Here is a 55,109-nt window from a genome sequence, read left to right on the forward strand (position 1 = left end):
CGTCACCAACATCGGGCAGCCGATTTCGCACCGGCTCGACCACCTGCTGTCGGGCGTGCGGGCCCAGATCGCCCTCAAGATCTACGGCGATGACCTCGACACCCTGCGCAGCCTCGCCGCCGATCTGCAAGCGCGCCTGGGCCGCGTGCCGGGGGTGGCCGATCTGCAGATCGAGAAGCAGGTGCTCATCCCGCAAATCAAGATCCGCCTCGACTATGGTCAAGCTGCCCGACTCGGCGTGCCCCCCGGCGCGCTGTTGCGCAGCCTGCAAGACATGATCGAGGGCGAGCGCATCACGCAAGTGGTGGAAGGCAACCGCCGCTTCGATCTCGTGGTGCGCCTGCCCGACGACCGGCGCGACCTGGCCGCGCTGCGCAATCTGCTGATCGAAACCCCGGGCGGTGCGGTGCCGCTGTCGCAAGTCGCGCAGATCGAAGAAGGCACGGGCCCCAACCAGATCAGCCGCGAGAACGCCCGCCGCCGCATCGTGATCTCAGCCAACACCGACGGACGCGACATGGCCCAGGTGGTGAGCGCCATCCGAGGCGAGATGAACCGCCAACCGCTGCCCGAGGGCTACTTCACCGCGCTCGAGGGCCAGTTCCAGGCGCAGGAGCAAGCCACGCGGCTGATGGCGGCGCTGGCCGCGGTGTCGCTGTCCTTGATCTTCATGGTGCTCTACAGCCGCTATCGCTCGATCACGCTGGTGGCCATCATCATGGGCAACATCCCGCTGGCCCTGGTGGGCAGCGTGGCGGCGCTGTGGCTGACCGACCAGCCGCTGTCGGTCGCGGCACTGGTGGGCTTCATCACGCTCACCGGCATCGCCACGCGCAACGGCATCCTCAAGATCAGCCACTACATCAACCTCTGCACGCTGGAGGGCGAAACCTTCGGTCAGCCGATGATCGTGCGCGGCTCGCTGGAGCGGCTCACGCCGGTGCTGATGACCGCGCTGGTGGCCGCCCTGGCACTGGTGCCGCTGCTGCAATCGGCCAACGCGCCGGGCAAAGAGATCCTGCACCCGGTGGCGGTGGTGATCTTCGGCGGGCTGATCAGCTCCACCGTGCTCGACACCCTGTTGACCCCGCTGATGTTCTGGCTCTGGGGCCGGCGCCCGCTGGAACGCATTCTGGCCAGCCATGCCGGCAACAGTTACTGACACCCTTGCAACGAGGACACTCTGATGAAGCTCTTTCGCACCCTGACTCTGGCCGCCTGGACGACCTGCGCCCTGCTCGCCGCGCCGCTGGCGCACGCCCATGACGACGCCTACCTCGACACGCAAACCGCCCCCCACGGCGGGCAACTGCGCATGGCCGGCGCGCAGCATTTCGAGCTGGTCGTGGTGAAAGACAGCCCCACCGCCAAAGCCAACGCCGTCACGGTGTACGTGACCGACCACGCTGGCAACAAGACCTCGACCGCGGGCGCCACCGGCAGCGTGACCCTGCTGTCGGGCAAGACCAAGAGCAACGCGCCGCTCAAGCCCGATGGCGACAACAAGCTCGTCGGCCAGGCGGCGTACGCGTCCACCCCGGATCTGAAAGCCGTGGTGCGGATCACGCTGGCCGGGCAAGGCGAGCAACAGGCGCGGTTCGCGCCGCTGGCGCCGCACGCGTCGCCGCAGGTGCGCTAGCGAAAAGACTCGATTGCCAAGCCGCGCGCCGTGTGCCTATCATCGACGGCCGCGTGGCGCGGCGGCTCGGCAGACATGCTGCGCCCAAGGGATGATGTTCCGGCAAGAACCCCAGAGAGGCGAGCATGTCCGAAACCACCTTCTTCGCACCGGCCGAGCGCGCCTCGCCCGACGCCTTGCTCGCCCAGCTGCGAGCCATCACCACCAGCCCGGTAACCGATGGCATCTTGCGCACGGTCGATGGCTTGCTGGCCATCGTCAACGAGCAGCGGCAAGTCGTCAGCGTCAACGAACAACTGCTCAAATCGCTGGGTGTCGAAGACGCCGCCACCCTGCTGAGCCTGCGCATGGGCGAAGTGATGGGCTGCGTGCACGCCTGCGAGCCGCCCGCCGGCTGCGGCACCACGCGCCATTGCGCATCGTGCGGGCAAGCCATCGCCACCGTCACGGCGCTGAGCAGCAATGCCGTGGTCGAGCGCAAATGCGTGATGCAAGTCAACCGCGAAGGCGCGCGCGCCGATCTGTGCCTGTCGGTGCGCGCGTGTCCGTTCGAGATCGGCGGCGAGCGCTTCTTGGCCCTGCTGCTGCGAGACATCACCGAAGAGCAACGGCTGGCGGCCTCCGAGCGGGTGATCCTGCACGATCTGGGCAACGTGCTCAACGGCTTGCGCCTCGCCGTGCCCGAAGGACTCAACGCCGCCGATGCCGACAAGGCCCGCCAGCGCGTGGCCGCGCTCAACCGCATGATCGAAGGCGTATCGCGCACGCTGAAACTGCATCGCGCCATCGTGGACGGTCGCATCGATCACTACTCGCCGGCCAGCGAAGATATCTTTTTCGATCAACTCTTCGGCGACGTGCAGGCCCTGATCGAAAAGCACCCCGCCGCCGCCAACAAGCAGTTGGAGGTCGGCTCGATGCCCCACGCGGCGATACGTACCGACACCACCGCCGTGAGCCGGGTGCTGCTCAACATGTTGATCAACGCCCTTGAAGCCACCGACACCCTTGGCCACGTGCGTGTCGAGGCCCGCGACGAAGGCAAAGACATCGTCTTCAGCGTCTGGAACGCACGGGCAATTCCGCCCACGCTGGCGCTGCGGGTGTTTCAGCGCAACTTCTCGACGCACCACGAGCCTGGCCGCGGGCTGGGCACCTCGTCGATGAAAATGCTGGGCGAAGACCTGCTGGGCGGACACGTCTCGTTCATCAGCAACGAGGCCGACGGCACCACCTTCGTGTTCACGCTGCCCAAGGCCCCGCCCGCAACGCACTGATCCGCCCCCGATCAAGCCGGCCGCGCGGAGGCTCCGGTAGCATTCGTGCCTTGAACGATCTGCCGCAGACATGACCCCCACCCCTTCCTCCCCCGACACCTCATCCGACCCGCGCCACCCTGGCAGCGTCGAATACGAATTCGCCCTGCAAGACGCCTCGGGCCAATCCTGCGTGGCCCACGCCTGGGCCAAGGTACCCGAGCCGCTGACGCCCGCGCAGCGCGCCGAGCGCAAAGAGCGCATCAAGGCGCTGCTCAAGCAGCATCAAGCCGTGCTGGTGGCCCACTACTACGTGGACGGCGACCTGCAAGACCTGGCGCTCGAGACCGGCGGCTGCGTGGCCGACTCGCTCGAGATGGCCCGCTTCGGCCGCGACCATGCCGCCCAGACGCTGATCGTGGCCGGCGTGCGCTTCATGGGCGAGAGCGCCAAGATCCTGAGCCCCGAAAAACGCGTGCTGATGCCCGATCTCGACGCGACCTGCTCGCTCGACCTGGGCTGCCCCGCCGACGACTTCGCCAAGTTCTGCGACGCCCACCCCGACCGCACCGTGGTGGTCTACGCCAACACCAGCGCCGCCGTGAAGGCCCGCGCCGACTGGATGGTGACCAGCTCGTGCGCGCTGGCCATCGTCAGCCACCTCAAGGCCGAGGGCAAGAAAGTGCTGTGGGCCCCCGACCGCCACCTGGGCCGCTACATCCAGGAGCAGACCGGCGCCGACATGCTGATGTGGAACGGCGCCTGCATCGTCCACGACGAGTTCAAGGGCCTCGAGCTCGACCTGCTGCGCAAGCAGCATCCCGACGCCAAGGTGCTGGTGCACCCCGAGTCGCCCAAGAGCGTGGTCGAGCAGGCCGACGTGGTCGGCTCCACCTCGCAGATGCTCAACGCGGTCATCAACATGAACGCGCAGACCTTCATCGTCGCCACCGACAACGGCATCCTGCACCGCATGCGCCAGATGGCGCCCGGCAAGACGCTGATCGAAGCGCCCACCGCCGGCAACAGCGCCACCTGCAAGAGCTGCGCGCACTGCCCCTGGATGGCCATGAACGGCCTGCAAGGCGTGATCGACTGCCTCGAAAAAGGCCTGGGCGAAATCACCGTGCCCGAACCCACCCGCACCCAAGCCAAGGGCTGCATCGACCGCATGCTCGACTTCGTGGCGCGCAACCCTGCCGCCATCGCCAAACCCGCCCAGGGCTTCGTGCCCAACGTCGGCGCGGCTTGATCGCGTTGAAGCTCCGGCCCACCGCTTACCTGAGAACCCGCGATGTTTGATCACAACGAAACCCTCGAAGAAGCCCGCGCCCGCAACGTCCGCGACGCCCTGTTTGAAGACATCGGCGTGGCCGACTGGACGGGCCTGCTCGCCCCGGCCGGCCGCCGCGTCAAGGCCCGCGTGATCGTGCGCGAAGACGCTGTGCTGTGCGGCCGCGAGTGGTTCGACGCCACCCTGCGCACGCTCGACGCGCAAGCCCAGGTGAGCTGGCACTACGCCGACGGCGACAAGATGCAGGCCGACACGCCGGTGTGCGAAATCGAGGCCGATGCCCGCGCCCTGCTGGCGGCCGAGCGCCCGGCCCTCAACTTCCTGCAGTTGCTCTCGGCCACGGCCACGCTCACGCGCCGCCACGTCGATGCCATCGCGGGTGCCTCGCCCAACCCGGGCGGCTGCGCCGTGCTCGACACGCGCAAGACCATCCCCGGACTGCGGCTGGCTCAAAAATACGCGGTGCGCGTGGGCGGTGGGCAGAACCAGCGGCTGGCGCTCTACCACGGCATCCTCATCAAAGAGAACCACATTACCGCCGCCGGTAGCGTGAGCGCCGCCCTGCGCGCGGCCCAGGCGCTGGACGCCGGCGTGGACATTCAAATCGAGGTCGAAACCCTGGCCGAGTTGAACGAAGCCCTGGCCGCTGGCGCCACCAGCGTGCTGCTCGACAACTTCACGAACGAGATGATGCGCGAGGCCGTCGCCGTCACCCAAGGCCGTGCGCTGCTCGAAGTCTCGGGCGGCGTCACCCTCGACCAGCTGCGCGACATTGCCGCCACGGGAGTCGATCGCATCTCGATCGGCAAGCTCACCAAAGATGTCAAAGCCGTCGACTATTCCATGCGAGTGCTGGAACGTTTGTAAGCGCGACGGGGTGGGCGGCTCAATCTCGACTCCACAATGCCGATAGTGCCTGAGCCATGACCAGAACCCGCAAACCCACCCCCGCCATGCCGCCCGACTTCAGCTCGATTCGCAACTACCACGAGCGAGCGGTCTTTGAGGCCGTGGCCGAGGCGGGGCCGCGCTACCCGCTGATCGCTGTTGAGCAATATCCCGATGTGGCCTGCGTGGCGCTCAACCGCCTCTTGCCGCGCTACATCCGCCACGAAGTGGATCTGGCCTTCTACCTGACCGAGAACGAGCGACTCGAGAACGAGCGCTCCGTCAAAGAGTCCGTCCAATTCGCCTTTGAATTCGTGCAGGCTCGCACCTTGATGAAAGCGCGGCGCTGAGGCACTGCCCCCGCCTCGCCTCTTCGTGCCTCGCTACTCAGCCCGGCAGATCGGGCTCGGCGGCATCGCCCCCGGCATCCGGCAGCAAACGCTGCGCCTCATCCGCCGGCAGCGCCTCGACCACGCGCAGCTCGCGCGTCATCACCCGCGTGCGGCGCTCGGCCAGCTCGATGCTGTTGCTGGCCTCGTCGAGCTTCTTCTTGGTCTTGGCCAGCACGTCGCCAAACTTGCCGAACTCGGTCTTGACGGCGCCCAGCACCTTCCAGACTTCGGACGAGCGTTTTTCGAGCGCCAGCGTCCGGAAGCCCATCTGCAGGCTGTTGAGCATGGCCAACAGCGTGGTCGGCCCCGCCAGCGACACGCGATGCTCGCGCTGCAACGCCTCTGCCAGACCCGGACGGCGCAGCAACTCGGCGTAAAGCCCTTCGGTGGGCACGAAGAGCACGGCAAAGTCGGTGGTGTGCGGCGGCGCCAGGTATTTGGCGGCAATGGTCTTGGCCTCGTCGCGGATGCGCTGCTCCAGCGCCTTGGCGGCTGCCTCGGCGCCCTCGCGGTCGGCACGGTCTTGCGCATCAAGCAGGCGTTCGTAATCTTCACGCGGGAACTTGGCGTCCAGCGGCAGCCACACCGGCTCGCCCGAGTCGTTGCGGCCCGGCAGCTTGATCGCGAATTCGACCCGCTCATTGCTGCCCGGCACCGTCGCCACATTGACGGCATATTGCTCGATGGTGAACACCTGCTCGAGCAGCGCCGCCAATTGCACCTCGCCAAACACGCCTCGGCTCTTGACGTTGGTCAGCACGCGCTTGAGGTCGCCCACACCTTGCGCCAGGCCCTGCATCTCGCCCAGGCCGCGGTGCACCTGCTCCAACCGCTCGGCCACCTGCTTGAAGCTCTCGCCCAGACGTTGCTCCAGCGTGGCGTGCAATTTTTCGTCCACCGTCTGCCGCATCTGCTCGAGCTTCTTCTCGTTGTCGGTCTGCAGCGATTGCAGCCGCACATCAACGGTGTGGCGCACCTCGGCCAAGCGGCGTTCATTGGCCTCGGACAGCTGCCGCAACTGCTCCGTCAAACCCGAAGTGGTCTGGCGCAAGGTGTCGGCCAGTGCCTGCTGCAACGAGGCCAATTGCACCCGAAAGCTGTCGAGCTGTTCGTTTTGTGAGCGCAGCACGTCGCCCTGCTGGGCCAGCAAGGTCTGCTGGAAGTTGGCGAAGGTAGAGCCCAGCTCCTGCCGCGTGCCGGCCGCGCTGCGAGCCACTTCGTCGCGCAAGGCGCGGTCGAGCTGCTCGGTGCGAGCGCGCAGATCCGCTTGCAGCGCCGAGAGCTGCTGGGTCAGTTGATCAAGATGGGTGGCGGCACCGCTCTGGCCTGAACGAAAAACCAGCCAGATCACCGCGATGAGATTGAGCGCAACCAGCGCCAGCAAGAGCCATGTCGTCATGGCCGGGATTGTCGCAGCCCGCCGATTGAAACTCGGCGAGCCGCGCGGCCGACCGATGCACAGCGTGCCCGGTCAGCCCTCACGAATCAAGCCGTGAGGTGCGACAGGTGCACGTGCGCGCCCGTCTTGGTGCGGATTTCTTCGGCTGTCACGCCGGGAGCCAGCTCAACGCACTTGAAACCATCAGGCGTCACGTCAAGCACGCACAGCTCGGTGATGATGCGATCGACAACGCCCAGTCCGGTCAGCGGCAGCGAGCACTTCTGCAGCAGCTTGTGTTCGCCGTTCTTGGCGGCATGCTCCATCAGCACGACCACGCGCTTCACGCCAGCCACCAGGTCCATGGCGCCGCCCATGCCCTTGACCATCTTGCCGGGGATCATCCAGTTGGCCAGGTCGCCTTTTTCGGACACCTGCATCGCCCCCAGGATCGATAGGTTGATCTTGCCGCCGCGGATCATCGCGAAGCTGTCGTGGCTGCCGAAGATCGACGAGCCCGGCAGGCAGGTCACGGTCTGCTTGCCGGCGTTGATCATGTCGGCGTCGACCTCAGCCTCGTCGGGGAACGGGCCGATGCCCAGCATGCCGTTTTCGCTTTGCAGCCACACCTCGATCTCCGAGCGCACGTGGTTGGCCACCAGCGTCGGCAGGCCGATGCCCAGGTTGACGTAGAAGCCGTCCTGGAGCTCTTGCGCGGCGCGTGCCGCCATTTCGTCGTGGGTCCAGGCCATGGTCAGACTCCCTTCGGATTTTGTTGCGTGGTGCGCTTTTCAATGCGCTTCTCGGGCGTCGGGTTGTGCACGATGCGGTGCACGTAGATGCCCGGCAGATGGATCTCGTCCGGGTCGAAGGTGCCCGTCTCGACGATCTGCTCCACTTCCACGATGGTGAGCTTGCCGGCCATCGCGGCGGCCGGGTTGAAGTTGCGCGCCGTGCGGCGGAACTTCAGGTTGCCCGACTTGTCGGCCACATGCGCCTTGACCAGCGCCACTTCGGGGCGCAGCGCCCGCTCCATCACGTAGACCTCGCCGTCGAACTCGCGAGTCTCCTTGCCATCGGCCACGATGGTGCCCACGCCCGTCTTGGTGAAGAAGGCCGGGATGCCCGCCCCGCCGGCGCGCAGCTTCTCGGCCAGCGTGCCCTGCGGCGTGAATTCGAGCTCCAGCTCACCCGCCAGGTACTGCCGCTCGAACTCCTTGTTCTCGCCCACATAGCTCGAGATCATCTTCTTGATCTGCCGCGTGTTGAGCAACTTGCCCAGGCCGAAACCGTCCACGCCGGCGTTGTTCGAGATGACCGTCAGATCCTTGACCCCGCTGGCCTGCAAGGCGTCGATCAGGGCCTCGGGGATGCCGCACAGGCCAAAGCCGCCAACGGCCATCAGCATGCCGTCCTTGACGACCCCCTCCAGCGCCGCCGTGGCGCTCGGGAAAATCTTGTTCATGAAAGCAACTCCTTAAGACGTGAGCTTCACGCCAACACTCACGAACCCGCACCGCAACGCCATCGGCAATGGGCACCGCTCGTAAACCAGCGGACAGCGTACACCGGGGGAACGCCCTGGCAAAGCAGATGTTGCAGCACAGCAAAGCTCGCTTTCCCGCATACAGGCAAGCAGCTTTGATGCCGCCCGCTGTCGGTGCAAACCCTTGGCAGCAAGCAGCTGACGCGGCAGCGGTTTTACGCCACCGATCAGGCGCTGACCTGCTGGCGAATTGCGTCAGGCAAGGGCACGGATCGGCCCTCGGCCACGTTCGCCCACACCAGCGTGGCCCCGCCGGCGGCGTAGACCACGCCAGGCTCGTCGAGCCGCTCGATGGTCACGAAGGTGTCGATGCTGCTGCGCCCCGGGTTGGCCGCATACAGCTGCACGCGCAGCTCGCCCGGGAAGGTGAGCTGCTTGTAGAAGTTGCAGAAGGTGTTGACGATCACCGCGCCGTCCTGCTGCGGATCGAGCCCGCCACCCAGGCTCGTCAACCAGCCGACGCGGGCGTTCTCCATGTAGCGGAAGTAGACCGTGTTGTTGACGTGCCCGAGGGCGTCCATGTCGCCCCAGGCAATCGGCATCGTCAACTCGTGAATCAGCTTTTTCTCGGCCGGTACATCAATACGCATGAATCCGTACTCTGCTCAAACGTTTACGCACCAAAACCGTCGTCGGCCGAAATCACGGCGCCGTTGATGAAATGGCTTTCCTTGGCGCACAGAATCACCAGCAGCGCATCCAGGTCTTGCGGCTGCCCCACGCGCTTGCGCGGCAGCATCTCGATCAGCTTCTGGCCCTGCTCGGTCTGCCAGTAACGGTGGTTGATCTCGGTGTCGATGTAGCCCGGGCAAATGGCGTTGACGTTGATGTCGTAGCGCCCCCACTCCAGCGCCATGGCCTTGGTCATGTGCACCACGGCGGCCTTGCTCATGCAGTAGACGCCGATCTGGCTCAGCACCCGCAGCCCGGCCATCGACGCGATGTTGATGATGCGCCCGCCGGTGTAGGTGCCCGGCGCCGCGCCACGCGCCCGCGCCAGCATGCGCTTGCCCACCTCCTGCGCCACGAAGAAGGCGCCACGGGTGTTGGTGTTGAACACGTAGTCGAAGTCTTCGGGGCTCACATCGACCAGCTTCTGGGTGGTGCTCACGCCGGAGTTGTTGATCAGGATGTCGATCGGGCCGACTTCGGTTTCGGCGTGCGCCACCGCCGCCTTGATGCTGTCATGGTCGGTCACGTCCAGCGCGACCACGTGGGCGTCGCCGCCAAAGGCTTCGATTTCGGCGCGCAGCGTCTTCAACAACTCGATTCGGCGGCTGGCCAGCACCACGGCCGCGCCGGCTTGCGCCAAGGTCTTGGCGAATTGCTGGCCCAGGCCGCTCGACGCGCCGGTGATCAGGGCCACGCGGCCGGAAAGGTCGATGCTGTAGCTCATGTCGGGGATGCTCCTCGTAACGTGCAGATGCCGCACTTGAATGACGATGCCAGGCAAGATAGCACGCAAGATTTGGCGACGATCTTTTGAAATGCCGCAAAAGTCTTCGCTGATCATGTCTTGAGTAGCCCCCGGGACCAAGGCTCAAGACACGCATAAAATCGCGCGTTTGCGCAAACCGCGCCCCCGATTTTTTGGCATACCCGAAGGAATAACAGCATGACGCCTCAGGAAATCCTTGAGCAGTTCGGCCCCCGCGAGTCGATGGAATACGACGTGGTGATCGTCGGCGCGGGCCCCGCTGGCCTGACCACCGCCATCCGCCTGAAGCAATTGGCTGAGAAGGCTGGCAAGGAAATCAACGTCGTCGTGCTCGAAAAGGGCTCCGAACCTGGCGCGCACATCTTGTCGGGCGCCGTGATGGACCCGATCGCCATGAACGAGCTGTTCCCGAACTGGAAAGAGCTCGGCGCGCCGCTCAACCAGCCCGTCACCGCCGACGAAGTATTGGTACTGACCGAAACCGGCTCGTTCGCCACCCCGCAGGCACTGATTCCCAACAACTTCCACAACCACGGCAATTACGTCGTCGCCCTGGGCAACGTGGTGCGCTGGCTGGGTCAGCAGGCTGAGGCCTTGGGCGTCGAAATCTTCCCGGGCTTTGCCGCGGCCGAGGTGCTGTACGACGACAAGGGCGCCGTGCGTGGCGTGGCCACCGGCAACATGGGCATCGACAAGTCCGGCGAGCCGACTGGCGACTTCCAGCTGGGCATGGAACTGGTGGGCAAGTACACCATCTTCGCCGAAGGCGCGCGTGGCCACCTGGGCAAGCAGCTGATCTCCAAGTTCAAGCTCGACGAAGGCAAAGACCCGCAGAGCTACGCCATCGGCATCAAGGAACTGTGGGAAATCGACCCCGCCAAGGCCAAGCCGGGCTTGGTGGTGCACACCGCTGGCTGGCCGATGGACACCCAGACCTACGGTGGTGGCTTCCTGTACCACCTCGAAGACAACAAGGTCACCCTGGGCTTCGTGACGGGGCTGGACTACCAGAACCCCTGGTTGAGCCCGTTTGAAGAAATGCAGCGCTGGAAGACTCACCCCAGCATCAAGCAATACCTCGAAGGCGCCAAGCGCCTGAGCTATGGCGCCCGCGCCATCACGGCTGGCGGCATCCTGTCGCTGCCCAAGGTCGTGTTCCCGGGGGGCGCCCTGGTTGGCTGCGATGCCGGCTTCTTGAACGCCGCCCGCATCAAGGGCTCGCACGCCGCCATGAAGACCGGCATGCTGTGCGCTGATGCCCTGTTCGAGGCACTGAACGCTGGCCGTCAAGGCGACGAGCTGAGCGCTTACCCGGCCTCGTTCGAAAAGAGCTGGCTGAAGGACGAGCTCGACACGTCCAAGAACTTCAAGCAGTGGTTCAAGAAGGGCATGTACGTCGGCATGATCATGACCGGCATCGAACACTGGCTGCTGCCCAAGTTGGGCATCAAGAAGGCCCCCTGGACCATCCACCGCACCGAGGCCGATCACACCCGCCTGCTGCCCGCCTCGCAGTGCGCCAAGATCGACTATCCGAAGCCCGACGGCAAGATCACCTTTGATCGCTTGAGCTCGGTGTTTGTGTCCAACACCAACCACACCGAGCACCAACCGGCTCACTTGACGCTCAAGAACGCGTCGGTGCCGGTGCAGACCAACCTGGCCAAGTTTGCAGGCCCGGAACAGCGCTACTGCCCGGCCGGCGTGTACGAATTCGTCAAGAACGACGACAACACCGACCGCCTGCAGATCAACGCCCAGAACTGCGTGCACTGCAAGACCTGCGACATCAAGGACCCGACGCAGAACATCGTGTGGGTCACGCCGGAAGGCGGCGGCGGCCCGAACTACGCGGGCATGTGACCCGGCCCCAAGCCGACACGAAAAACGGAGCCTGCCTGGCTCCGTTTTTTTGTGCCTGCGCGAGCGCTCAAGCCCGACTTCTTGCCCGAAAAATCGCCCCCTGAACGGGCCGCCTGCAGTAAACTGCGCCCCTTGCCAGGAGAGAGCCTGCAGCAGGCCGCCGAAGGCGCAGAGACCGTTGTCAAGCGGCCTCGAACGCTCAGGCAAAAGGACTGGCAAGCGTCTGATTCATCAGGCGATCCTCACTGGAGAGAGGCCGCACCCGATGCGGTCCACCGAAGGGGCAAGCCCGGCGCTCGTCAATGATGGCGCGGGGTCAATCTCTCAGGTAAAGCGGACAGCGAGGGCAACTCAGCGAATCGTGTGACGGCCCACGGGTCGACTCGCGATCCGGCTCGCAACCTGCCCTTGAAAGCCTCCGCCGTGTCCACAGAATCTTCCTCCGCGCTCCTCAAGACCCCGCTCCACGCCCTGCACGTCGAACTCGGCGCCAAGATGGTGCCCTTCGGCGGCTACGACATGCCCGTGCAATACGCCACGGGCATCCTGGCCGAGCACAAGCACACCCGCACGGCCGCCGGCCTGTTCGACGTCTCGCACATGGGCCAGGTGCTGCTCAAGGGTACCGACGCGTCCGCAGCGCTGGAGAGCCTGGTGCCCGTCGATGTGGTCGACCTGCCCGTGCTCAAGCAGCGCTACGCGTTGTTCACCAACGAGCAAGGCGGCATCCTCGACGACCTGATGATCACGCGCCGGCCCGACGATCTCTTCGTGGTGGTCAACGCCGCGTGCAAGGCGCAAGACATCGCGCATCTGCAGCAGCACATCGGCTCGCGCTGCACCGTGCAGCCGCTGCCCGACCAGGCCCTGCTGGCGCTGCAAGGCCCGCAAGCGGTGACGGCACTGTCGCGCCTGAATGCCGACGTCGCCCAGCTCACCTTCATGACCGGCGGCTTCTTCACCCTGGCCGGTATCGATACCTTCCTGACCCGTTCGGGCTACACCGGCGAAGACGGCTTCGAGATCTCGGTGCCGGCCGCGCAGGCCGAGGCGCTGGCCCGCGCGCTGCTGGCCCAGCCTGAAGTGAAGCCGATCGGTCTGGGCGCGCGCGACACGCTGCGCCTGGAGGCCGGCCTGTGCCTCTACGGCCACGACATCACCACTGAAACCACGCCCGTCGAAGGCGCGCTGACCTGGGCGATCCAGAAGGTGCGCCGCGCTGGCGGTGCGCGTGCCGGCGGTTACCCCGGCGCCGCTGTGATCGACGCCCAGCTGGCCAACGGCACCGCTCGCAAGCGCGTCGGCCTGATCAGTGCCGAGCGCATGCCGGTGCGCGAAGGCGCCCAGGTGATCAGTGCCGATGGCACCGAGATCGGCGTCGTCACCAGCGGCTCGCTCGGCCCCACTGTCAACCAGCCCGTCGCCTTGGCTTACGTCACCACGCCGCATGCCGCGATCGGCACCGACGTGTTCGCCATCGTGCGCGACAAGCGCGTGCCGATGCGTGTGACCGCCCTGCCTTTCACACCCAATCGCTACTACCGCGGCTGACCTCGTCCCGCGCATTTCAAGTTTTCAATCTTCAGACCCAGGAGCTCACCATGACGATCAAGTACACCCCCGACCACGAGTGGATCAAAGTCGAAGCTGACGGTACCGCCACGGTCGGCATCACCGTGCACGCGCAAGACGCCCTGGGCGACGTCGTGTTCGTCGATCTGCCCGAGGTGGGCAAGACCTTCGCGCAGAAAGACATCGCCGGCGTGGTCGAGTCGGTCAAGGCCGCTGCCGACGTGTACGCGCCGGTGTCGGGCGAAATCACCGCCGTCAACGAAGCGCTGCGCGACGACCCGTCGCTCGCCAACAGCGACCCGCTGAATGCCGGCTGGTTCTTCAAGGTCAAGCTGTCGAACGCCGCCGAGCTCGACGGTCTGATGGACGCGACCGCCTACGACGACCTCGTCAAGAACAGCTGATCGCTGCGCCCGGCTCGCCCGGCCCAGCCGGGCTCAGCCTCCTCATTGAATAGCTCTGTCACCAAGCGGGCACGCGCGTTTGTCGTGCCCAAGGATTCGCCACGATGTCTGCCTCCACGCCTGTCTCCGCCTCGCTCAGCACACTTGAAAACGCTCAAGAGTTCATCGCTCGTCACATCGGCCCCAACGCCGCGGACGAGCAGCGCATGCTCAGCGCCATCGGCGCGGCCTCGCGTGCAGCCCTGATGCAGGCCATCGTGCCCGCGGCCATCGCTCGCCCGCAGCCGATGCAACTGCCCGCCCCCCTCACCGAGGCGCAGGCGCTGGCCGAGCTCAAGGGCATCGCGGCGCAAAACCAGTTGCTCAAGAGCTGCATCGGCCAGGGCTACTACGGCACGCACACGCCGGGCGTCATCCTGCGCAACATCCTCGAGAACCCCGCCTGGTACACGGCCTACACGCCCTACCAGGCCGAGATCTCGCAAGGCCGCATGGAAGCGCTGGTCAACTTCCAGACCATGGTGTGCGACCTCACCGGCCTGGCCATCGCCAATGCCTCGATGCTCGACGAAGCCACCTCGGCTGCCGAAGCGATGACGCTGGCCGCCCGCGTCGGCAAGAGCAAGAGCACGCGCTTCATCGTCGCCCACGACGTGCTGCCGCAGACGCTCGAAGTGGTGTGCACCCGCGCCGAGCCGCTGGGCATCACGGTCGAGGTGCAACACGCCAGCCAGATCACGGGCGCCGACGCCTTTGCCGTGCTGCTGCAATACCCGGGCGTCAACGGTCAGATCCGCGATCTGCGCCCCATCATCGAGGCCGTGCATGGGCAGGGCGCGCTGGCCATCGTGGCCGCCGACCTGCTGGCGCTGACGCTGCTCACGCCTCCGGGCGAGCTGGGCGCCGACATTGCCGTGGGCACCACGCAGCGCTTCGGCATGCCCATGGGCAACGGTGGCCCGCACGCCGCCTACATGGCGACGAAAGACGAATTCAAGCGCTCGATGCCCGGCCGCTTGGTCGGCGTAAGCGTCGATACGCACGGCGCGCCGGCCTATCGCCTGGCCCTGCAGACGCGCGAACAGCACATCCGCCGCGAGAAGGCCACGTCGAACATCTGCACGGCGCAGGTGCTGCCGGCCGTGGTGGCGAGCATGTACGCGGTCTACCACGGGCCCGAAGGGCTCAAGCGCATCGCGCAGCGCGTGGCGAGCTACACCGCCATCCTGGCAGCCGGCCTGCGGCAACTGGGCTGCAAGCTGTTGCACGACACCGCCTTCGACACGCTGCAGATCGAAGTCGGCGACCACCGCGATGCGCTGCTGGCTGCCGCGCGTGCCCAAGGCTTCAACCTGCGTGCCGCGACCGCGGACACCATCGGCATCTCGCTTGACGAAACCACCACGCGGCAAGACGTGGCCACGCTCTGGAGCGTGTTCTCCGGTGGCAAGGCGGCCCCGGCCTTCGACGCCGCGGCGCAAGGCGCGGCCCTGATGATCCCGGCCGCCCTGAGCCGCACCAGCTCCTACCTCACGCACCCGGTCTTCAACACGCACCACTCCGAAACCGAGATGCTGCGCTACCTGCGCGCCCTGGCCGATAAAGACCTGGCGCTCGACCGCAGCATGATCCCGCTGGGCTCGTGCACGATGAAGCTGAACGCGACCAGCGAGATGATCCCCATCACCTGGCCCGAGTTCGCCAACGTGCACCCGTTCGCGCCGCGCGACCAGCTCAAAGGCTACGACCTGCTCAAAGAGCAGTTGTGCGGCTGGCTCAGCCAGGCCACGGGCTATGCCGGCATCAGCCTGCAACCGAATGCCGGCTCGCAAGGCGAATACGCCGGCCTGCTGGTCATCAAGGCCTACCACGAAGCGCGCGGCCAGGGTGACCGCACCATCTGCCTGATCCCCGAATCGGCACACGGCACCAACCCCGCCAGCGCCCACATGGCGGGCATGCAAGTGGTGGTCGTGAAGTGTGACGCGATGGGCAACGTCGACCTCGACGACCTGCGCGCCAAGTGCGAGCAGCACAGCAGCAAGCTGGCCGCCGTGATGATCACCTATCCGTCTACCTACGGCGTGTTCGAGACCCGCGTCAAAGAGCTGTGCGCCCTGGTGCACCAGCACGGCGGCCGCGTCTACGTGGACGGCGCCAATATGAACGCGTTGGTCGGCCTGGCCGCGCCGGGCGAGTTCGGCGGCGACGTGAGCCACCTCAACCTGCACAAGACCTTCTGCATCCCGCACGGCGGTGGCGGCCCCGGCGTCGGCCCGGTGTGCGTGGTCGAAGACCTCGTGCCCTACCTGCCGGCGCACCGCTCGGCCGGCATCGGCGCCGAGCAGCAAGTCGGCGCGGTGTCGGCTGCGCCGCTGGGCAACGCGGCCGTGCTGCCGATCAGCTGGATGTACGTTCGAATGATGGGTGCCGACGGCCTGAAGGCCGCCACCGAAGTGGCCATCCTCAACGCCAACTACGTGGCGGCGCGCCTGAGCGACCACTACGACATCCACTTCAGCGGCGGCGTGGCCGGCGTCAAGGGTGGCGGCGTGGCTCACGAGTGCATCCTCGACCTGCGCCCCCTCAAGGACGCCAGCGGCGTGGCGGCGGAGGACGTGGCCAAGCGCCTGATCGACTATGGCTTCCACGCGCCGACGCTGAGCTTCCCGGTGGCAGGCACGCTGATGGTCGAGCCGACCGAAAGCGAATCGCTGGCCGAGCTCGACCGCTTCTGCGACGCGATGATCGCCATCCGTGGCGAGATTGCGAAGGTCGAGCAGCAAGCCTGGCCGCAGGACGACAACCCGCTGAAGAACGCGCCGCATACCGCCGAGAGCCTGCTCAAGGCCGACTGGTCGCACGCCTACAGCCGCGAAGACGCGGCCTACCCGGTGGCGGCCTTGCGCAAGCAGAAGTACTGGTCGCCGGTAGGCCGCGTGGACAACGTCTACGGCGACCGCAACCTGTTCTGCTCTTGCGTGCCGGTGTCCGAGCTGGCCGATCAGCAGTAAGCCGCTGATCAGAAGGTGATGCCGCTCACCTTGGTGAGATCGAAGCCCCACTCGTAAGGGTCTTCATAACCCACGATGGGGTCGCCCCGCTCGACCGACAGATCCAGGTCGAGCGTGGGCACCGGCATCTTGCTCTTGGTCGAGTAGAACACCCGCACCTTGGGCATCAGGGCCTGCTCGGGGTGCTGCTCCATCACCACCGCCAGACGGCCCGAATGCAGGCGCACCAGCGAGCCGTTGGGGTAGATGCCCACGGCCTTGATGAACGAGTGCACGATCACCGGGTCGAAGTGCGACCCGCACTCGCTCAACAGCAGCTTGAGCACCGAAGTCGGCGGGTCGGCCTTGCGATAGCAGCGGTCCGAGCCCATGGCGTCGTACACATCGACCACCGCGCCCATGCGCGCCAGCCGCGTCACCTCGTCACCCTTGAGCTGGTCGGGGTAGCCCTTGCCGTCGAGTCGCTCGTGATGGTGCAAGACCACCTCCAGAGCCACGCTGTCCTGGTAGCCGGCGTCGCGCAGCATGCGGTAGCCACGCGAGGGGTGTTCGCGGATCAAATCGAATTCGACCGCCGTCAATCGCCCCGGCTTGTTGAGCACATCGAGTGGCACCAGGCACTTGCCCACGTCGTGCAACAGCCCGGCGGTGCCTGCATCGACCAGTTCGTCGTCCGACATGCCCAGTTGCTTGCCCAGCGCGATCATGAACGTGCCCACCGCCACGCAGTGCATGAAGGTGTAGTCGTCTTTTTCTTTCAGCCCAACCAGCGACAGCAGCGCCCCCGCATTGCGGCTGGCCGACTCGACCATGTTTTCCGCCAGACCGTGAATCTGGGGCAGGCCTGAGATCTTGCCTGTGCGCGCTTCCTTCATGGCCGACTGCACAGCAGTGCGGGCCTCGCGCACGAGCTTGCGCGCCACGCGCAGCTCTTCATCCATAGACACCTGCGTCCGAGCCAGTTGAAGGGTCGTATCGAGATCACCAAAACCCGTCGGCCCTCGGCAATCGTCGATGGATGCCGCAAGCTGGGTGCGCTGCACCGAAACCGCACCATCCACATCCGCCCCCTTGGACGTGTCGATCATGATGAACCTGGCCTTGGTGCGCAGGATCCGGTCGAGCGTCTCCTGGGTGTCGATCGGAAACCGTGGCAGCACGAAATCATGCTGCCACCACGACAAGCCGAGGTCGTGCACGAACATGCCCACCCGCAAATCAGACGTGGCGACTTTCTTTTGCATGGCCGGTAGCTCCAGAAGTGTGGCGCTCCATCTTGACCCAGCAAAACCCGAGCGGTGGATAGAGGAACACCTCATCCGCGACCGACTCGCGGCAATGCGCCGGAAGATCGCGCCCGTCGGTTGGCAAGACTGCTCAATACATCAGCCGATCCGGCCGGATGTCACGCAGGATCGTGGTGGCGATCTCTTCGATCGACTTGTGCGTGGACGACAACCACGAGATACCCTCGCGCCGCATCATCGATTCGGCCGCAGCCACTTCTGCCCGACAGTTTTCGAGGCTGGCGTATTTGCTGCTCGGCCGCCGCTCGTGCCGAATCTCGGCCAGGCGGTCAGGAGCGATGGTCAGGCCAAAACACTTCTTCTTGTAGGGCTTGAGCATCGACGGCAGCACACCGCGATCAAAGTCTTCCGGTATCAGCGGCACGTTGGCCGCCTTCACGCCGTGCTGCATGGCCAGATACAGCGAGGTCGGCGTCTTGCCGCTGCGGCTCACGCCGATCAGCACCACGTCAGCCTCGGCCAAGCTGCGGCTGGACTGCCCGTCGTCGTGCTCGAGCGCGAAGTTGATGGCTTCGATGCGCTGGTTGTATTCGTTGTCCTTGGCCGGATCGCTGAACCGCCCGACGCGGTGGTTCGACTTGATGCCGAACTCGATTTCGAGCGGCTCGACGAAGGTCTTGAACATATCGAAGACCATGCCGCGCGAACCATCGACGACGATGCCCAGCGCTTCGGCATCGACCAGCGTGGTGAAGACGATGGGGCGCACGCCCTCGCGCTCGGCGGCAGCGTTGATCTCGCGCACGACCTGATGGGCCTTGTCAGCGGTGTCGACAAAGGGCCTCCGCACGTGGCGCGGCTTGATCGAGAACTGCGCCAGGATGGAATTTCCGAAGGTTTCGGCGGTGATGCCGGTGCCGTCCGAGACAAAAAACACGGTGCGATCGGTCATGTGGGCGCGCTGCTGCTGGGTTGTCGTTCGAGCCGGACATGATAGGCAATTCAGCCCCGCACCGATGCGGCAAGACTCCCTAGAATGACCACGATCAACGGTTGACCGAGCGCTGCGCAACAAGCACAACCAAAGCGCCCGCTCCAGGCACCGGCCCGTTTTTTTACATCAGGAGCTTTCATGTCTGACCGTTTCGACCCAGAGGCACTCGTCGTGCCCTTCGAACATTTGCGCATGACCGACGTCGAGTCGGTTGGCGGCAAGAACGCCAGCCTTGGCGAAATGATTTCGCAACTGGCCGCCTCGGGGGTGCGCGTGCCCGGCGGCTTTGCCACCACGGCCCACGCATTTCGCCAGTTTCTGGCGCACGGCGGCCTGACCGACAAGATCAACGCGCGCCTGGCCGCGCTCAATACCGACGACGTGCGTGCCCTGGCCGAGGCTGGCGCCGAGATCCGCTCGTGGGTCGAGCACGCGCCCTTCCCCGCCGACTTGGAAGCCGCCATCCGCGAAGCCTTCGCCAAGCTCATCGCCGGCAACCCGCAAGCCTCGTTCGCCGTGCGCTCGTCGGCCACCGCCGAAGACCTGCCCGACGCCTCGTTCGCCGGCCAGCAAGAGACCTTCCTGAACGTGGTCGGCATCGACGACGTGCTGCACAAGATCCGCGAGGTGTTCGCCTCGCTCTACAACGACCGCGCCATCTCCTACCGCGTCCACAAGGGCTTCGCCCACATGGGCGTGGCGCTGTCGGCGGGCATCCAGCGCATGGTGCGCTCCGACCTCGGCTCGGCCGGCGTGATGTTCACCATCGATACCGAATCGGGCTTCCAGGACGTGGTCTTCATCACGTCCAGCTACGGCCTGGGCGAAACCGTGGTGCAAGGCGCCGTCAACCCCGACGAGTTCTACGTGCACAAGCCGGCCCTGGCGGCGGGCAAGTTCCCGGTGATCCGCCGCGCGCTGGGCTCCAAGCTGATCAAGATGGAGTTCGCCACGCCGGACGAAAAAGCCGCCAGCGGCAAACTGGTCAAGACGGTCAACACCGCCCCCGAGCAGCGCAACCGTTACTCGCTCACCGATGGCGAAGTCACCGAGCTGGCCCACTACGCTGTCATCATCGAAAAACACTACGGCCGCCCGATGGACATCGAGTGGGGCAAGGACGGCATCGACGGCCACCTCTACATCCTGCAGGCCCGACCCGAGACGGTGAAGAGCCAGGCGCAAGGCAAATCCGAGCTGCGCTACAAGCTCAAGGGCGATCCCGGAAAGGCAAGCACCGTGCTGGCCGAAGGCCGCGCCATTGGCCAGAAGATCGGCACCGGCCCCGTGCGTATCGTGCATTCGCTGGCCGAGATGGACACCGTGCAGCCCGGCGACGTGCTGGTCACCGATATGACCGACCCGAACTGGGAGCCCGTGATGAAGCGCGCCAGCGCCATCGTCACCAACCGTGGCGGCCGCACCTGCCACGCGGCCATCATCGCGCGCGAGTTGGGTATTCCGGCGGTCGTCGGCTGCGGCAACGCCACCAGCGTGCTGAAGGACGGCGCGCTGGTCACCGTGGCCTGCTCCGAAGGCGACACCGGCCACATCTACGACGGTCTGCTCGAAACCGAGATCACCGAGGTCAAGCGCGGCGAGATGCCGCACATCGGCGTCAAGATCATGATGAACGTCGGCAACCCGCAACTGGCCTTCGACTTCGCGCAGATCCCGAACGGCGGCGTGGGCTTGGCGCGGCTCGAATTCATCATCAACAACAACATCGGCGTCCACCCCAAGGCCATCCTCGACTACCCCAACGTCGATGCCGACCTGAAAAAAGCCGTCGAATCCATCGCCCGCGGCCACGCTTCGCCACGCGCCTTCTACGTCGACAAGCTGACCGAAGGCATCGCCACCATTGGCGCCGCGTTCTGGCCCAAGCCGGTGATCGTGCGCCTGTCCGACTTCAAGTCGAACGAATACCGCAAGCTGATCGGCGGCTCGCGCTACGAGCCCGAGGAAGAAAACCCGATGCTGGGATTCCGCGGTGCGTCGCGCTACATCAGCCACGAATTCGGCGAAGCCTTCGAGATGGAATGCCAGGCGCTCAAGCGCGTGCGCCACGACATGGGCCTGACCAACGTCGAGATCATGGTGCCGTTCGTGCGGACGCTGAGCCAAGCCGAGCGCGTGACCAAGATGCTGGCGTCGCACGGCCTGAAGCGTGGCGAAAACGGTCTGCGCGTCATCATGATGTGCGAGGTTCCGAGCAACGCCATCCTGGCCGAGCAGTTCCTGGAGCACTTCGACGGCATGTCGATCGGCTCGAACGACCTCACCCAGCTCACCCTGGGTCTGGACCGCGACTCCGGCCTCGAATTGCTGGCCCGGGACTTCGACGAGCGCGACCCGGCTGTCAAGGCGCTGATCTCGCGCGCCATCGCGGCCTGCCGCGCCACGGGCAAGTACATCGGCATCTGCGGCCAGGGCCCCAGCGACCACCCCGACTTCGCCGAGTGGCTCACCGCCGAGGGCATCGTGTCCATTTCGCTGAACCCCGACACGGTGGTCGATACCTGGCAACGACTGGCCAACCAATGACCTGACCTCCCGTCCAGCTGTTGGCACGCGACTAGCCAGCAGCTGGGCGCATTCGGGGTCAGGCAAAAAGTCAAAGTCCGCGCTATAATCGCGGGCTTTTCGTTTGTTGGGTAAGCGGTTTTCTTTCGGAAGCCGCGAATTCAACGCCTTGCTGCTGTTGAGTCCGACGCTTCACAGCAGCTTCCACATCATGGAATCCACAAGGAGTCTTCTATGCGTCACTATGAAATCGTGCTGCTGATCCACCCGGATCAAAGCGAGCAGGTTCCGGCCATGCTGGAGCGTTACAAGAGCCTGATCACCACCGGTGGTGGCAAGGTTCACCGTATTGAAGATTGGGGCCGCCGTCAACTGGCTTACCTGATCAACAAGCTCGCCAAGGCTCACTACCTGCTGCTGAACATCGAGTGCTCGAAAGAGACGCTCGCCGAGCTGGAAACCGGCTTCCGCTTCAACGATGCCGTGCTGCGTCACCTGACCGTCCAGAAGTCGAAGGCTGAAACCGGCCCGTCGATCATCCTGAAGGCCGTTGAGCGCGAAGAAGCCCGCAAGGCCCAGCAAGAAGCTACTGCCTAAGGCGAGTGGCTCGCGCCATTTGCTGCTGAGCACCTCAACGACCGAGCGCGCCGATGAACCGACTGGTTCTGTCCGCGCAGATCGTCGAGCGCAAAGCAACGCGATACACCCCTGCGGGTCTGCCAGCCGTCGATCTCACGCTGCAACATCAGTCCGAGATCACTGAAAACAGTCAGGTTCGCAAAGTGTCCCTCGAACTGCGTGCCATCGGCATCGGCCTCATCGCCGATCAGTTGGCCAAATTGGCAGTCGGAGACTCGGCGGGTTTCGCAGGCTTTCTCAGCGCCCAGCGCAATGGCAAAGGCACCTTGTTTCACATCACCGAGTTTGAACGCTCCGCGCCTGCGGCCCCCACGGCAACGTCCTGAGCCCAGCCAACGAGCCCAACCAACGATTCATTGAGAGGTCAACATGCCTGCTCCCCGTTCCAAAAACGGCAAGTTTTCGAAAGATCGCAAGACCAAGCGCAACACGCAATCGCTGCTGTTCCGCCGCAAGCGCTTCTGCCGCTTCACCGTCGCTGGCGTTGAAGAAATCGACTACAAGGACATCGACACGCTGCGCGATTTCATCGCTGAAAACGGCAAGATCATCCCGGCTCGCCTCACCGGCACCCGCGCGATCTATCAACGTCAACTGTCGGTCGCCATCAAGCGTGCACGCTTCCTGGCCATGCTGCCATACAGCGACCAGCACAAGGCCTAAGCGGAGACACCAACATGCAAATCATCCTGCTCGAAAAAGTTGCCAACCTCGGCAATCTGGGCGACGTGGTCAAGGTCAAAGACGGCTACGCACGTAACTTCCTGATCCCCACGCGCCAGGCCCGTCGCGCCACCGAGGCTGCCATCAAGGAATTCGAGGCACGCCGCGCCGAGCTCGAAAAGGCCCAGGCCGAAAAGCTGGCCGCCGCTCAAGCTCTGGGCGAAAAGCTCAGCGGCAAGACTGTTTCGGTCACGCAAAAGGCTGGCGTGGACGGCCGCCTGTTCGGTTCGGTCACCAACTTCGACATTTCTGAAGCCCTCAAGGCTGCAGGCTTCGAGGTGGCCAAGCACCAGGTGCGTCTGCCGGTCGGTCCTTTGAAGATCACGGGCGATCACAGCGTTTCGCTGGCTTTGCACACCGACGTGGTCGTCGACGTGACGATCAACGTGGTCGGCGAGACCGACTGATCTGCCTGCGGATCAACGGGTCGCAAGCGACTCAACAAAGCCGGCTCAGGCCGGCTTTGTCGTTTCTGGACGGAGACTTGCTGCTGCACAAGTTGTCCCCACATTTACCCAGCATCTCCACGGTCTGTCCACAAGGTTGCCCACAGCCTCGTGCGGCATCCACACCTATCATCGCTTGATGGCTGCCCTGTTCCCCACTCCCCTTTCATCGCCTGGCAATATCGGCTTTGGCGCCGACGACATCGCTCGCCTGCGGGTACCACCGCACTCGATCGAGGGTGAATGCAGCGTTTTGGGCGGTTTGCTGCTTGACAACAGCGCCTGGGATCGCGCCAGCGATCTTCTGATCGAGAGCGACTTTTATCGTCACGAGCACCGACTGATCTTCACGTCGATCGCGGGGCTGATCAACGCCAGCAAGCCGGCCGACGTGATCACGGTGTTCGAGCATTTGCAGAACCTCGGAAAAGCCGAAGATGCCGGTGGCCTGGCTTATCTGAACGCCTTGGCGCAGAGCGTGCCGAGCGCGGCCAATATCCGCCGCTACGCCGAAATCGTGCGCGAGCGCGCCGTGCTGCGCAAGCTGGTGTCGGCCAGCGACGAGATCGCAACCAACGCCTTCAACCCTGAAGGCCGCACGGTGTCGCAGATTCTTGACGAGGCCGAGGCCAGCATCTTCAAGATCGGCGAGGAAGGCAGCCGCAACAAGCAGGGCTTTTTCGGCATGGACTCGCTGGTCGTGCAATTGCTCGACCGCGTGCAGGAACTCGCCGACAACGGCGCCGAGGAAGTCACCGGCGTGCGCACCGGTTTCTTCGACATGGACCGCATGACGGCGGGGCTGCAAAAGGGCGACCTGATCATCCTGGCCGCTCGGCCGTCGATGGGCAAGACTGCGTTCGCGCTGAACATCGGCGAGAACGTCGCAGTGAACGAAGGCCTGCCCGTGGCGGTGTTCTCGATGGAAATGGGCGCCTCGCAACTGGCCCTGCGGATGGTCGGCTCGCTGGGCCGCATCAATCAGCAGCGACTGCGCACCGGCGCGCTGCAAGACGAAGAATGGGGGCGACTGAGCGACGCGGTGGAACGACTCAAGTCGGCCAACATTTTCATCGACGAAACGCCCGCACTCTCACCCAACGAGTTGCGCGCTCGCTCGCGCCGCTTGGCGCGTCGTTTCGGCGGCACGCTGGGCCTGATCATCGTCGACTACCTGCAGCTGATGAGCGGCTCCAGCAGCAACGAAGAAAACCGCGCCACGGTGATCGGCGAAATCTCGCGCGGTCTCAAGGCACTGGCCAAGGAGCTGCAATGCCCGGTGATCGCGCTCTCGCAGTTGAACCGAAGCGTCGAGACCCGGCCGGACAAGCGCCCGATGATGAGCGATTTGCGCGAATCGGGCGCCATCGAACAGGATGCCGACGTCATCATGTTCATCTACCGCGACGAGTACTACAACAAAGAGAGCAAGGAAGAAGGCATCGCCGAGATCATCATCGGCAAGCAGCGTAACGGCCCGGTGGGCACGGTGAAGCTGGCCTTCTTGAAGCCCAACACGAAGTTCGAGAACCTCGCGCCGGGCAGCTACGGCGGCGAATATTGACCGGGCGTCCGGTCAATCAAGCTTCACCGCTGAGCAAGCAACTGCGCGGCATCAGCCACGCGAGCCACATTCTTGGGCGCCACCAGCATCGCGCTGGCTTGGGCACCCGGTGCACGCTCCAGCACGGCGTTGGCAACCTGATAAGCCCCGCGATCAAACGCCACGTTGGGCAGCGACAAGCTTTCGACGCTGAGCGAGGGCGCCAGATACGCGAAGTCTTCCGGTAGCAGCGGAGCCTCCTTGGGTTGAACCTCGGAGGCTTCGATCTTGACGAGGTAACTGCCGAGCCTGGCCGTGATTTCGTCACCCGATTTGAGACTGACCGGCGCATCGAAGTGCTGCCCGGCCACGTCGAGATTCACGCTCGACTCGACGACGCCCGCGTCGCGATGCACCTGGATTAGAACAACGCTGACGCCGCTGTCGACAAACGATTGACCTCTTCCGGCGTTGTCTCGCGACAGCACGAATTGCCGCAACTCGAGAGGGTTGCCTGCACCAACGCGCCCCTCGCCTTCGAGCATCGCCACGCCACGATGGAGCACCGTCACGCGATATTGCAAAGGCGCGGTGGCGGCGTCCGACTCGCTGGATGCGGCAACGGCTGGAATAGCCGAAAGCGCGCCCAGCGACCCCAGGGCAAACAAGGCGGGCTTGAGCATGATGCGGATCCCTTCGCGGACGAGGCGGCTGCGCGCCGATACCGATAGCCACGCTGACGCCTGGCCGACTCCGCGTTTTTCGATCAAAGTGCTTGAGCTCTTGAGTCGTCTCCCGATGCGCGGCGAGACTCGGATGTGACGAAATCGACACTTCAGATCGAACACGTCGCCAAGGGCCAACACGCGTCATGCGACGCTTCGGCTCCATTTGCCTAGAACGCAACAAGCACGACCACTCGGCCCCCCTCAAGCCACGATATGTCAAGCCATGATGCGACGAGCCTGCTAAATTAGAAAACCAGGCAGGAGTTCGCCTGCCCCATTCGTTTTGCAACCGCCAACAGGAGTTCATCTTGCGCCAACTCAAACTCACCGCTCTGGCCCTCGTCGCGTCTGCTCTGTCTGTTTGCACCGTCTCCGTTCAAGCCGCCGAGCCCGCAGCCCCCGCCGCGTCGGCTGCCGCCAGCGCCGAAATCAGTGGTGTCCATCAAGCCAAGGTCACGTCGCGTCTGGTCGCGGTGGACACGGCTGCTCGCCAGATCACGATCGACTTCCCGAAAGGGCAGCAAACGGTGATCGAAGTGGGCGACAGCGTGAAGAACCTGGACAAGTTCAAGGTCGGTTCCCTGACGCTGGTGCGCTATACCGATAGCCTGACCCTGACCCCTGGCGCCGCGTCGGGCGCCGTCAACACCGTGGTGATCGCGAATCCGATCGATCACATCGTGGTGCTGTCCGGCCCTACCGGCACGATGCGCGTGAAGGTGGCCGATGACGCCGGCTTCAAGGCTTTCAAGGCTGGCGACAAGGTCGGCGTGACCAGCACCAAGCGCATGGCCACCAATTTGTCGACCGTGACCCGCGCCAAGACCAAGGCTGATGCCGCACCTGCTGCGTCGGGCGCCAACTGAATCAGTTGACGCGCAGCTTGAAGCAGGCGTGATGCCTGCCTGAACCGCACGACCTGCTGCCCGGCCATCGATCTGTCGATGCCGGGCAGTCTTGTTTCTGGCGTTTTGCCACTACTTGGTCTTGCAGGTCGACAAGCCAAACGGCAGATAAGCCGGGCACCATCCCGCGAGCCCGGTGGCCAAGGGGACGAGCCCCAGCCATCCCCACAGCCCCACCACTCCGGTTGCCGCCAAGGCCACCAGCGCGGCCCCCACGCCGATACGGGCGATACGATCCAAGCCGCCAACGTTCACTTTCATGCCGTTCTCCTGCTGATCAACAACTGGTTGGCGGCCGCCGTTTCAGCGAGCCGCCTGCTTTCCGCCCATGGCCACGCCGCACATGCGGCTGTGCAGCACCCGCATCACCGCTGCCGCATCTTCACTGGTCAAGCGGTAGTAAATGTTTTTGCCTTCGCGACGGGTATCCACCAAGCCCGCCTGTCGCAACACCCCAAGTTGTTGCGACAGGGTGGGCTGTTGAATACCCAGATCAGCCTGCAAATCACCCACGCAGAACTCGCCTTGCGCCAGACGACACAACAACACCAGCCGATCAGGGTGCGCCAACACCTTCAGCAAGGCGCAGGCCTTTTCAGCAGACGATTGCAATGCCGCCAGATCAGGCGCCGGCAGGGCATTCAATGCAGGAGTGAAACGCTCAGACTTCATTGAAACACAATATATTTTTATATATATTGTTTGTCAATCCGATCACCCTTGCACCTCGTCGGAAAGTCAACCCGAGCAAGCAAATGACCACCCCAGCCCGCCCATCGTCGAACGAGGACACCGCGCAGTTCGTGTCGCTGTACCAGTCGCAGCAGAAGATCTACCCGCGCGCCGTGAAGGGTCGCTTCGTATCGTGGCGCTGGGCGATCGTGTGGTTGACGCAACTCGTTTTCTACGGGCTGCCATGGCTCGCATGGAACGGTCGGCAAGCCGTCTTGTTCGACCTGGGGGCTCGCCGCTTTTATATTTTTGGCGTGGTGTTCTACCCGCAGGACTTCATCTACCTGACCGCCCTGCTGGTGATTTCGGCGTATGCGCTGTTCTTATTCACGGCTGTGGCCGGACGGCTGTGGTGCGGCTACGCCTGCCCGCAAACCGTCTATTCCGAAATCTTCATGTGGGTGGAACGCAAATTCCAAGGGGACCGTGCCGCCCGCATGAAGCTCGACGCCAGCCCCTGGAGCCTTGCGCGTATCGGGCGCACGGGCGGCAAGCACGCCACCTGGGCCCTGATTGCCTTGTGGACGGGTTTCACGTTCGTCGGCTACTTCACGCCCATCCGCACGCTGGCAAACGAGGTGCAGGCGCTGGATCTGGGCACATGGGAAATCTTCTGGGTGCTGTTCTACGGCGCGTTCACCTACCTGAACGCCGGCTACATGCGCGAGCAGGTCTGCAAGTACATGTGCCCTTACGCCCGCTTCCAGAGCGCCATGTTCGACCGCGACACGCTCATCGTCAGCTATGACACCGAGCGGGGCGAGCCGCGAGGGTCCCGCTCGAAGAAGGCTGATCCGAAGCAGATGGGGCTGGGCTCGTGCATCGACTGCAACCTGTGCGTGCAGGTCTGCCCAACCGGCATCGACATCCGCAAGGGGCTGCAATACGAATGCATCGGCTGCGCGGCCTGCGTGGACGTGTGCGATGACGTGATGAGCAAGATGAACTACCCAAAGGGGCTCATCCGCTACGACACCGAAAACGGGCTGGAGCGACACCTCACGCGCGGTCAGCTCTTGCGCCGCGTGTTCCGCCCACGCGTGCTGGTGTACGGCTCGATCCTGCTGGCCATTTGCGTCGTGGCGGGCTACAGCATCTTTACCCGCCCGCCGTTCCGCGTTGATGTGATTCGCGATCGGGGGACGCTCGCCCGTCAGGTCGACGATGGCTACATCGAGAACATCTATCGCCTGCAGATCATGAACGCGTCCGAGAAGGCGCAGCACTACACCGTGTCGGCCGAGGGTCTGAGCGGCTTGAAGCTGAGCACGCCGGTGGCGGTGGACATTGCGCCGGTCGAATCGCATTGGGTGTCGGTGGCGCTGCGGGTGCCGCCCGAGACCGCCGGCACTGAAAAGCCTGGCGCGCACGAGGTGCATTTCGTGATCGAGCAGCAAGCGGCCGGGGCCGAGCAGGCCTACACGCTGCGCGAGAAGACCACCTTCATGCTGCCGCGCTGAGCGGCGACGGGCGAGTCAACCCGGCTCGCCCCAACGCATGGCGGCAAATGCCGCGATGAAGCGGTTCAGATCGGCGACGGGCAACTCGTCGATACCGGCGGCACGCGCCCGGCCACCGCCGCCAAATGCGCTACACAGTTTGTCCGACCCCATCGGAGCACTGAGCGGGGCGCGCACGCTGACCGCGTAGCTCGCGCCGGCGCTCGCGTGCACGCCCCCTGCCACGGCAGGCTCGCCAGCGGCCTGCGCCTTCAAGACCGCGTGGGCCTGGCCGGGCTGGGCATTGGCCAATTCGTTGGCCAGACACCCCAGCACTCGGCGTGCCCATGGTGCATCCGGCAGCACCAGCACCCGCCCTTGCGGGCCTTGCCAAGCCGGCGTCCAACCCATGGCCTGCCGCAGGTCGGCCTGGCGCAGTTCATCGATCTCGTCGACGATGCCTTCGCTGGCCAGCAAGTCGCGCGGGTCGCGGTGCGGCAGCATCAGTTTGAACAGCCAAGCCGGAGCGATGCACACATCGGCATCGCTGTCGCCGTAGGCGTTGTAATTGATCACCTCGCCAAGGCGCCGCAATTGCTGACAATCGTCCGCGCTGAAGCCGGACACCGCCGCCAGTTGGTCGGCCACGCGGGTCAGGTTGTCACCGTAGGCGCCGACCAGGGCCCAGGCCCGAAAGGCGCCTCCGAGATGGCGATCGACCAGCAAGCTGGTGCAGACGTCGCTGGCCCGATCGACGTGGGCTTCGAGCAAGGGGTGGCTGACCTTGTCGGGCGCCTGATGGTGATCGAAGTAGCGCACCCGCACACCAGCGGCGAGCAGGCGTTGCAACTCGGCGTGGTTGCGCAGCATCGAGATGTCGAACACGTTGACCTCGTCGCCACGCTGCGCCGGCACATGCTTCAGCAGCTCGATGTCGCGCTTGAGACCGGTCACCAGGGTGACCGGCGGGCCGCCGCCCTGGTCGCTTCGGTGTCGATGCAGGCGCCATTGCATCGCCGCGCACAAGCCGTCGGCATCGCCGTTGCACACGTCGAATGTCGCCATCACTTGCTCCTGTCCGAATGGGCATCCGGCCTCGGAGCGGCCAGCCATTTCGCGGCCAGCTGCTCAAGGCGGCCAGCCTCGTTCGGTTCGCTGGTGTTCGCGTCGAGCACGTCGGGCCACTCGTCGGCTTGCAGCGATTCGCCCTCGGCCAGTTGACGCCGCAACACCGCCACATCGGCTTCGGACGGGTCATCGCCCCGAGCACGGCGCGCTTGCACCCGCTCGGTCAACACAGCGGGCGGCGCATGGCAATGCAGCACCGCGAACGGTACACCGAGCTCGCGCGCCAGGGCACGAAATTCGTCGCGCTCGTGCCGCCGCAAGAAGGCTGCATCCACGATCACGCGCCAACCGCTGCGCAAGGCCAGCTCGGCTTGCTGGCGCAGATGCGCGTAGGTACGCCGGGTCATGTCCGGCTGGTAGATGCCGCCCGGCACCAGCGCGAACGAGTCGGCGTCGGCGGGCAAGCCGGCGAGTCGCTTGCGCTCAACGTCAGACCGCAGGCGCACCGCCTGAGCCTGCTCGATCAGGCCCGCCGCCCAGCGGCTCTTGCCTGAACCCGATACGCCGTGGGTGATGAGCAGGCGCGGGTCGGGCGGCTCGATCAGGCGCCGGGCCAGCCCCCAGTAGTCGGGGCCGGCGGCTGCCGCGCCGCCGCCCTGCTCTTGCATGCGCCCCACCAGCGCGCGCACCAGGGCACGGTAGACGAGGTAGAAGCGCAGGGTCGGCACACCCGCGTGGTCGCCGCTGTCGTCGAGATAGGCCGACAGGAATCGCCAAGCCCAACCTTCTCTGCGATGCGCCAACAGGTCCATCATCGTGAAGGCGATGTCGTTTTGCACGTCGATCCAGCGCAAGGCGGGGTCGAACTCGATGCAGTCGAAGGCGGTGATTTCGCCGTCCAGCCACACCGTGTTGGCGAGGTGCAGATCGCCGTGCCCTTCCACCACCTTGCCCTGCGCCTTGCGTTGCGCCCAGAGCGGACGCAGGGCAGCGGCTTGCTCGTGCAGCCAGACGCGCAGGCGATCACAAGCCGGATCGCTGGTCAGGCGCGCAAGGTTTTCGAGCGCTTGCATGGCGGCCCGCTCGATAACGACGGGTTCACCGTAAGGCGTTTCGGCGGCCGCCACGGCGGCGTGCCGATGAAATGCTGCCAGGCGACACGCCAGCTGATCGAGTTCGATGGGCTGCAATTGCCCGGCACGCAGCCGCTCCACCAGCAAAGCCCCGGGCGCGAACTGTCGCATCCGCAGGGCATATTCGATGACCGGCCCGCTGCCACCCACGCAAGGCTCGGCGGGCGTGCCGCCGATCGGCACCACGTCGAGATACAAGCCGGGGGCCAGGCGACTGTTCAAACGCAGCTCCTCCTCGCACCAATGCCGGCGCACGGCCAGATCGGTGGCATCGAGAAACGGCAAGCGCACGGGTTTCTTGATCTTCCAGGCTCGCTGCCCGTCGAGCAACACCCATGAGATGTGCGTCTCGATCACGGCGGCACCCCACCGAGCCTGCAGCGCAGCCACAAGCCGCGCCGCCCGCGTCAGGGCCGTCGTTTGATCGTCTGCCATGGCGCAGCCTCTCGATCCGCTACGGATTGCGCGCTGAAACCAACCAGGTCGAGCCACCCAACTCGACGCGGCCACCCGATGGCGCGCACGCCGCCAGGGCCCGCTCGACGGCATCGCGCACCTCCGGCAGGCAATGCTCCCCCACCTCGCGCACCAGGCGTCCGGTCGGGCCCACGCGCACAGCGTTCTCGGCCGCCAGCCGAGGCGATGCCCCCAGGTACACAGGCGCATCGAACCGCTGCACTTCGATCTGCGAAAAGCCAGCGTCCGACAAGATCGACCGCAGCCGGTTCTCGTCGGCAAACGAAAAGGGCCCGGGCGCATGAGGGTCGGTCGGCGCCGGGGTGATGCCCAAAGCCTGCCGCGCCGCCGACAACGGCGTCATCACCCAGTTGTTGTCGCGTGGCGCCCGCCAGCAGACGAACACGCAACGCCCGCCCGAGCGCAAGGCCCGTCGCAGGTGTCCGAACGCCACGGCAGGCTCGGCAAAGAACATCACGCCGAAACGCGAAAACAGCAGATCCACGTCGGCCGGCAACTCGGCGTCCGATGCGTCGGCCTCGCTGAAGGACAAGTGCGCCAGACCGGCCAGCTCCGCCCGCGCCTTTGCCACCTGCAACATCGGCTGAGATACATCCACACCGAGCACGCGCCCCGCAGGTGCCACGCTGCGAGCCAGCTCGATCGACGTGTCGCCGCAACCGCACCCCACATCGACAACCCGCTCGCCAGGCCGAGGCGCCGCCAGTTGCAGCGCCGCCGCGCCGAACGGCGCCACGATGCCTGCGGTCTCGCTCTGCAACTCGGCCCATCGCTGCCCCAGCACGCCGTTCCACTCGGCAATCTGATCCGTGTTTCCGACAGCCATGGAGCCACCCTTTCGGTTTGATGATGGAGAAGACATCTTGCCATCGTCGGTCGATCTCGCAAGGGCGGCCAGGCAACGCGGTCGAACATGCGGTAGATTGACAGATTCGCTGCGATGCAGCCCCGTATTTCAGGGAATATGACAAAACTCGCGCTGACAATTGATCTGCTGTGCATGGAAGCGCAGGCCTTCTCAGACTTGGAAAGCAAACACGCCGAACCGGCATTGTTCGGCGTGACGGATGGCAAGCCAGAAAATCTACGGCCCAGGCTATGGCCTGATCGTTTTCGTGTACGGCAAAGCGGACGATTCGTCGACCCGCTCGGCAACGCTGCGTATGACCGACACGGTCTTCGTGGAGCAGCAGCGCACGGCAGACTTCCAGATGACTCGCGGCCTGCGCCAGATCGTGGACAACGAGGGCAACGAGGAAGACTTGATGGCCTTCATGTCCGAAAAGAACCTTCCCGTTGACGACATCGAATTGAAAAACCTGGCCGAGGAAATCCTTCGGAACAAGCCTGAGCAAGGCTATTTGACGATCTCCAACGCCCTGCAATGGCGGCTGCAATACGGTCGCGCCATCGAGAAGGCAGGGGGCGAGTCCGGCCTTCGTTCAATCTACAAGAGCCCGCCGCTTTCCGTATGAGCATTGAGAAGAAGCGGCGTATCGAGTTCGGTGACTTCCAGACACCGGACGCCCTGGCCTTGCAGGTCTGCAATCACTTGCGCGCGCTCGGGCTGAGGCCAGATGTCGTCATCGAACCGACCTGCGGCGTTGGCGCTTTCGTGCTGGCTGCTGCGCATGCGTTCAACGATGCTCGACAAGTGTTGGGCTACGAGGTTAACGAGGCGCACCTTGACACGCTGCGCGGCAGACTCAGTGCCAGCCCGCATGAATCTCGCATCCAACTTGAACACGCAGACTTCTTCTCGATCGACTGGAAGGAACAAACGAAGACGCTTCCAGGCCGGCTGCTGATCGTTGGCAACTTCCCGTGGGTCACGAGCGCAACACAAGGCGCCATCGGTGGAACGAACCTACCCGAGAAGTCCAACTTCCTCGGCTTCAATGGGTTCGATGCGATCAGTGGGAAGGCGAACTTCGACATCTCGGAGTGGATGCTTCTGGACGTATTGCGCTGGCTCGCGCCTCGTGGTGGCGACGTGGCGATGTTGATCAAGACTGCCGTTGCGAGGAAGGTCTTGGCGCACGCAGAACGGCAGCAAATGCCCATCGCCGGCGCGCGGATCGTGGAGATCGACGCGAAGAAGCACTTCGGAGCATCCGTGGACGCCTGCCTGCTGGTGATCCGTCTTGATCCTGCGGCCGTGCCCTCGTATGACTACGCGGTGTTCTCCAGCCTTGAGGATCACCAGGGCCGGAAGGTAGGTCACCGCCATGGGCTCACGGTCAGCGACCTGAACACGTTCGAGGCCTGCTCCTTCCTCATCGGCCAGAGTCCGCAGAAATGGCGTTCAGGCGTGAAACACGACACCTCGGCGGTGATGGAATTCACCCGCTGCGCGACCGGCTACGAGAACGGTCTGGGTGAGATCGTCCAGCTCGAAGAAACCTGTTTGTTCCCGCTGATGAAGGGCTCCGATATCGGCGGCAACAAGGAGTGGCGCAGCAAGTTTGTATTGATCACGCAGCGCACGGTGGGCGCGGATACGAGTTCCATCAGGGAGCTTGCGCCCAAGACCTGGGCTTATCTGGAAGCGCACGCGGAGCAACTCGACGCACGCGGCAGCACGATCTACGCAAAGAACCCACGCTTCTCGATCTTCGGGGTAGGCGACTACGCTTTCAGACCGTGGCGCATAGCCATCTGCGGTCTATACAAGGCCATCAGATTCCGGCTCGTTGCACCGATTGACGGTCGGCCCGTGATGTTCGATGACACGGTGTATTACCTGTCCTTCGACACCGAGGACGAAGCTCGCCAGACACTGACCGCGCTCGAAAGCGAGCAAGCAAGAGGGCTTTTGTCATCGCTGATCTTCTGGGACGAGAAGCGCCCGATCAAGACCGGCATCCTGAATGTCTTGGACTGGTCGCGGCTACTCACCGATACACCGATGCAAGCAACGTTGATCTAGGCAACAAAGCCGGAAGCGCGTTGCCAGTCCGTTTGTCCGCGCAGCCCCCCCCCCCTTGCTCCCGATTACATGCGGTTGCCCGCGGACACCGCTGGAATGGAAAAAGCCCTAGAGCGTTGGTCTCTAGGGCTTTTGGACTTTGCCGGATTGCGCCGGACTTCAAAGTGGCGGAGAGAGCGGGATTCGAACCCGCGGTGGGCTATTAACCCACACACGCTTTCCAGGCGTGCGACTTAAACCGCTCATCCATCTCTCCGGAGCCGGCGATTGTAGCCCAGCCTGAGTGGCGACAGCGATTCAGTTGGTCGATACGCGCACGCCGCCGCGATACACGTACAGCGTCATCGCCGGGTTCTTCAGCTCGCCATTTGGCTCGAACTGAACGTGGGCCGACACGCCTTCGTAGTCGGTGTCGAACAGCTTGGCGGCGTACACCGCCGGGTTGGTGGACTTGGCACGCTTCATGGCGTCGACCAGCACCATCGTGGCGTCGTACGCGTAGGCCGAGTAGATCTGGAACTGGCCGGGGTACTTGGCGTCGTAGCGCTTCTTCCACTCGACGCCCTGCGCGCGCTTGTCGAGCGCCGCGCCGCCAACCGCGCACACCACGTTTTCAATGGTCTTGACGTTGGCCGCGAGCTTGGGCAGCTCGGCCGTGCACACGCCGTCGCCGCCGAACAGGTAGACCTTGCCCAGCCCCAGTTGCTGCATCTGGCGCAGCATCGGGCCGGCTTGCGGGCCCATGCCGCCGAAGAAGATGCCGTCCGGCTTCTTGCCCTTGATGGCGGTCAGGATGGACATGAAATCGGTGGCCTTGTCGTTGGTGGCCTGTTGATCAACGATCTCGACACCGTTGGCCAAGGCCGTCTTCTTGAAGACCTCGGCGATGCCCGTGCCGTAAGCGGTGCGGTCGTCGATGATGGCGATGCGCTTGAGTTTGAGTTGCTTGGCAGCGTGGTTGGCCAGCCCGGCCCCGAGCGCGTTGTCGTTGGCCAGCAGACGGAAAACGGTTTTGTAGCCGAGCTGGGTCAACTCGGGGTTGGTGGCCGACGGGGTGACCTGCGGCACGCCGCATTTGTTGTAGATCTTGGCCGCCGGGATGGTGGTGCCGGAGTTGAGATGCCCGACCACGCCGTTGACCTTGGCGTCGCACAGCTTTTGCGCCGCAGCCGTGCCCTGCTTGGGGTCGGCCGCGTCGTCTTCGGCGACGAGCTCGAGCTTGATCTTCTTGCCACCGATCGTCACGCCCTGGGCGTTCAGATCTTCAACAGCCATGCGGGCGCCGTTCTCGTTGTCTTTGCCAAAGCTCGCCTGGGGGCCGGACAGCGGCGCCACGTGGCCGATCTTGACCACCTCCTGCGCCGATGCCTCCGCCCCCAGCAAGGTCAGACAGGCGAGCACCAGGGGGCCGCGCATGCTTTTCAGTCGAGTCGATGCCATGTTGTTCCTCGTGGATGAATGTGAAGGTGCCGACGCGCCTCGATGCGCCCGGCTCACTTGGGTCGATGCCGGCCCAGCTCTTGCGCCACCGCTCGCGCGACCACGTCGCGCAGCGTTGCGGCGAGGTCCTCTCGGGCTTCCTTGATGAGCGTGTCGCACAGTCGCGCCAGAATCGGATTGAGCGCTTCGCGCAGGCGATATTCGAGCATCAGATCGGTGCGACGCTGCAATTCGGCCAGCACGTTGTGGACGATCTGCTCTTCGTGGTCGGCGTCGAGCATCGGCGCGGCGCCTGCCGCCTGGGCAGGCAGAGCCGATGGTTCGGCCGCGTTGACCACCGCGCCACCCGACGCAGCCAGCAAGAAAGCCGGAACATCTTCGGTGACAACAGCCGCAACGGTCGGCTGGGGCTCGAACCGCGCCGCCGGTTCTGCAGGCGACTCGGCCGGCGCAGCTTCGGCCACCAGATGCAAAGCGGGTTCGGCAGGCAGCCCGATCGTCGCCGGCCCGCTCAAAGGCGATTCGATCCGGTCAACTGCGAGAACTACCGGGGGTGGCGTCTGCGGCTCGGGTAGCTCGGGCACCAGATCGCCGACCACCAGCGCGTCGCGAAACTCGACTACCTCGGTGAGGGTCGGCACAAAGCGCGGCGGCATGCGAGTGCTGCTCATGCCGGCACCTCGAATTTCTCGATCGACCACCCCTCGGCCGCGTATTGCTTCCAGCGGCCGCGAGCCCGCTGGCGGTCGGCCTCGTCGGTGGACACGATCTCGATCAGGCGCTCGAAGGCTTCGCCGCCCTCGGGCGACGTGCCGCCCAAGTTGATCAGCACGTCGCAATCGGGCGCCGCGCGGGCCTGGTCAGCCAGCCACAGCGGCGTGGGCCGCATGCGCTCGGTAACCTCGGTCGACTTGAGTCGCACATGCGGGATGAAGTCTTGCGGATCGAACTCCCACAGGCGGCGGGTGAGCTGATCGAGTTGCGTCGGCTCGCCGACCACCACCGCGCGCTTGCCGCTGCGGTAGACCTTGCGCAGCAAGCGGCAGGTGTAGCCCAGCTTGTCGGGCACGTTGAAATGAAAAGCGACAGCGGTCATGCGATGAACGACGAAACTTCCGCCCCCCGTCAGGCGCGGGCGCGGCTGCTTGCCGCCTTCTTGGCTGCAGGTTTGGCCGCGGCCTTGGTGGTCTTGCCGGCTTTGCTCGACGCCGCCCGCTGCGCAGGCTTGCCAGCATCGGCCTGCGACAGCACGAAGTGCGTGAGCAAAGGCACCGGCCGCCCCGTACCGCCCTTGGCCGCGCCCGACTTCCAGGCCGTGCCGGCAATGTCGAGGTGCGCCCAGCGGTAGGCCTTGGTGAATTTCTTCAAGAAGCTCGCCGCCGTGACCGAGCCCGCCGAGCGCCCGGCGATGTTGCCCATGTCGGCGAAATTGCTCTTCAGCCCCTCTTCGTATTCATCGTCGAGCGGCATGCGCCAGGCGGTGTCGAGCGACTCCTGCCCCGCCTTCAGCAGAGCTCCGGCGAGTTCGTCATCGGGGCTGAACAAGCCCGAATGGATGTGCCCCAGCGCGATGATGCACGCGCCGGTGAGCGTGGCGATGTCGACCACCGCGGCCGGCTTGAAGCGCTCGGCGTAGGTCAGTGCATCACACAAGATCAGGCGCCCTTCGGCATCGGTGTTGAGCACCTCGATGGTCTGGCCCGACATGCTGGTGACCACATCGCCCGGCTTGGTGGCGCGACCGCTGGGCATGTTCTCGGTGGCCGGGATCAGCCCGATCAGGTTGACCTTGGGGCGCAGTTCGGCAACGGCACGGAAGGTGCCCAGCACGCTGGCCGCGCCGCCCATGTCGAACTTCATCTCGTCCATCTCGGCGCCCGGCTTGAGCGAGATGCCACCGGTGTCGAACGTGACGCCCTTGCCCACCAGCACGATGGGCGCCTGGCTCTTGGCTGCCCCTTCGTAGCGCAGGATGATGAAGCGCGGCGGCTCATCAGAACCCTGCGCCACCGACAGGAACGAACCCATGCCGAGTTTTTCGATGGCAGCGCGGTCGAGCACCTCGACCTTGAAATGCTGATCCTTGCCCAGCTGGCGGGCTACCTCGGCCAGCAGACGCGGCGTGCAATGGTTGGCCGGACGGTTGGCCTGCTCGCGAGCCAGCGTCACGCCGGCCGCGATGGCCCGACCGCGTAGCAGACCGGCATGCACCGCGTCGCCATCGGCCAGAGGCGCGGCCACGGACACCCGACGCCAATCGACCGCCTTCGGAGCGCTCGGCTTGGTGTGCGTGTAAACGTAGAGGGCATCGCCCACGGCCGTGGCCAGCGCCTCGGCTTGCGCGGCCGTCCACGGGCCGAGTCCGACCGACGCCACATGCACATGCTTGGCCCCGGTCTCTTTCAAGCTGGACAAGCCCTTGGCCACCGCCGCGCGAAATGCCTTGGGCGACGCATTGGCCGCCACCGCGATGACCACGCGGTCGGCTTGCACCCCGGCGGGACGATGCAGGTAGAGCACGCGCCCGGCCTTGGCGGCCACGTCGCCTTCCTTGAGGGCATCGAGCAACACGGTCTTGAGCGCGGCCGGCAGCGGCACGCCTTTGAAATCGGGGGCCTCGGCGCTCACCAACACCAACAGGGCGTCGGTATCGAGTTGCGCAAGGTCTTCAGGAGCAATGGTTTGGTGGCGGAAGTCCATAATTCGGCGGTTTCCTGATTGGGCACCTTGATCGGGGCGCACGACTCACGACGAGTGCGCCGCTTGTTGAGGTCAAGCAAGGTCAATTCCTCGGCGATGTTATTCGATTCCTCCGTTCGCAAAGAGCTGGCTCGCAGCTTCGGCGCCACCCTGGTGGTGCTGCTCACCATCGTGCTGACAATGCTGTTGATCCGCATGCTGGGCTTGGCCGCCAAGGGCTCGGTCGCCGCGAGCGACGTGACGCTGCTGCTGGGCTACACGGTGATCGCGCAGCTGCCCATGCTGCTCAACCTGTCGCTGTTCGTCTCGGTGGTGTCGGCGCTCAGCCGCATGTACCGCGAGAGCGAGATGGTGGTGTGGTTCGCCAGCGGCGTGAGGCTGCGCGATTTCGTCCGGCCGGTGCTGCGTCTGAGCTGGCCCGTGTTCTTCGGCATGCTGGCCGTGGTGGCGCTGGTGCGGCCTTGGGCGCAGTCGCAAAGCGCCGAATTGAAAGACCGCTACGAGCGGCGTTCCGACCTGTCGCGCGTGGCCGCCGGGCAGTTTCAAACCTCGCGCAGCGGCAACCGCGTGTTCTTCATCGACCGCGAAACGCAGCAGTCGCAGCTCGGCCGCAATGTGTTCATCCTGTCGCGCGACAAGGGCGAAGAGTCTGTCACCACCGCGCAGTCTGGCCACATCGTCTACGAACAAGGCAAGCGCCTGCTGGTGCTCGACCGCGGCCAGCGCGTGGTGATCAACGACAAGACGCAAGAGAAGCTGGTCTCGCGCTTCGACGAAGCCCGCATCGCGGCGGGCGACGGCACCCAGACTGGCCTGGGCGAGCGCCCGCCGGCGGCCCGCACCACCTTCGACCTGCTGACCGACGACACCAACGTGGCGCGCGGCGAACTGGTCTGGCGCGTCGGGCAGGTCTTCACCACGCTCAACTTGCTGCTGCTCGGCGTGTGCCTGGCGGCCGGCAACCCGCGCCGTGGCGGCAACTGGAACCTGATCTCCGCGCTGCTGGCCTTTGTCGTCTACTTCAACCTGCTCAACCTGAGCCAGGCCTGGGTGGCATCGGGCAAGTTCCGCGCGGCCCCGACGCTGGTGAGCGTTCACGGCATCATCTTCACGCTGGCGCTGCTCTGGATCTGGTGGCGCGACGGTGGTTCGGCCTCGTGGCCGCGCCTGCGTCTGGCGCGCTGACCGCAGCGCCGCCCCCTCCGTTTATCGCACCCGCACACCATGCGCACCGTTCGCCGACTGCTCTATACCGAAATCATCCAGGCCGTGGTCTTCGTGGCGGTCGCCTTCCTGGCGCTGTTCTATTTCATCGACCTGGTCGAAGAACTGCAGGACGTGGGGCGCAATGGCTACCGCCTGCAGCATGCGGTGCTGCAATGCCTGCTGGCGCTGCCCGGGCATTTGTACGATCTGTTTCCGATCGCGCTGTTGATCGGTGCCACCTACGCCATGGCGCAGTTCGCGCAGTCGTCCGAATTCACGATTCTGCGCACGGGCGGGCTCGGCCCCGTGCGGGCCCTGTCGTTGCTCGCCACCCTGGGCGTGGCCGCCGGCCTGCTGACCTTCGTGATCGGCGACACCCTGGTGCCGCTGGCCGAGCAGCAAGGCAGCGTGCTGCACGCGCAGTTTCACGAAGGCGCGGCCTTGCGTGGTGGCGCCTGGCTGCGCGACTCGTTGCGCACGCCTGAAGGTGAGCGCACCTACGCCGTCAACGTGGGCCGCGCCAGCGACACCAACGAGTTCAACGACATCGTCATCTATGAGTTCGACGACCGCGGGCACCTGCTGGCCCGCACCCGCGCCGAACGCGCCACCGTGGAAGGCAACGGCAACTGGCTGATGCAGGGCGTGCGCCGCAACCGCTTCGTGCACGATGCCGGCAGCGACCAGGGCAAGGCTGTCGACGAGCAACTTACCACCCTCGCCTGGCACAGCAAGCTCACCGCCAGCGTGGTGGCGGCGGCCGTGCTGCCGCTCAAGACGATGTCGACGCGCGCGCTCTACGCCTACAAGAACCACCTGTCGGCCCACGAGCAGGCGGGGCAGCTCTACGAGATTCAGTTCTGGAAGAAGGCGCTCTACCCCCTGGCCTGCCTGGTGATGATGAGCCTGGCCCTGCCGTTCGCCTACCTGCATGCCCGCAGCGGCGGCATCAGCCTGCGGGTGTTCATCGGCATCATGCTGGGCATCAGCTTCGTGCTGGTCAACAATGTGTCCAGCCATCTGGGCTTGCTGCAAGGCTGGATGCCCTGGCTGGCCGCCGCGATGCCCAGCCTGGTCTACATGCTGTTGTCGCTGGCCGCGTTCACGTGGCTGGTGCGCTATCGCTGAGCTAGCGAATCCCCCCCAAAACCGACCTCGCCATGTCCGACGCCATCATCCTCTTCGCCCACGGTGCCCGCGACCCTGCCTGGGCCGGCCCCTTCGAAGCCGTCGCCGCCACCTTGCGCGCTCGTGCACCCGGTGTGGCGGTGCAACTGGCTTTTCTCGAATTCATGAGCCCCAACCTGCCGGATGCCGGCGACGCGCTAGCCGCCCAGGGCTGCACCCGCGTGACCGTGGTGCCGCTCTTTCTGGGTGCTGGCGGCCACGTGCGCAAAGACCTGCCGACGCTGGTCGAAACCCTGCGCCAGCGCCACCCCACCGTGCAATGGCAGCTGGCACCGGCGATTGGCGAAGTCGAGAGCGTGACCCGCGCCATGGCCGAGGCCGCCTGGGCGCTGGCCGCTCCCGCGTCGCCGCCCATAATCGCCCATCCCATCCACCTGCCTGGGCACCCATGAACCTGCACCAGTTTCGGTTCGTTCAAGAGGCCGCGCGCCGCAATCTCAACCTCACCGAAACGGCCAAGGCGCTGCACACCTCGCAGCCCGGCATATCCAAGGCCATCCTGGAGCTCGAGGAGGAGCTGGGGGTGGACATCTTCGTGCGCCACGGCAAGCGGCTCAAGCGCATCACCGAGCCCGGCCTGGAGGTGATGCAGTCGATCGAGGTGATCTTGCGCGAGGTGGGCAACCTCAAGCGCATCGGGCAGGAGTTCTCCAAGCAAGAGGCGGGCACGCTGTCGATCGCCACCACGCACAACCAGGCGCGCTACGTGCTGCCCAACCCGGTGGCGGCGTTGCGCAAGCGATTCCCGAAGGTCGCCATCAGCCTGCACCAGGGCACGCCTGAAACCGTGGCGCAAATGGTGCTCACCGAACGCGCCGAAGTTGGCCTGGCCACCGAATCGCTCAGCGGCTACCCCGATCTGGTGACCCTGCCCTGCTACGAGTGGGAACACGTGCTGGTGCTGCGCGCCGACCACCCTCTCACGCAACATCCACGCGTCACGCTCGAAGACCTCGCGCGCGAGCCGCTGATCTCGTATCACCCCGCCTTCGCTGGCCGCACCCGGCTCGACCAGGCCTTCACGCAGCGGCATCTGGAGCCCAACTTCGTGCTCGAGGCGTTCGACGCCGACGTGATCAAGACCTACGTGCGACTCGGCATGGGCATCGGCCTGGTGGCCGAGATGGCCGTGCGCGACGACCCTCTCATGGTGCCCGGCGGCGAGCTGGTGTCGCGCCCGGTGGGGCATCTGTTCGGCCGCAACGTGGCGCGCATCGCCTTCAAGCGCGGCGCCTATCTGCGCAACTTCGTGTTCGCCTTTGCCGAGCTGATCTCGGAGCGCCTGAGCCGGGAGTCGATCGAGCAGGCCATGGTGGCCACGTCGAACGGCCACGAGGGGTCGGATTACGGGCTCTGACGGGCCTGCGCGGCGAGCCCCCACGGCAACCGAGGCATCTCAAGCGGTGGCAGACTGCCCGCCACGCAAACCGCCCACCCACTTTGACGGATCACCCCATGAGAATCCTGCACACCATGCTGCGCGTCGGCAACCTGCAACGCTCGATCGAGTTCTACAGCCAGGTGCTGGGCATGCAATTGCTGCGCACCACCGACCGCCCCGAGCAGCAATACACGCTGGCCTTTCTGGGCTACGGTCGCAACCCCGAGCACGCCGAGCTGGAGCTGACCTACAACTACGGCGTCGAACGCTACGAGCTGGGCACGGCCTACGGGCACATCGCCATCTCGGTGCCCGACGTGGCGGCCACCTGCAACGCGGTGCGCGCCAAGGCCGCCGAACTCGGTGGATCGATCACCCGCGAAGCCGGCCCGGTGAAAGGCGGCACCACGGTGATCGCCTTCATCACCGACCCCGACGACTACAAGATCGAACTGATCGAGCGCTCAATCACCGACTAAAAGCCGGCTACCCCGCTGCCATCGACCCGCCTTCGGGCGACCGGGGCTCAGCGCAGGTCGAGCACGTCGATCACGGGCGGCACGCCCCAGCGCAGCGGCAGGTGGCTTTCGCCCAGGCCGGAGGTGATGAACAGCGGCACCGTGGTATGGGGATAGAAGCCCTTGTCGAATTCGCCCAGCATGCGCGGGGTGATGTAGGGCAGGCGAATCTGCCCGCCGTGGGTGTGCCCCGCCAGCGCCAGCGCTGCGGCCCCCTTGGGCACGTGCCAGATCGTCAGCGGGTTGTGAAACAGCAGCACGCGGGGCTTGTCGGTGGGGGTGGCCATCAGCGCGCCGATGCCGTCGCGGCGCGCGAGGTGGTCGCCGATACCCACGAGGTAGTAGCCGCCCATATCGACATGCTCATATTCGACCGTGTGCACGCCGTTGCGCTGCAATGCCGCCCGCAAGGCCGCCTGCAGCGGCGGGCCGGGGCGCTCTTCGTCGTGGTTGCCGGGCACCGAGTAGACCGGGTGCTTGCAGCGCTTCCAGGGCGCCAGCAACTCGTCCAGCGTCTGGCTCGGGCGGTAGTTGTGGTCGCCGGCAATGAGCACGGCGTCCACATCGAGACGGTTCAGCTCGTCCACCACGCGCTCCAGGTAGGCCGGCCCCTTGAAAAGCCCCAGATGCAGGTCGGACACCAGCGCGATGCGCGTCGGCACGCCCACCGCCAACCGGGTCTGCTGCACGGTGATGCGGGCCGGCTCGACGAAACGCGCGTAGACGAACCAGGACGTGCCCAGCCACAGCGCCACGATCAGGCTGCGCGCCAGCCAGCGCCGCGCAGGCCATTGACGCCACCCACGCCACCCAGCCCACAGCAGCGCGGGCACCAGCACGTAGCTGCCCCAATACGCGGTGAACGCGAAGTACCACCCCAACTGGGCCGTTTCGTAATACGGCTGAAAACCCGAGAACCAACTGGTCATGAAACTCACGAATTCGTATCGACTGATTGATGACAACACTGCGGCGCACACTCTAATGGCAAGTCGTGACACCGCTGGCTAGCCCTCTCCCAGCCCCGTGCCGCGTCGAGGTAGAAACGAGACATGAAACTTGCCCTGCTGACCGATCTGCATGCCAACCGCGAGGCGCTTGAAGCGGTCTTGGCGCACGCCGCACAACAACACATCGATCAATACGCCTTTCTGGGCGACTACGTGGGCTATGGCGCCGACCCGGCGTGGGTGGTCGATCGCCTGCGCGAGTTCGTCGCGGCGGGCGCGTTTGCCGTCAAGGGCAATCACGACGAGGCCACGGTGCGCGGGCCGCAACCCGCCATGCGCGAAGACGCCAACGCCGCCGTGCAATGGACGCGCGACCAGCTCGACGCCGAGCAGTTGCGCTTTCTCGACGAACTGCCGCTGATGCAGGAGTCCGGCAGCACCCTGTTCGTGCACGCCAACGCCTTCGCACCGTCCGGCTGGGCCTACATCGACGGTCGGCTCGAAGCCATCCGCAGTCTGCAAGCCACCTCGGCGCGCTACACCTTCTGCGGCCACATGCACGAGCCCAAGCTGTATCACCTCTCGCTGACCTCGAAGGCGGGCGACTTCCAACCCGCTCCGGGCATCCCGATCCCGCTGTCACCGCTGCGGCGCTGGCTCGCCATCCCGGGCTCGGCGGGGCAGCCGCGCGACGGCAACCCGGCCGCCTGCTATGCCATCTTCGACGAGGCCAACGAGGTGCTGACCTTCCACCGCGTCCCCTACGACACCGACGCCGCCGCCGCCAAGATCCTGGCTGCCGGTCTGCCCCCGCCGCTGGCCGAGCGCCTCAAACACGGCCACTGAGCCGCATCAGCCTCGCTGACTCATGAATCAAGATCCGCCCTCGCAAATCCCCAGCCAACTTGGCGAAACCCAGCCGGGCAGCCTGGACGAAATCCAGCTGCCGGGCCCGCTGCAGGTCGGCCAGGTCATCGACGGCTTCGAGCTCGAAGAACGCATCCACCAGGGCGGCATGGCGGCCATCTGGCGGGTGCGCCGCGTCGCGCCACCGGTCGAGGGCGAACCTGATCTGCCCTTGATCATGAAAGTGCCGCGCATCAAGGGCGGCGAGGACCCGACCAGCATCGTCGGCTTCGAGGTCGAGCGCATGATCATGCCGATGCTCGGCGGCGTGCACGTCCCCAAGTACGTCGCCAAGGGCGACTTCACTCGTCAGCCTTTCATCGTGATGGAACACCTGCCGGGGCAAACGCTGCGCGAGCGTCTCGACGAAACCCCGCTGCCCGCCGACGAAGTGGCCGACATCGGCGCCCGCGTCGCCCAGGCCCTCGACGACCTGCACCGCCAGCATGTGGTGCACCTCGACATCAAGCCCAGCAACATCCTCTTCCGCCCCACTGGCGAGGCGGTGCTGGTGGACTTCGGCCTGTCGCGCCACGAGCACCTGCCCGACCTGCTCGAAGAGGAGTTCTCGCTGCCCATGGGCACCGGGCCCTACATCTCGCCCGAGCAGGTGCAGTTCGTGCGCAACGACCCGCGCAGCGACCTGTTCGCGCTGGGCGTGATGCTGTACTACCTGGCCACCGGCGAGCGGCCCTTCGGCAACCCGGGCAGCGTCAGCGGGCTGCGCAAGCGGCTGTACGTCGAGCCCGTGCCGCCGCGCGCCGTGAACGAAGAAGTGCCGTGGTGGTTGCAAGAAATCATCCTGCACTGCCTCGAAGTGAAGCCCGAAGCGCGCTACCAGAGCGCCGCTCAGCTGGCGCTCGACCTGCAGCACCCCGGTCAGGTGACGCTGACCAAGCGCGCCGAGCGCATCCGCACCTCCGGCAGCGTCAAGACGCTCAAGCGCTGGTTCTTCGCGCTCGGCTCCGAGCCCAGCCAGGCCACGACCAGCGAGCAGGTCGAGCGCAGCCCCATCATCATGGCCGCCGTCGATACCGAGGGCGAGGCTGAACTGCTGCGTCAGCTGCGCGGCACGGTGCGGCGCATCCTGCAAATGGAACCCGGCGCGCGCCTGGCCTGCGTCACCATCATGAAAACCGCCCGCATCGGCATGGACCAGCTCACCGACAGCCAGGGCAACAGCGTGCACGTCAAGAAGCTCGTCGAGCTCAAGCACTGGGCGCGCTCATTGGCGCAAAAGCTCAACCTCGAAGAAAACCGGCTGACCTTCCACGTGCTCGAAGCCCCCGACCCCGCCGCCGCCATCGTCGATTTCGCCAGCAAGAACCGCGTGGACCACATCGTGATGGGCGCGCGCGGCAACTCGGCACTGCGACGCTACCTGGGCAGTGTGTCGTCGCAGGTGGTGGCCCAGGCCGATTGCTCGGTGACGGTGGTCAGGGCGCGCGGCTAGCGTCGGCGTCCGGCCCGCGCGACCTCACAAGATTTCGTAGGGCCCACCGGTGGCCAGCGCCCGCTGATAGGCCTCGCGCGCCTGCACCCGCTTGAGCCATGACTCCATCTTCGGATACTGCCCCGGCTTGGCCCCACGAGCCAACGCGGCCTCGACCGGAAAGCTCATCTGCACGTCAGCCGCCGTGAGCACGCTGCCGGCAAACCACTCATGCTGGGCCAAGTGCTGCTCAATGAACTTCAGGTGGCGCTCGATCTGCGGCTTCAAGAAGGTGGCCGCTACTTTCTGACAAAGTGCCTTGGCAATCGGCTTGACGAAGAACGGCATCGGACTCAACGGAATGCGCCGAAACACCAAAGTCATCACCAGCAAGGGCATCAGACTGCCTTCCGCATAGTGCAGCCAATAGGTGTAATGCAGACGCTCAGGGGTACCGCCGGCCGGCCGCAGCACCCCCTCGGCATGCCGATCCATCAGGTATTCGATGATCGCCCCGGACTCCGCGACCGTCAGCCCCTCATCCGTGATCACAGGAGACTTGCCCAGCGGGTGCACCTTGAACAACTCCGGCGGCGCCAGCAGCGTCTGCGCGTCGCGCTCGTAGCGCTTCACTTCGTAGGGCAGGCCCAACTCTTCGAGCAGCCACAGCACGCGCTGCGAGCGGGAGTTTTGCAAGTGGTGAACGGTGATCATGTTGCGACCTCGACAGGGGTAAGCGTATTGGCCAAATCTGGGCTCGGCATTGTGCCGAGAGGGTGGATTCGTGCCGCTCCGTCACCGATATGCCCACACGACTTGGCCCCTCTTGGTAAACAGCGCCTTTACAAAGCTCCGCCCCCCTGAATCAGGGTTGGCCCACGTGCGGCGCGCCGCTAGAGTGCCCTATCGCAATTGAGTTGTACGCGTAGAGAAGGAGCCGAGATGTCAGACGAGCACACCCCCAACCAAATGAAGGGTCGTCTGCAAGACCTTCAATCGGCCCTGTTTGAACTCCGCGACGAACTCCACCGCCTCTCGCTCGCCATGCAGGAATACGTCGTCCTCAGCGACGACCGCATCATGGAAAGCGTGCGCAACGAAGCCGCCGAGTTGTTTTCGCGGCTCCAGCGCGGCACCTGAGCCCCAGCTTCCGCCAAAAAAGCCGCGCCTCGTCGCGGCTTTTTGCTTGGCGACTTTGCGCGCCGGCAAAACGTCAGCAACATGTCAGTCGCACACTGTGAAGTTGGCACGGGCCAATGCTGCATCAAGCCTGTTTGCCCGACACAGACTGACCAACCTGACGTAAGCACCTCATGACCATTTCCCGCGACTGGGCCACCCCGCTGACCATCGGCGCTTTTTTGCTGATGGCTGTCACCGGCCTCCTGATGTTTTTCCATCTCGACACCGGACTCAACAAGGAGGCCCACGAGTGGCTGGGTTGGGCCATGGTGATCGGCGTGGGCACGCACGTTACCGCCAACTGGACCGCCTTCAAGCGCCACTTGGCGCGTCCGACTGCGCTCGTGGTGATCGGCGTCTTCGCGGCCATCCTGGCGGCATCGTTCTTCATCAAGGAAGACGAAGAAGGCGGCCACCCGGGCAAACGCGCCACCCAGGTCGTGTTGCATGCTCCGCTGACGAGCGTGGCGCCGCTGGTCGGGCAGGCGCCTGAGGCGCTGGTGGCCAAGCTGCAAGCGGCCGGGTTCAAGAGTGCCAACGCCGGCCAGAGCGTGGCCGACATCGCCGGCCCCGATCAAGGACAGCAATTCAAGGCGCTGGGCGCCATCCTGCCCTGAACCCGATCCGCCAGGCGTGACCCGACTGGCGCAGCGGCCAGCCCGGTCACCCCGGCACGATCAGATCAGCCCAGCGGCAACAGCCGCATCACCTTTTGCAAGCCTTCGACCGCCTTGCCCTTGCGGGCGCGCTTGCCCATGTGAGCCGCGAACGCCGAGTGCTTGACGTCTTCTTCCTTGGGCTTGCCGCCCCGGCCTGACCCGACCACGCGCACGCCGTCGGCCACCGTGGCCACCGAGACGAGCGGGTCTTTGGCGTCCACGTCCATCAGGGTCAGGCCGCGCCCGCCGTTGGGTTGCAGCTTGAGCTCATCGAGCCCGAACACCAGCAGCCGCCCACCCAGCGCCAGGCAGGCCACGTGCTTGTGCGTGGGCGCCACCACCACGGGCAGCAGCAGCTTGTCTTGCGCGTCGAGCGTCAAGAAGCTCTTGCCGCCCTTCTGGCGTGACACCAGATCGCCCAGCTTCGCCAGCAAGCCGAAGCCGCCGGTGTTGGCCAGCAGCAGCGTGGTGTCGGCCGCGCCGGCCAGGTAATGCAGCGGCTGCGTGCCGGACTCGAGGTCGACCATCGTGGTGATGGGCTGGCCATCACCCCGCGCGCCCGGCAGGCTGCTCACCGGCACGCTGTAAACGCGCCCGTTGCTGCCGAACACGATGAGCGGGTCCACGGTGCGGCATTCGAACGTGCCGTACAGCCCATCGCCCGCCTTGAAGGCAAACGCCGCCGCATCGTGCCCGTGGCCCTGGCGCGCGCGCACCCAGCCCTTGAGGCTCACCACGACCGTCACCGGCTCGTCGATCACCTTCACCTCGACGACCGCCTTCTTTTCTTCCTGGATCACCGTGCGGCGCGCGTCGCCGAACTGCTTGGCGTCGGTTTCGATTTCTTTGATGACCGTGCGCTTGAGCGCGGTCGGGCTCCCCAAAATCTCTTCGAGCTTGGCCTGCTCGGCGCGCTTCTCGGCCAGTTCCTGCTCGATCTTGATCGCCTCGAGCCGTGCCAACTGGCGCAAGCGGATTTCAAGAATGTCCTCGGCCTGCCGCTCGCTGAGCTTGAAGCGCTCGATCAGCGCGGCCTTGGGCTCGTCGCTGTTGCGGATGATGTGGATCACCTCGTCGATGTTGAGCAGCACCAACTGCCGGCCTTCGAGGATGTGGATGCGGTCGAGCACCTTGTCGAGCCGGTGCTGCGTGCGGCGCTGCACCGTCTGCAGTCTGAAGCCGACCCACTCGGTCAGCACCTGGCGCAAGCTCTTTTGCGTCGGCCGGCCATCGGCGCCGATCATCGTCAGGTTGATGGGGGCGGAGCACTCCAGGCTGGTGTGCGCCAGCAAGGTGTGGATGAGCTCCTGCTGGTCGATCTTGCTGGTCTTGGGCTCGAACACCAGGCGCACAGCGGCATCTTTGTTCGATTCGTCGCGCGCCGCGTCGAGCACGCTCAGCACCGTCGTCTTGAGCTGCAACTGATCGGCGCTGAGCGCCTTCTTGCCCGCCTTGATCTTCGGGTTGGTCAGCTCCTCGATTTCTTCGAGCACCTTCTGGCACGAGGTGCCCGGCGGCAGCTCGGTCACCACCAGTTGCCACTGGCCGCGCGCCAGGTCTTCGATCTTCCAGCGTGCGCGCACCTTGAGCGAGCCGCGCCCGGTGCGGTAGGCCTCGCGAATGTCGGCATGGCTGGAGATGATCTGCCCGCCGCCAGGGTAATCGGGGCCGGGGATCAGGCCGTGCAGTTCGTCGTCGCTCAGCTTGTCGTTCTTGATCAGCGCCACGGCCGCGGTCGCCACCTCGGCGAGGTTGTGGCTGGGCACTTCGGTGGCCAGCCCCACGGCGATGCCGCTGGCGCCGTTGAGCAGCACGAAGGGCAGACGCGCCGGCAGCAGCTTGGGCTCTTGCTCGGTGCCGTCGTAGTTGGGGGCGAAGTCGACGGTGCCTTCGTCGATCTCGTCAAGCAGCAAACGCGTGATCGGCGCCAGGCGCGCCTCGGTGTAACGCATGGCCGCCGCGCCGTCGCCGTCGCGTGAGCCGAAGTTGCCCTGGCCGTCAATCAGCGGGTAGCGCAGCGCGAAGTCCTGCGCCATGCGCACCATGGCGTCATACGCCGCCGTGTCGCCGTGCGGGTGGTATTTGCCGAGCACATCGCCCACCACGCGGGCGCTCTTGACGGGCTTGGGGCCGCTTGCCGTGTTGAACGACAAGCCCATGCGCTGCATGCTGTAGAGAATGCGCCGCTGCACGGGCTTCTGGCCGTCGCACACGTCGGGCAGCGCGCGCCCCTTCACCACGCTCAGCGCGTATTCGAGATAGGCGCGCTCGGCGTATTGCGACAACGAAAGCGAATCGCCGCCATCGGAACCGGACGAATGGAGTTCAAGCGTTTGCTGGGACATCGGTGGGAGTGTTTTTCTCGGGTAACCCGGTCGGGGCTGGAAGTTTAGACGCACCATGGCAGGCGCTGCCCCCACCTACACCCAAGACGTAGAGCGACGCAAAATTGCACCGCATTGGCACCGAATATCGGCGCTCGTTAGGGATGGACGTAACCCGCTGCCTCTTTTTTAATCGACGCAGTCGTCAACCTCACCAGGGAAGCAGTCATGGTTGCAGTTCAAGCCCCCGCGCTCTGGCGCTCAGTCGCCCGCGTTTTGAGTATCGGTGGCCTCGCAGCCATCCCGGCCCTGGCGTCAGCCACTCCGCACAACTTCGCGAGCTACGGCGTGAGCCTCAAGGCCGTGACCGCTCCCAACCAGGGCGCCGTCACCGTCCCTGGCGCCAGTGATCTGCAAAGCTCCTACCAGTACTCCGGCTCCACCACCTTGCCCAGCCCCGTGCAAGTGGCAGGCGGCGCCAATACCGGCACCAACCACGATGGTTACGGCTTTGCCAGCGGCTTTGGTTTCTCGCGAGCCGAAGCGGGCGTGCTGAAAGTGTCTGCGGGCACCGAGGCCCAAGCCGTCGCACAGCCCGGCACCAATGTCGGCGCCAGCGCCAGCGCCATTGCCACAGCTGAATTCGAAGACCTGGCCACGTTCACTACAAGCCAGTCGGTGTATCAGAACATGCTGATCATTTCCGGCACGCTCAAGCTGACCGGCAACATCACGGGCACGGGCTACGCCGAAATTCACGTGGGTGGCACCGGCCTCAATCCGCGCAGCTCAGCCGCGGAGTGGATCGGCGACAGCAATGGCACGGTGAAAGACGCCACGGGGCACTACACCTACGGCTGGGTGCCCGGCACTGCCGTAGACATCCCCTTCTCGTTCACGGTCTACTCCGGCCAGGCCAGCACCTTGCTGTACTGGATGAAAGTGCGCACCGACAACGGCGGCAGCTTTGCCCCCTGCCCGGCCACAGGCGGGCTGTGCGACACCGTGCAGCTTTCGCAAAACGCCATCACGGCCGACTACAGCCACACGCTGGCCTGGGGCGGCGTCACGGCCACCGACTGGTTTGGCAACCCCGTGGCGCTGACCTCGGTCACGTCCAACTCGGGGTTCGACTACAGCGCGGCCTACTCGGCGCCTGCCGTGCCGGAGCCTGAAACCTGGACTCTGATGCTTGCTGGCCTGGGTCTGCTGGGGGCGGTAGCCGCCCGCAGCAACCACCGCGCTTAAACGTCGATCTCGACCGAATCGCCGTGCAGTTCCATCAGCTCGCGGCGTGACGCGGCTTCGCCCTTGCCCATCAGCTTGTTGAACGAGACCTCGGTTGCGCCGAAGTCGATGTCGCCGTAGGCCACGGGCAGCAGGCGGCGCGTGTCGGGGTTGAGGGTGGTGTCCCACAACTGCTCGGCGTTCATCTCGCCCAGGCCCTTGAAGCGGCTGATCGTCCAGCTGCCCTCGCGGCAACCCTCCTTGCGCAGCTTGTCGAGGATGGCCAGTTGCTCGCCTTCGTCCAGCGCGTACAGCTTGGCCGCCGGCTTCTTGCCGCGCGCGGGCGCATCCACCCGGAACAACGGCGGCCGCGCCACGAAGATGTTGCCGCGCTCGATGAGCTTCGGAAAGTGCCGGAAGAACAGCGTCAGCAGCAACACCTGGATGTGCGAGCCGTCAACGTCCGCGTCGCTCAGGATGCAGATCTTGCCGTAGCGCAGGCCACTCAGATCGGGCTCATCGTTCGGGCCGTGCGGGTCCACGCCGATGGCCACTGAGATGTCGTGGATCTCGTTGTTGGCGAAGAGGCGGTCGCGTTCGACTTCCCATGAGTTCAGCACCTTGCCGCGCAAGGGCAGGATGGCTTGATATTCCTTGTCGCGACCCATCTTCGCGCTGCCGCCGGCCGAATCGCCCTCGACCAGAAACAGCTCGTTGATGCTCACGTCGCGGCTCTCGCAATCGGTGAGCTTGCCGGGCAGCACGGCCACGCCCGAGCCCTTTTTCTTCTCGACCTTCTGGCTGGCGCGCTGGCGCGTCTGGGCCTGCTTGATGGCCAGCTCGGCAAGCTTCTTGCCGTAGTCCACGTGCTGGTGCAGCCAGAGTTCGAGCGCGGGCTTCACGTAGGTAGCGACCAAGCGCAGCGCGTCGCGGCTGTTGAGCCGCTCCTTGGTCTGACCTTGAAACTGCGGATCGAGCACCTTGGCGCTCAGCACGAAGCTGGCGCGCGAGAACACGTCTTCGGGCATCAGCTTCACGCCCTTGGGCAACAGCGCGTGCAGCTCGATGAAGCTCTTCACCGCATTGAACAAACCGTCTTTCAGGCCGGACTCGTGCGTGCCGCCCGCTACCGTCGGGATCAGGTTGACGTAGCTCTCGCGCACCGGCGCGCCGTCTTCGGTGAAGGCCACGGCCCATGCCGCGCCCTCGCCTTCGGCGAAGTTCTCGGTCTCGCCCGCTTCGGCGTAATGCTCGCCCTCGAAGAGCGGGATCACCGGGTCGGCCGTGAGCGTCTGGCTCAGGTAGTCGCGCAGGCCGCCCTTGTAGAGCCAGGTCTGCGTCTCACCGGTCTTCTCGGTAGTCAACGTCACCGTCACGCCCGGCATCAGCACGGCTTTGCTGCGCAGCAGGTGGATCAGCTCGTTCTTCGGCAGCTCGGCGCTCTCGAAGTATTTGGCATCGGGCCACACGCGGGCGCTGGTGCCGCTCTTGCGGCTGCCCGATGGCGACTTGGCCACCACGAGCGGCTCGATCACGTCGCCGCCGCTGAAGGTCAAGGTGGCCTGCTGGCCTTCGCGCCACACGCTCACCTGCAGTCGCTTGGCCAGCGCGTTGGTCACGCTCACGCCCACGCCGTGCAGGCCGCCCGAGAAGCTGTAGGCGCCGCCCGAGCCTTTGTCGAACTTGCCGCCGGCATGCAGCCGGGTGAACACGATCTCGACCACCGGCACGCCTTCTTCGGGGTGCAGGCCGAACGGAATGCCGCGGCCTTCGTCGTCCACGCTCACCGAGCCGTCGGTGTGCAGCGTCACGGCGATCTTCTTGCCGTGGCCGGCCAGGGCTTCGTCGGCAGCGTTGTCGATCACCTCCTGCACGATGTGCAGCGGGTTGTCGGTGCGGGTGTACATGCCCGGCCGCTGCTTGACGGGCTCCAGGCCCTTGAGCACGCGGATCGAGGCTTCGCCGTAGGCGGCAGGTTTGTCGGTCGGTTTGGTAGCCATGGGGGCGAATTCTAGGGATGCGGGCGAGGCACCCTGTCCGCCCCCCGTTTGCCCCCCGTGTGCACAAGTCCACACACGCACACTTGGCGACGCGGCTGGTTAGAGTCCGACGATGTCTGCCGCCCCCCACTCAGCTCCGCGCCCCGCCGCGCTGCCCCTGCTCCAGGTGCTGCTGTGCGGCGGGCTGGTCGTCACCTTGTCGATGGGCATTCGCCACGGCTTCGGGCTGTGGCTGGCGCCCATCACGATGGAGCGCGGCTGGACGCGCGAGCACTACGCCTTCGCAATGGCGCTGCAAAACCTCGTCTGGGGCCTGGCCGGGCCGCTGGCGGGCATGCTGGCCGACCGCTGGGGCGCGTTTCGCGTGCTGCTCACAGGCAGCGTGCTGTACGCGCTGGGCCTGGCGGGCATGGCCTTCTCGACGTCCAACCTGGCCTTTGCCACCACCACGGGCGTGCTGATCGGCGTGGCGCAATCGGGCACCACCTACGCCGTGGTCTACGGCGTGATCGGCCGAAACGTGGCGCCGGCGAAGCGCAGCTGGGCGATGGGTCTGGCCGCCGCGGCGGGGTCGTTCGGCCAGTTCCTGATGGTGCCGGTCGAAAGCGCGCTGATCGGCCACTTGGGCTGGCAGAACGCGCTGGTCACGCTGGGGCTGGCCGCGCTGATCATCGTGCCGCTGGCCTGGGGCCTGCGCGAGCCTGGCCTGCACGCCGCGCGCCACGGCGCTGCCGGTCAGACGGTGGGTGCGGCACTGCGCGAGGCTTTCGCCACGCCGAGCTTTCTGCTGCTGATGGCAGGCTACTTCGTCTGCGGCTTTCAGGTGGTTTTCATCGCGGTGCACATGCCCAGCTATCTGAAGGATCAGGGCCTGGCGCCGCAGGTGGCCAGCACCGCGCTGGCGCTGATCGGCCTGTTCAACGTCTTCGGCACCTACGCGGCCGGCTCGCTGGGACAGAAGCTTGCCAAGCGGCACATCTTGTCGACCATTTACCTGCTGCGCGCCGTGGTCATCACGATCTTCGTGCTCACGCCGATCTCGCCGCTCACCGTCAGCGTGTTCGCGGCGGTGATGGGTTTCTTGTGGCTGTCCACCGTGCCGCCCACCAACGCCATCGTGGCGCAGGTGTTCGGGGTGCAGCATTTGTCGATGCTGGGCGGGCTGGTGTTCCTGTCGCACCAGGTCGGCTCGTTCATGGGTGTGTGGCTGGGCGGGCGGCTGTACGACGCCACCGGCAGCTACCGCCTGATGTGGTGGATCGCGGTGGCGCTGGGCGTGTTCGCGGCATGCATCAATCAGCCGGTGCGGGAAACCGCCCTCGCCCGGCCCGCCGGCGCTGCGGCATGATCGGCCCGCCCCGCTGGCGCAAGCCGGCCCTGATCGCGGCCGCCCTGCTGGTGCTGGGCCTGACGTTCGCGGCCTACCTGCAACCGGGGTTGATGCTGGATCTCGCCACGCGCCTGTGGGCGTGCTTCTGAAGCACCCCCTCAGCGGCTCCAGCCGAGTCCCACCTTTTTTTCGGTGAGTGCCACCATGCAAGTCGTCATCATCACCGGCGCGTCAGACGGCATCGGTGCCGAAATGGCCCGGCAGCTCGCCGAGACCGGCCGCAACCAGATCGCCCTGGTGCTGGCCGCCCGCAGCGCCGACAAGCTCGAACACGTGGCCGCCAGCTGCCGCAGCCACGGCGCGCACGTGCTGGTGCAGCCCACCGACGTGGCCGAGCAGGCGGCCTGCCGCGCGCTGATCGACGCCACCGTCAAGGCCTACGGGCGCATCGAC

Annotated in this window: 54 protein-coding genes, 1 tRNA gene and 2 riboswitches (1 of these 57 running past the window's edge); of the genes, 33 read left to right on the forward strand and 22 right to left on the reverse strand. The window is 65.4% G+C overall.

Features of this window, described 5'->3' with window-relative positions; translation table 11 throughout:
• The 6 genes from ACE3SS_RS01950 to ACE3SS_RS01975 all read left to right on the forward strand — a co-directional run.
• On the forward strand, positions 1-1,162 hold a 1,162-nt coding region (locus ACE3SS_RS01950; protein WP_374590716.1), incomplete at its 5' end, for an efflux RND transporter permease subunit.
• A 24-nt stretch (positions 1,163-1,186) separates the two neighbouring features.
• Positions 1,187-1,639 carry a hypothetical protein gene (locus ACE3SS_RS01955; RefSeq protein WP_374590718.1) on the forward strand — a complete coding sequence of 151 codons (453 nt, stop codon included), beginning with the start codon at positions 1,187-1,189 and terminating at the stop codon, positions 1,637-1,639.
• A gap of 125 nt (positions 1,640-1,764) precedes the next feature.
• A complete protein-coding gene (locus ACE3SS_RS01960; protein WP_374590720.1) occupies positions 1,765-2,916 on the forward strand; it encodes an ATP-binding protein in 1,152 nt (383 codons plus the stop codon).
• Positions 2,917-2,986: 70 nt separating this feature from the next.
• Positions 2,987-4,147: a quinolinate synthase NadA gene (gene nadA, locus ACE3SS_RS01965; protein WP_374590722.1), complete on the forward strand. Its 1,161-nt coding sequence runs from the start codon at positions 2,987-2,989 to the stop codon at positions 4,145-4,147.
• A 42-nt stretch (positions 4,148-4,189) separates the two neighbouring features.
• On the forward strand, positions 4,190-5,056 hold the full coding sequence (gene nadC / locus ACE3SS_RS01970; protein WP_374590724.1) for a carboxylating nicotinate-nucleotide diphosphorylase: 867 nt from the start codon (positions 4,190-4,192) through the stop codon (positions 5,054-5,056).
• 56 nt (positions 5,057-5,112) lie between these two features.
• Positions 5,113-5,427 (forward strand): late competence development ComFB family protein, encoded by a 315-nt coding sequence (locus ACE3SS_RS01975; RefSeq protein ID WP_374590726.1) that lies wholly within the window; start codon positions 5,113-5,115, stop codon positions 5,425-5,427.
• A gap of 37 nt (positions 5,428-5,464) precedes the next feature.
• Here the strand turns inward: ACE3SS_RS01975 and rmuC are convergent, their stop codons facing one another.
• The 5 genes from rmuC to ACE3SS_RS02000 form a co-directional block, all read right to left on the reverse strand.
• A complete protein-coding gene (gene rmuC / locus ACE3SS_RS01980; RefSeq protein ID WP_374590728.1) occupies positions 5,465-6,868 on the reverse strand; it encodes a DNA recombination protein RmuC in 1,404 nt (467 codons plus the stop codon).
• A gap of 86 nt (positions 6,869-6,954) precedes the next feature.
• The gene (locus ACE3SS_RS01985) at positions 6,955-7,599 is read right to left on the reverse strand and encodes a CoA transferase subunit B (protein ID WP_374590730.1); all 645 of its coding nucleotides are present in this window, start codon (positions 7,597-7,599) and stop codon (positions 6,955-6,957) included.
• A 2-nt stretch (positions 7,600-7,601) separates the two neighbouring features.
• On the reverse strand, positions 7,602-8,312 hold the full coding sequence (locus ACE3SS_RS01990) for a CoA transferase subunit A (protein WP_374590732.1): 711 nt from the start codon (positions 8,310-8,312) through the stop codon (positions 7,602-7,604).
• A 248-nt stretch (positions 8,313-8,560) separates the two neighbouring features.
• A complete protein-coding gene (locus ACE3SS_RS01995; RefSeq protein ID WP_374590734.1) occupies positions 8,561-8,983 on the reverse strand; it encodes an acyl-CoA thioesterase in 423 nt (140 codons plus the stop codon).
• 23 nt (positions 8,984-9,006) lie between these two features.
• Positions 9,007-9,789: an SDR family oxidoreductase gene (locus ACE3SS_RS02000; protein ID WP_374590736.1), complete on the reverse strand. Its 783-nt coding sequence runs from the start codon at positions 9,787-9,789 to the stop codon at positions 9,007-9,009.
• A 219-nt stretch (positions 9,790-10,008) separates the two neighbouring features.
• Between ACE3SS_RS02000 and ACE3SS_RS02005 the strand changes: the two genes are divergently transcribed.
• The 4 genes from ACE3SS_RS02005 to gcvP all read left to right on the forward strand — a co-directional run bounded on the left by ACE3SS_RS02005 (position 10,009) and on the right by gcvP (position 16,684).
• Positions 10,009-11,694, forward strand: a complete 1,686-nt coding sequence (locus tag ACE3SS_RS02005; protein WP_374590738.1) for an electron transfer flavoprotein-ubiquinone oxidoreductase — start codon at positions 10,009-10,011, stop codon at positions 11,692-11,694.
• Between the two features lie 126 nt (positions 11,695-11,820).
• Positions 11,821-11,919: riboswitch (glycine riboswitch) on the forward strand.
• A gap of 10 nt (positions 11,920-11,929) precedes the next feature.
• Positions 11,930-12,045, forward strand: a riboswitch (glycine riboswitch).
• Positions 12,046-12,117: 72 nt separating this feature from the next.
• On the forward strand, positions 12,118-13,245 hold the full coding sequence (gene gcvT, locus ACE3SS_RS02010; RefSeq protein ID WP_374590740.1) for a glycine cleavage system aminomethyltransferase GcvT: 1,128 nt from the start codon (positions 12,118-12,120) through the stop codon (positions 13,243-13,245).
• Positions 13,246-13,295: 50 nt separating this feature from the next.
• On the forward strand, positions 13,296-13,670 hold the full coding sequence (gcvH, locus tag ACE3SS_RS02015; RefSeq protein ID WP_374590742.1) for a glycine cleavage system protein GcvH: 375 nt from the start codon (positions 13,296-13,298) through the stop codon (positions 13,668-13,670).
• A 104-nt stretch (positions 13,671-13,774) separates the two neighbouring features.
• The gene (gene gcvP / locus ACE3SS_RS02020) at positions 13,775-16,684 is read left to right on the forward strand and encodes an aminomethyl-transferring glycine dehydrogenase (RefSeq protein WP_374590744.1); all 2,910 of its coding nucleotides are present in this window, start codon (positions 13,775-13,777) and stop codon (positions 16,682-16,684) included.
• An 8-nt stretch (positions 16,685-16,692) separates the two neighbouring features.
• On the opposite strand, the gene ACE3SS_RS02025 is transcribed toward gcvP, so the two are convergent.
• Together ACE3SS_RS02025 and ACE3SS_RS02030 are read right to left on the reverse strand one after the other, a co-directional pair.
• Complete coding sequence (locus ACE3SS_RS02025) at positions 16,693-17,928, reverse strand: HD-GYP domain-containing protein (RefSeq protein WP_374590746.1); 1,236 nt, start codon at positions 17,926-17,928, stop codon at positions 16,693-16,695.
• A gap of 133 nt (positions 17,929-18,061) precedes the next feature.
• On the reverse strand, positions 18,062-18,883 hold the full coding sequence (locus ACE3SS_RS02030; RefSeq protein ID WP_374590748.1) for a pyruvate, water dikinase regulatory protein: 822 nt from the start codon (positions 18,881-18,883) through the stop codon (positions 18,062-18,064).
• 180 nt (positions 18,884-19,063) lie between these two features.
• Between ACE3SS_RS02030 and ppsA the strand changes: the two genes are divergently transcribed.
• The 6 genes from ppsA (at position 19,064) to dnaB (ending at position 24,823) form a co-directional block, all read left to right on the forward strand.
• Positions 19,064-21,472, forward strand: coding sequence for a phosphoenolpyruvate synthase (gene ppsA, locus ACE3SS_RS02035; protein WP_374590750.1), 2,409 nt, complete (start codon positions 19,064-19,066; stop codon positions 21,470-21,472).
• A gap of 213 nt (positions 21,473-21,685) precedes the next feature.
• Entirely contained in the window at positions 21,686-22,048 is a 363-nt protein-coding gene (gene rpsF / locus ACE3SS_RS02040; protein ID WP_374590752.1) for a 30S ribosomal protein S6, read from the forward strand.
• 53 nt (positions 22,049-22,101) lie between these two features.
• Complete coding sequence (priB, locus tag ACE3SS_RS02045) at positions 22,102-22,416, forward strand: primosomal replication protein N (RefSeq protein ID WP_374590754.1); 315 nt, start codon at positions 22,102-22,104, stop codon at positions 22,414-22,416.
• Positions 22,417-22,459: 43 nt separating this feature from the next.
• Positions 22,460-22,753, forward strand: coding sequence for a 30S ribosomal protein S18 (rpsR, locus tag ACE3SS_RS02050; protein WP_374590756.1), 294 nt, complete (start codon positions 22,460-22,462; stop codon positions 22,751-22,753).
• Between the two features lie 14 nt (positions 22,754-22,767).
• Positions 22,768-23,220 carry a 50S ribosomal protein L9 gene (gene rplI / locus ACE3SS_RS02055; RefSeq protein ID WP_374590758.1) on the forward strand — a complete coding sequence of 151 codons (453 nt, stop codon included), beginning with the start codon at positions 22,768-22,770 and terminating at the stop codon, positions 23,218-23,220.
• Positions 23,221-23,398: 178 nt separating this feature from the next.
• Positions 23,399-24,823, forward strand: coding sequence for a replicative DNA helicase (gene dnaB, locus ACE3SS_RS02060; protein WP_374590760.1), 1,425 nt, complete (start codon positions 23,399-23,401; stop codon positions 24,821-24,823).
• 23 nt (positions 24,824-24,846) lie between these two features.
• Here dnaB and ACE3SS_RS02065 read toward each other — a convergent pair whose 3' ends face one another.
• The gene (locus ACE3SS_RS02065) at positions 24,847-25,485 is read right to left on the reverse strand and encodes a hypothetical protein (RefSeq protein WP_374590762.1); all 639 of its coding nucleotides are present in this window, start codon (positions 25,483-25,485) and stop codon (positions 24,847-24,849) included.
• Between the two features lie 353 nt (positions 25,486-25,838).
• Between ACE3SS_RS02065 and ACE3SS_RS02070 the strand changes: the two genes are divergently transcribed.
• Positions 25,839-26,396 carry a hypothetical protein gene (locus ACE3SS_RS02070; RefSeq protein WP_374590764.1) on the forward strand — a complete coding sequence of 186 codons (558 nt, stop codon included), beginning with the start codon at positions 25,839-25,841 and terminating at the stop codon, positions 26,394-26,396.
• A gap of 111 nt (positions 26,397-26,507) precedes the next feature.
• On the opposite strand, the gene ACE3SS_RS02075 is transcribed toward ACE3SS_RS02070, so the two are convergent.
• Positions 26,508-26,696, reverse strand: coding sequence for a DUF2892 domain-containing protein (locus ACE3SS_RS02075; RefSeq protein WP_374590766.1), 189 nt, complete (start codon positions 26,694-26,696; stop codon positions 26,508-26,510).
• Between the two features lie 42 nt (positions 26,697-26,738).
• Positions 26,739-27,080, reverse strand: a complete 342-nt coding sequence (locus ACE3SS_RS02080) for a metalloregulator ArsR/SmtB family transcription factor (RefSeq protein ID WP_374590846.1) — start codon at positions 27,078-27,080, stop codon at positions 26,739-26,741.
• 110 nt (positions 27,081-27,190) lie between these two features.
• Here ACE3SS_RS02080 and ccoG point away from each other — a divergent pair, with 110 nt between their 5' ends.
• The gene (gene ccoG, locus ACE3SS_RS02085) at positions 27,191-28,627 is read left to right on the forward strand and encodes a cytochrome c oxidase accessory protein CcoG (protein WP_374590768.1); all 1,437 of its coding nucleotides are present in this window, start codon (positions 27,191-27,193) and stop codon (positions 28,625-28,627) included.
• Between the two features lie 15 nt (positions 28,628-28,642).
• Here ccoG and ACE3SS_RS02090 read toward each other — a convergent pair whose 3' ends face one another.
• Genes ACE3SS_RS02090 through ACE3SS_RS02100 form a run of 3 tightly spaced genes read right to left on the reverse strand, consistent with a single transcriptional unit; the run spans position 28,643 to position 32,110 of the window.
• Positions 28,643-29,671, reverse strand: coding sequence for a hypothetical protein (locus ACE3SS_RS02090; protein WP_374590770.1), 1,029 nt, complete (start codon positions 29,669-29,671; stop codon positions 28,643-28,645).
• Complete coding sequence (locus ACE3SS_RS02095) at positions 29,671-31,242, reverse strand: AAA family ATPase (protein ID WP_374590772.1); 1,572 nt, start codon at positions 31,240-31,242, stop codon at positions 29,671-29,673. Before ACE3SS_RS02095 ends, ACE3SS_RS02090 begins: the two co-directional genes overlap by 1 nt.
• Before the next feature lie 19 nt (positions 31,243-31,261).
• Complete coding sequence (locus ACE3SS_RS02100) at positions 31,262-32,110, reverse strand: class I SAM-dependent methyltransferase (RefSeq protein ID WP_374590774.1); 849 nt, start codon at positions 32,108-32,110, stop codon at positions 31,262-31,264.
• 241 nt (positions 32,111-32,351) lie between these two features.
• Between ACE3SS_RS02100 and ACE3SS_RS02105 the strand changes: the two genes are divergently transcribed.
• A complete protein-coding gene (locus ACE3SS_RS02105; protein ID WP_374590776.1) occupies positions 32,352-32,759 on the forward strand; it encodes a hypothetical protein in 408 nt (135 codons plus the stop codon).
• The gene (locus tag ACE3SS_RS02110) at positions 32,756-34,213 is read left to right on the forward strand and encodes a hypothetical protein (protein WP_374590778.1); all 1,458 of its coding nucleotides are present in this window, start codon (positions 32,756-32,758) and stop codon (positions 34,211-34,213) included. Before ACE3SS_RS02105 ends, ACE3SS_RS02110 begins: the two co-directional genes overlap by 4 nt.
• A gap of 165 nt (positions 34,214-34,378) precedes the next feature.
• Here ACE3SS_RS02110 and ACE3SS_RS02115 read toward each other — a convergent pair.
• The 5 genes from ACE3SS_RS02115 to ACE3SS_RS02135 all read right to left on the reverse strand — a co-directional run bounded on the left by ACE3SS_RS02115 (position 34,379) and on the right by ACE3SS_RS02135 (position 38,353).
• Positions 34,379-34,469, reverse strand: a tRNA-Ser gene (locus ACE3SS_RS02115).
• Between the two features lie 41 nt (positions 34,470-34,510).
• Positions 34,511-35,629, reverse strand: coding sequence for a branched-chain amino acid ABC transporter substrate-binding protein (locus tag ACE3SS_RS02120; protein ID WP_374590847.1), 1,119 nt, complete (start codon positions 35,627-35,629; stop codon positions 34,511-34,513).
• Between the two features lie 77 nt (positions 35,630-35,706).
• On the reverse strand, positions 35,707-36,324 hold the full coding sequence (locus ACE3SS_RS02125) for a hypothetical protein (protein ID WP_374590780.1): 618 nt from the start codon (positions 36,322-36,324) through the stop codon (positions 35,707-35,709).
• Complete coding sequence (locus ACE3SS_RS02130; RefSeq protein WP_374590782.1) at positions 36,321-36,749, reverse strand: DNA polymerase III subunit chi; 429 nt, start codon at positions 36,747-36,749, stop codon at positions 36,321-36,323. Before ACE3SS_RS02130 ends, ACE3SS_RS02125 begins: the two co-directional genes overlap by 4 nt.
• Before the next feature lie 29 nt (positions 36,750-36,778).
• Complete coding sequence (locus ACE3SS_RS02135; RefSeq protein WP_374590784.1) at positions 36,779-38,353, reverse strand: leucyl aminopeptidase; 1,575 nt, start codon at positions 38,351-38,353, stop codon at positions 36,779-36,781.
• Between the two features lie 96 nt (positions 38,354-38,449).
• Between ACE3SS_RS02135 and lptF the strand changes: the two genes are divergently transcribed.
• The 5 genes from lptF (at position 38,450) to gloA (ending at position 42,607) form a co-directional block, all read left to right on the forward strand.
• A complete protein-coding gene (gene lptF / locus ACE3SS_RS02140) occupies positions 38,450-39,538 on the forward strand; it encodes an LPS export ABC transporter permease LptF (RefSeq protein WP_374590786.1) in 1,089 nt (362 codons plus the stop codon).
• A gap of 39 nt (positions 39,539-39,577) precedes the next feature.
• On the forward strand, positions 39,578-40,687 hold the full coding sequence (gene lptG / locus ACE3SS_RS02145) for an LPS export ABC transporter permease LptG (RefSeq protein WP_374590788.1): 1,110 nt from the start codon (positions 39,578-39,580) through the stop codon (positions 40,685-40,687).
• Between the two features lie 32 nt (positions 40,688-40,719).
• A complete protein-coding gene (locus ACE3SS_RS02150; protein WP_374590790.1) occupies positions 40,720-41,139 on the forward strand; it encodes a sirohydrochlorin chelatase in 420 nt (139 codons plus the stop codon).
• Positions 41,136-42,104 carry a CysB family HTH-type transcriptional regulator gene (locus ACE3SS_RS02155; RefSeq protein WP_374590792.1) on the forward strand — a complete coding sequence of 323 codons (969 nt, stop codon included), beginning with the start codon at positions 41,136-41,138 and terminating at the stop codon, positions 42,102-42,104. Before ACE3SS_RS02150 ends, ACE3SS_RS02155 begins: the two co-directional genes overlap by 4 nt.
• Positions 42,105-42,202: 98 nt before the next feature.
• On the forward strand, positions 42,203-42,607 hold the full coding sequence (gloA, locus tag ACE3SS_RS02160; protein ID WP_374590794.1) for a lactoylglutathione lyase: 405 nt from the start codon (positions 42,203-42,205) through the stop codon (positions 42,605-42,607).
• A 47-nt stretch (positions 42,608-42,654) separates the two neighbouring features.
• Here gloA and ACE3SS_RS02165 read toward each other — a convergent pair whose 3' ends face one another.
• Positions 42,655-43,575: a metallophosphoesterase gene (locus ACE3SS_RS02165; RefSeq protein WP_374590848.1), complete on the reverse strand. Its 921-nt coding sequence runs from the start codon at positions 43,573-43,575 to the stop codon at positions 42,655-42,657.
• 123 nt (positions 43,576-43,698) lie between these two features.
• On the opposite strand from ACE3SS_RS02165, the gene ACE3SS_RS02170 reads away from it, so the two are divergent.
• Entirely contained in the window at positions 43,699-44,442 is a 744-nt protein-coding gene (locus ACE3SS_RS02170; RefSeq protein ID WP_374590796.1) for a metallophosphoesterase, read from the forward strand.
• A 22-nt stretch (positions 44,443-44,464) separates the two neighbouring features.
• Entirely contained in the window at positions 44,465-45,955 is a 1,491-nt protein-coding gene (locus tag ACE3SS_RS02175; RefSeq protein WP_374590798.1) for a protein kinase, read from the forward strand.
• Between the two features lie 24 nt (positions 45,956-45,979).
• Here the strand turns inward: ACE3SS_RS02175 and ACE3SS_RS02180 are convergent, their stop codons facing one another.
• Positions 45,980-46,648 (reverse strand): glutathione S-transferase, encoded by a 669-nt coding sequence (locus ACE3SS_RS02180; protein ID WP_374590800.1) that lies wholly within the window; start codon positions 46,646-46,648, stop codon positions 45,980-45,982.
• A gap of 228 nt (positions 46,649-46,876) precedes the next feature.
• Here ACE3SS_RS02180 and ACE3SS_RS02185 point away from each other — a divergent pair, with 228 nt between their 5' ends.
• Together ACE3SS_RS02185 and ACE3SS_RS02190 are read left to right on the forward strand one after the other, a co-directional pair.
• Positions 46,877-47,074 (forward strand): hypothetical protein, encoded by a 198-nt coding sequence (locus ACE3SS_RS02185; protein ID WP_374590802.1) that lies wholly within the window; start codon positions 46,877-46,879, stop codon positions 47,072-47,074.
• A 173-nt stretch (positions 47,075-47,247) separates the two neighbouring features.
• Positions 47,248-47,733 carry a DUF4405 domain-containing protein gene (locus tag ACE3SS_RS02190; RefSeq protein ID WP_374590804.1) on the forward strand — a complete coding sequence of 162 codons (486 nt, stop codon included), beginning with the start codon at positions 47,248-47,250 and terminating at the stop codon, positions 47,731-47,733.
• Positions 47,734-47,798: 65 nt separating this feature from the next.
• On the opposite strand, the gene parC is transcribed toward ACE3SS_RS02190, so the two are convergent.
• Entirely contained in the window at positions 47,799-50,120 is a 2,322-nt protein-coding gene (gene parC / locus ACE3SS_RS02195; protein ID WP_374590806.1) for a DNA topoisomerase IV subunit A, read from the reverse strand.
• Positions 50,121-50,327: 207 nt separating this feature from the next.
• Between parC and ACE3SS_RS02200 the strand changes: the two genes are divergently transcribed.
• A complete protein-coding gene (locus ACE3SS_RS02200; protein WP_374590808.1) occupies positions 50,328-51,347 on the forward strand; it encodes a PEP-CTERM sorting domain-containing protein in 1,020 nt (339 codons plus the stop codon).
• Here the strand turns inward: ACE3SS_RS02200 and ACE3SS_RS02205 are convergent.
• A complete protein-coding gene (locus ACE3SS_RS02205; RefSeq protein WP_374590810.1) occupies positions 51,344-53,326 on the reverse strand; it encodes a DNA topoisomerase IV subunit B in 1,983 nt (660 codons plus the stop codon). The genes ACE3SS_RS02200 and ACE3SS_RS02205 overlap by 4 nt on opposite strands.
• A gap of 112 nt (positions 53,327-53,438) precedes the next feature.
• On the opposite strand from ACE3SS_RS02205, the gene ACE3SS_RS02210 reads away from it, so the two are divergent.
• The 3 genes in view from ACE3SS_RS02210 to ACE3SS_RS02220 are tightly spaced (at most 55 nt apart) and all read left to right on the forward strand, a layout consistent with a single transcriptional unit that may run on beyond the window.
• Entirely contained in the window at positions 53,439-54,674 is a 1,236-nt protein-coding gene (locus ACE3SS_RS02210) for an MFS transporter (protein WP_374590812.1), read from the forward strand.
• Positions 54,671-54,805: a hypothetical protein gene (locus ACE3SS_RS02215; RefSeq protein WP_374590814.1), complete on the forward strand. Its 135-nt coding sequence runs from the start codon at positions 54,671-54,673 to the stop codon at positions 54,803-54,805. Before ACE3SS_RS02210 ends, ACE3SS_RS02215 begins: the two co-directional genes overlap by 4 nt.
• 55 nt (positions 54,806-54,860) lie before the next feature.
• On the forward strand, positions 54,861-55,109 hold the start of the coding sequence (locus ACE3SS_RS02220) for an SDR family oxidoreductase (protein WP_374590816.1). 561 nt of this gene lie beyond the right edge of the window; only the first 249 of its 810 coding nucleotides appear in the window; the start codon lies at positions 54,861-54,863; its stop codon lies beyond the right edge, outside the window.

This window comes from Aquabacterium sp. (assembly GCF_041915145.1).
Taxonomy (GTDB): domain Bacteria; phylum Pseudomonadota; class Gammaproteobacteria; order Burkholderiales; family Burkholderiaceae_C; genus Aquabacterium.

Bases quoted from the DNA above. Each gene is read 5' to 3' on its own strand.
- ACE3SS_RS02170 (WP_374590796.1), top strand. From the start codon at position 43,699: ATGAAACTTGCCCTGCTGACCGATCTGCATGCCAACCGCGAGGCGCTT.
- ACE3SS_RS02120 (WP_374590847.1), bottom strand. From the start codon at position 35,629: ATGCGCGGCCCCCTGGTGCTCGCCTGTCTGACCTTGCTGGGGGCGGAG.
- ACE3SS_RS02135 (WP_374590784.1), bottom strand. From the start codon at position 38,353: ATGGACTTCCGCCACCAAACCATTGCTCCTGAAGACCTTGCGCAACTC.
- ACE3SS_RS01990 (WP_374590732.1), bottom strand. From the start codon at position 8,312: ATGAACAAGATTTTCCCGAGCGCCACGGCGGCGCTGGAGGGGGTCGTC.
- ACE3SS_RS02025 (WP_374590746.1), bottom strand. From the start codon at position 17,928: ATGCAAAAGAAAGTCGCCACGTCTGATTTGCGGGTGGGCATGTTCGTG.
- ACE3SS_RS01975 (WP_374590726.1), top strand. From the start codon at position 5,113: ATGACCAGAACCCGCAAACCCACCCCCGCCATGCCGCCCGACTTCAGC.
- ppsA (WP_374590750.1), top strand. From the start codon at position 19,064: ATGTCTGACCGTTTCGACCCAGAGGCACTCGTCGTGCCCTTCGAACAT.
- lptF (WP_374590786.1), top strand. From the start codon at position 38,450: ATGTTATTCGATTCCTCCGTTCGCAAAGAGCTGGCTCGCAGCTTCGGC.
- rmuC (WP_374590728.1), bottom strand. From the start codon at position 6,868: ATGACGACATGGCTCTTGCTGGCGCTGGTTGCGCTCAATCTCATCGCG.
- ACE3SS_RS02210 (WP_374590812.1), top strand. From the start codon at position 53,439: ATGTCTGCCGCCCCCCACTCAGCTCCGCGCCCCGCCGCGCTGCCCCTG.
- rpsR (WP_374590756.1), top strand. From the start codon at position 22,460: ATGCCTGCTCCCCGTTCCAAAAACGGCAAGTTTTCGAAAGATCGCAAG.
- ACE3SS_RS02100 (WP_374590774.1), bottom strand. From the start codon at position 32,110: ATGGCTGTCGGAAACACGGATCAGATTGCCGAGTGGAACGGCGTGCTG.
- ACE3SS_RS02205 (WP_374590810.1), bottom strand. From the start codon at position 53,326: ATGGCTACCAAACCGACCGACAAACCTGCCGCCTACGGCGAAGCCTCG.
- ACE3SS_RS02110 (WP_374590778.1), top strand. From the start codon at position 32,756: ATGAGCATTGAGAAGAAGCGGCGTATCGAGTTCGGTGACTTCCAGACA.
- ACE3SS_RS01960 (WP_374590720.1), top strand. From the start codon at position 1,765: ATGTCCGAAACCACCTTCTTCGCACCGGCCGAGCGCGCCTCGCCCGAC.
- lptG (WP_374590788.1), top strand. From the start codon at position 39,578: ATGCGCACCGTTCGCCGACTGCTCTATACCGAAATCATCCAGGCCGTG.
- ACE3SS_RS02075 (WP_374590766.1), bottom strand. From the start codon at position 26,696: ATGAAAGTGAACGTTGGCGGCTTGGATCGTATCGCCCGTATCGGCGTG.
- ACE3SS_RS02215 (WP_374590814.1), top strand. From the start codon at position 54,671: ATGATCGGCCCGCCCCGCTGGCGCAAGCCGGCCCTGATCGCGGCCGCC.
- rplI (WP_374590758.1), top strand. From the start codon at position 22,768: ATGCAAATCATCCTGCTCGAAAAAGTTGCCAACCTCGGCAATCTGGGC.
- gcvP (WP_374590744.1), top strand. From the start codon at position 13,775: ATGTCTGCCTCCACGCCTGTCTCCGCCTCGCTCAGCACACTTGAAAAC.
- ACE3SS_RS02005 (WP_374590738.1), top strand. From the start codon at position 10,009: ATGACGCCTCAGGAAATCCTTGAGCAGTTCGGCCCCCGCGAGTCGATG.
- ACE3SS_RS02030 (WP_374590748.1), bottom strand. From the start codon at position 18,883: ATGACCGATCGCACCGTGTTTTTTGTCTCGGACGGCACCGGCATCACC.
- ACE3SS_RS02130 (WP_374590782.1), bottom strand. From the start codon at position 36,749: ATGACCGCTGTCGCTTTTCATTTCAACGTGCCCGACAAGCTGGGCTAC.
- priB (WP_374590754.1), top strand. From the start codon at position 22,102: ATGAACCGACTGGTTCTGTCCGCGCAGATCGTCGAGCGCAAAGCAACG.
- dnaB (WP_374590760.1), top strand. From the start codon at position 23,399: ATGGCTGCCCTGTTCCCCACTCCCCTTTCATCGCCTGGCAATATCGGC.
- nadA (WP_374590722.1), top strand. From the start codon at position 2,987: ATGACCCCCACCCCTTCCTCCCCCGACACCTCATCCGACCCGCGCCAC.
- parC (WP_374590806.1), bottom strand. From the start codon at position 50,120: ATGTCCCAGCAAACGCTTGAACTCCATTCGTCCGGTTCCGATGGCGGC.
- ccoG (WP_374590768.1), top strand. From the start codon at position 27,191: ATGACCACCCCAGCCCGCCCATCGTCGAACGAGGACACCGCGCAGTTC.
- ACE3SS_RS02095 (WP_374590772.1), bottom strand. From the start codon at position 31,242: ATGGCAGACGATCAAACGACGGCCCTGACGCGGGCGGCGCGGCTTGTG.
- ACE3SS_RS01985 (WP_374590730.1), bottom strand. From the start codon at position 7,599: ATGGCCTGGACCCACGACGAAATGGCGGCACGCGCCGCGCAAGAGCTC.
- ACE3SS_RS02200 (WP_374590808.1), top strand. From the start codon at position 50,328: ATGGTTGCAGTTCAAGCCCCCGCGCTCTGGCGCTCAGTCGCCCGCGTT.
- ACE3SS_RS02155 (WP_374590792.1), top strand. From the start codon at position 41,136: ATGAACCTGCACCAGTTTCGGTTCGTTCAAGAGGCCGCGCGCCGCAAT.
- ACE3SS_RS01995 (WP_374590734.1), bottom strand. From the start codon at position 8,983: ATGCGTATTGATGTACCGGCCGAGAAAAAGCTGATTCACGAGTTGACG.
- ACE3SS_RS02165 (WP_374590848.1), bottom strand. From the start codon at position 43,575: ATGACCAGTTGGTTCTCGGGTTTTCAGCCGTATTACGAAACGGCCCAG.
- ACE3SS_RS02000 (WP_374590736.1), bottom strand. From the start codon at position 9,789: ATGAGCTACAGCATCGACCTTTCCGGCCGCGTGGCCCTGATCACCGGC.
- rpsF (WP_374590752.1), top strand. From the start codon at position 21,686: ATGCGTCACTATGAAATCGTGCTGCTGATCCACCCGGATCAAAGCGAG.
- gloA (WP_374590794.1), top strand. From the start codon at position 42,203: ATGAGAATCCTGCACACCATGCTGCGCGTCGGCAACCTGCAACGCTCG.
- ACE3SS_RS02105 (WP_374590776.1), top strand. From the start codon at position 32,352: ATGGCAAGCCAGAAAATCTACGGCCCAGGCTATGGCCTGATCGTTTTC.
- ACE3SS_RS02150 (WP_374590790.1), top strand. From the start codon at position 40,720: ATGTCCGACGCCATCATCCTCTTCGCCCACGGTGCCCGCGACCCTGCC.
- ACE3SS_RS02090 (WP_374590770.1), bottom strand. From the start codon at position 29,671: ATGGCGACATTCGACGTGTGCAACGGCGATGCCGACGGCTTGTGCGCG.
- ACE3SS_RS01955 (WP_374590718.1), top strand. From the start codon at position 1,187: ATGAAGCTCTTTCGCACCCTGACTCTGGCCGCCTGGACGACCTGCGCC.
- ACE3SS_RS02190 (WP_374590804.1), top strand. From the start codon at position 47,248: ATGACCATTTCCCGCGACTGGGCCACCCCGCTGACCATCGGCGCTTTT.
- ACE3SS_RS02175 (WP_374590798.1), top strand. From the start codon at position 44,465: ATGAATCAAGATCCGCCCTCGCAAATCCCCAGCCAACTTGGCGAAACC.
- ACE3SS_RS02180 (WP_374590800.1), bottom strand. From the start codon at position 46,648: ATGATCACCGTTCACCACTTGCAAAACTCCCGCTCGCAGCGCGTGCTG.
- ACE3SS_RS02125 (WP_374590780.1), bottom strand. From the start codon at position 36,324: ATGAGCAGCACTCGCATGCCGCCGCGCTTTGTGCCGACCCTCACCGAG.
- nadC (WP_374590724.1), top strand. From the start codon at position 4,190: ATGTTTGATCACAACGAAACCCTCGAAGAAGCCCGCGCCCGCAACGTC.
- gcvH (WP_374590742.1), top strand. From the start codon at position 13,296: ATGACGATCAAGTACACCCCCGACCACGAGTGGATCAAAGTCGAAGCT.
- ACE3SS_RS02065 (WP_374590762.1), bottom strand. From the start codon at position 25,485: ATGCTCAAGCCCGCCTTGTTTGCCCTGGGGTCGCTGGGCGCGCTTTCG.
- ACE3SS_RS02185 (WP_374590802.1), top strand. From the start codon at position 46,877: ATGTCAGACGAGCACACCCCCAACCAAATGAAGGGTCGTCTGCAAGAC.